Raw genomic sequence first — 56,721 nt, 5'->3', positions numbered from 1 at the left:
TCCAGTGGCGGAGCGTGGTCATGCACCTCGACGGTGAAGCCGACGTTTCCCGTGTGCAGCCCGGTGTGCAGCCACAGCGCGCCGGGTATCGCTGCCCCGCACAACCCGGCGCTCTGCCCGGCGAACGCCTGCGTGAGGTCAGGGCCGAAGCTGTCCGGATCGCTCTCGACGTAGATCTGGCCGTAGTGAACATGAACCTCGCCCGCGACCGGCCTGCGCACGATTACCCCCATCGTTTCCAGGAACACTCTCTGCCTGGCAGGCTATGGCGCGGCACTGACAGGCCGCGCTGGGCAAGCCGGGAGGCCGCGGGGCCACGAGGCTCGTCAAGACCTGTGGATGGGAGCCGTACTGGCCCAGCGGTGATACGCGTCTACGGCCGACGTTGCTGCCGCACACGAGGGTGACTACGTGTCGGCCGGCGAAGCGGTCACGGTCTTCGAGGATCACCGCGAGGCCGAGCGCGGTCGACGGTTCGACGACGAGGCCGGTTGGTCGAGGAGCATCCGCATACCGGCGGTGATCGACGCCTCCTGAATCAGGACGGCGCCGTCGGCCGACCAGGACGAGGTCGTTCAGGGCGGCCGGGATGGGGCAGCGTGCCTCGGAGGCGATGCCGGCGAGCGGATGGTCGTGCAGGTTCAACCCGGCGCCCGGCAGGTAGGTGAGATCAGCCCTTGCCGACGTCCCGCGCGACACGCTCCAGTCGGCTCCGGTGGCGCTCCCACCATGCCTGATCTTCCGGTGGCATGTTGTCGTTGCCCTGCAAGTAGCCGACGGCTCCGTCGATGAGTTCCCGCAGGATGTCGGCGTGTCCGGCGTGCCGCTGGGTATCGGAGATCACGCGCACCAGGATGTGGTGCAGGGTCACCTCTCGTCGTTCCGCCGGCCACCATGGGACGTGACCGATCGAGTCGAGCATCAGTGTCGCGATCGTGTTGTTGGAGTGCTCCCACGCCTGGTGATACAGCCCGACGATCTCTTCGCGCGACTCGTCTGCGGTGGCCCACATGTCCGAGTTGGGTTCTGCGTCCTCTGTGTACCACCAGGGCGGCGGCTCCTCGTCGAAGAACGGCCGCCCGAACGTGTCGCCGAAGTACCCCAGCTCCACGCCGGCGACATGTTTGACCAGCCCCAGCAAGTTCGTGCCCGTCGGGGTCAGCGGGCGGCGGATGTCGTACTCCGACAGCCCGTCGAGCTTCCACACCAGGGCGTCGCGCGCGTCTTGCAGGTAGCGGAGAAGGTCCGCTTTCGGGTTCGGTTCGTTCATGCCGGGCACTCTGCCACTCGGCACTGACAGCCGGGTTCTGGAGAACAATCAGGTAGCTGCTTCGCGACGCAGAAGTGCCGGCATCCACGTAGAGGTGGCTAGCGGGCCACCGCGTTCGCCCCCGCCTGCGCGAACTTCTCGTCCAGTGCCCCGGACGGAGCGCCCGCGACGCCGATGCCGGCGATGGGTGCGTTGTCGGCGGTGACGGGGACGGCGCCGGCCAGGAAGAGGGTGCCGGGGATGTCCTTCAGGCTCGGGGTCTGCTGCAGGCGCTCGGCGAGCTGGGAGGTGGGGGCGTTCCAGGCGGCCGCGGTGAATGCCTTTCGCTGGGCGGACTCGTAGGACTGCGGGCCGGCGCCGTCGCCGCGCAGGGTGACGATCGTGTTGCCGTTGCGGTCGACGACGGCGACCGTGACGCGCTGGTTCTCCTTCTCGGCGGCGTCCAGCGCGGCCTGCGCGGCCTTGGTGGCGGCGTCGATCGTCAGGTGGGTGGAGGTGGTGGTGGCCCGGGGCGGGGCGTCGGCCGAGGTGGCAGCGGCGGATGTCGTGGCGGGCGCCGAGGCGTTCGCGGACACCGCGCCGAAGCCCGCGAGGGCGACGACGGCGAGTACGGCGCCACCGGTGGCGACGCGGGCACGGCGGGAGAACTTCTTGGGCATGGGGCTGTTCATGGGTCGGTCGACTCCTCAGGTGGCGGGCGGCCCGGTTGCCGCCCCGCTTCGTCCGCTCTCCAGCCTCGGCCCGGGTCGGGGCCGGCGGGGTCGGCGTTCCGGCTGCCTCGGGGGCGCACGACGGACGACACCGAGGTCATCCGATCGGTTGACCTGTCTGGCTCCCGCAGCGGGCCACAATGGAGGTGTTTGCCCAGTTCAGCGCCCGCGAGGGGAAGGAGGCGGCCCCGGATGGGGGACCGGTCGTACGAACCGAGCACCGTGGACGCCCGGTGGCTCGGCGTCGTGATGCACGCGGCGTTCTTCCTGCTTCTCGGCGGAGCGCTGGCCCGGTTCCTGCTGCGCCATCCCGGGGAGCCGCGCAGTCCGTGGATCATCGCGCTGTGCGTCGTGCTCGCCGTCCTGCATCTGCTGGGGCCCAGGATCGGGGACCCGGGGGCGCGGCCCGGTCGGCGGCACACGGCGTGGCTGGCGCTGGTTGTGTTGGTGTGGATGGTACTGGTCGTCCTGGCGCCCAGCTTCGCCTGGTGCGCGGTGCCCCTCTTCTACACCGGTCTGCGTATGCTGCCGCCGCGCGCGGCCCTCTTTCTCGTGGCGGTCCTGACGGTGTTCGTCGTCGCGGCGCAGGTGCAGCTCGCAGGACGCTTCGACCCCAACCTGGTCCTCGCGCCGCCCGCCGTCGCCGCCCTCGCCGCCGCCGTCTTCCTGCAGATGGAACGGCACACCGCACGTCAGCGTGTCCTGATCGACGACCTGATCCGCGCCCGTTACGAACTCGCCGCCGCCGAACGCCGCGAGGGCACCCTCGCCGAACGCCAGCGGATCTCCATGGAGATCCACGACACGCTCGCCCAGGGCCTGTCCAGCCAGCAGATGCTGCTCCAGGCGGCGGAGCTGGTGTGGGACACCGCTCCGGACAAGGCCCGCGCCCATGTACGCACCGCCGCGTCCGTGGCCGAGCACAACCTCGCCGAGGCCCGGCGCTTCGTGCACGACCTGGCCCCCGCGGACCTGGCCCGCGGCGAAGGCCTCGATCAGGCACTGCGCGCCCTGGCCGCGCGGGAGTCCGGGGCGCACCTCACCGTACGCGTCCACATCGACGGCGACGGTCGGCTCGCCCGGCTGCCCGCCCCCGTCCAGGCCGCCCTGCTGCGCATCGCCCAGGGCGCCCTGGCCAATGTCCGCGAGCACTCCGGCGCCCGCAGCGCCACCCTCACCCTCACGCTCCTCGACGACGAAGTCGTCCTGGACGTCTCCGACGACGGCCATGGCTTCGACCCCGCCGCACTGCCCGACTCCCCCGGCTCGGAACGCGGGCACGGGCTGCCCGCCATGCGGGCCCGGCTGCGCCCCTTCGGCGGCACCCTGACCGTAGAGTCCACGCCCGGCGAGGGCACCGTCGTGTCCGCCGCCGTTCCCTTGGAGGCACCCCGATGACCCCCGACCGCGCTCCCGTGCGCATCCTGGTCTGCGACGACCACGCCGTCGTACGGGCCGGGCTGCTCGCACTGCTCGACAGCGCCCCGGGTATCGAGGTCGTCGGTGAGGCCGGCAGCGGCGAGGAGGCGCTCGCGCTGGCCGCGCAACTCGCCCCGGACGTGGTGCTGATGGATCTGCAACTGGGCGAGGGCATCGACGGCGTGGAGACCACGCGCCGCCTCACCTCCTCCCCCGGCGCCGGTGTCCACGTCCTGGTCCTGACCACCTACGACACCGACGCCGACATCACCCGCGCCATCGAGGCGGGCGCCACCGGTTACCTGCTCAAGGCCGAGCGGCCCGACGAGCTCTTCGCCGCGATCCACGCCGCCGCGCAGGGACGTACGGCCTTGTCCGCACCGGTCGCCGGCCGCGTCATGGCCAACCTGCGCCAACCCCGCCCCACCCTCACCGACCGGGAACGGGACATCCTCGCCCAGCTCGCCCTCGGTATCGGCAACCGCGACATCGCCCGCGCGCTGTACATCAGCGAGGCCACGGTCAAGACGCACCTGCGCCGCATCTACGACAAACTCGGCGTGGACACCCGCGCAGGCGCGGTGGCCGTAGCGAAGGAGCGGCGCCTGCTGCCGTGAGGGCAGCCCGCCCATGCCGGTTGTGTGGATCGACTGCATGCCGGTGCGGTCGGGGCAGGTGGATCGATGCACGGGCGCGGCAGCGGACGTGGCAGGCGGGAGTGCTGCCGTCCGGCGCTGATGTGGGAGGCGCACATCGCCCTCACGCTGCGGGGGGTGTGCGGGCTGACCACCGCGCAGATCGCCCGCGTGTTCCTGGTCCGGGGGTTCACCGTGGCCTGGGGGTGCCCCCTCTGGGGGAGGATCACCGCGCCAAGCAGAAGATCACCGAGGCGGGGATCCCGTACTGCGTCCCGAGCTACGAGGAGCTGGGCGACCGCCTCGCGCGGGGCACTCTGGTGCGGCTCGAGGAGGGAGCGCCGCCTGTTGGGAGGACCCCGACTGGGAACAGGTCGTGCTGCCGTACGACATGCTGCTGCCCCTCGCCCCCTCCCCGTCACCCGGCTCCACCGGGCCGTCGCCGTCCGCTACACACAGGGGCCACAGGCCACCGCTGCTGGTGGTCCTGGCCGAAGTGGACGGCCCCACCGCGGAGCTCGACCCCTACTACCGGTTCCACGCCACCCGCGCCGACCTGGCGCGCGCTCGGACGTCCCGACGAGGCCTGCACCGCAGGTCGGCTCGCACTCGACCTGATCGCCAACCCCGCGGAGCGTGCGCTGCTCCAGGAACCCGCCGCCTCCTGAGCAAACCCGAGGCGCTCGATGACTTTCCGGGACGCCGTCCAGGACTTGTCACATGAGTATCTAGACCTTCGGCGTCCGCCGGTTCACGGTGGTCCCTCCTCATACGACCGATCCGTCGGGAGGGATCCAGCAGTGAGACGAAGGCGATTTGTGGCAGGGGCGATCGGCACTGTTGCGGGGATGGCGCTCGGCCCGGTTCCGTCCCGGGCCGACGCACCGGCGCCCGGAACGCAAGGCTGGCAGGCCGTGCCGGCGCCCGGCAGCACTCCCGCCGCGCAGCTGCGCCGTATCGCCGCTGCCGGGCCCCAACTGGCCTGGGCCGTGGGTGAGGAGGGGCTGGCTGGGCCGTCCCGGGGGCGGGCGTTGGCGATGCTGTGGAACGGCAGTGCGTGGATGAAGACCGACCTGGCGCATCTCGGCCACACGCGGTTGACCGACGTCGCCGGTGTCTGCCCCACCGCGGCGTGGAGTGTGGGCCATCCTGCCGCGAACGGCAGCCCGCTGCTGCGCTGGGACGGAACCACCTGGCGCGAGGCCGCGTTCCCGGGCAGGGGCGAACCGGACGTCCGGCTCAACTCCGTGGCGGTCGGCCCCGACCGGCACGTGTGGATCTGTGGCAGCCGAGGCGGCGCCGCCCGTCTGCTGCAGGGGGACGGACAAAAATGGCGATGGCTGGACCCGCTGCCCGTCGCGAGCGCGAACCTCTACCGGGTCGTACTGCGCGCGCCGGGCGAGGTCTGGGTCAGCGGTGACCAGTCGAACGGCGGAGGATGGTCCGGACTTGTGGCCCGCTGGGACGGAGCCTGGACGGTGTTACCCCCGATCGCCGGTCTGCGTCTGGGCATCGCCGACCTCCACGCGGCCGGTCCCGACGACGTCTGGGCGGTGGGCACCGAGGCCGGTGTCGGCGGGCCACCCGGCCGCCCCGGCAACCCGGCCCTGAGCCACTGGGACGGCACGGCCTGGACCCGGGTGGACGCGGGCTTCACCGTCGGGTCGTTGACCGGAATCGCGGGCGATGCGCAGGGCCGCGCCGCATGGATATCGGGCTGGAACTACCAGGACCAGAGCCGCAGTACGTACCTGCGCCGGGACGGCGGCGCCTGGGCCGTCGTTCGGGGCCCGGCCGGCGCGGCGCCGGCTCCGTACCTCAATGACGTGACGTCGGTTCCCGGCACAGCGGGGTTCTGGTCCGTGGGGATGACGAGTCCCACGCCGGCTCCGCCGACCGAGGCATACACCGAACGCCTTGAATCCTGAGGCACAGAGCCTGAGGACTCCCCCGCATGGTCGCCGGCACCACGGACAGCCGGACCGATAGCCAGACCGACAGCCGGACCTCAGTACGAGCCGACCGGTGTCCTGCGCCGCGCTCTGCCGGGCATCCTTCCTGGCCGATCCTGACCCGGAGTTGACGGAATGTAGACGTCGACAAGGTCTGAGCCGGGGTGCAGTCCGCGGACCCCGGACCTGACTGAGGATCTGGACGAGCGGAAGCACCGTTCCCACGATCCGGAGGACGTCGTCCACGCGTCTGGCCGATCCGAGCCGGGTGATGTCCTCCGGCCCCGTGTGGTGCGCCGCGTTGGCGGCCATCCGCACGACCGCCTGGGTGACGCGATCGGGGTCGGGCCGTGGTGCATCGGCCTCGGCGATGGGCCCGACTGCCGTCGTCGCGTACCGAGCGCGCGCGGCTTGGGATACCTGTCGCGCGGTCAGGCCGAGGAGGGCAACGTCCTCCAAAAGGCGCTCTTCCGACCAAGTCGTCGGTGCACAGCCGGACGGCCTGAACCCGTTCCAGTGGGTCGTCATCCGTCAGGAGTTCCAGATTGCGGCGGATGCCGGTAGTCGGAGTGCGCAGTCTGCGAACGCGGCGGATGCTGGTGCTCCGCGGGACGACGGGGTAAGGAGAAATCGATGCAGTGCGTGCGGTTCAATGCCTCCGCCGATGAGGTGGCGAAGGTTTCCTATACGGCTCGCCGCCTTGTCGAGCTCGGCTACGGCAGCACCAGACCACTGGGGCTGAGCCGGGAGGACAAGCCTCCGCGGGCGGGCGAACTGGTGCTGTGCCAGGTCACCGGAATCGGCCAGCACAAATTCCTCGGACAAGTACACGGCAAGCGCAATCGGCTGTTCGTCGGCGACAGGATCGTCGTCGCCTACGGCGCACGCTACGCCCCTGACCAGTTCGAGGCGGAGGTCCCGGACGACCTCGGACCCTGTGACCTGGTCGCCGGAGGCGGCATAGCGGGGAGGGTCGTGTCCTCCCACTCCAGGATGAAATCCCCCACCCGGGTGGAGCCACTTGGCCGGCTGGCCGACGAGCACGGCGAAGTCATCGACCTTGCCCGCCTGGCCCGGCCGGTGGTGCCGGCCCTCGCTCCCCGCCCGCGCACCATCGCCGTACTCGGCACATCGATGAACGCGGGCAAGACGACCGTGGCCGCCGCCCTCATCCGCGGCCTCAGCCTGGCCGGCCGCCGGGTCGGCGCGGCCAAGGTGACCGGCACCGGTGCGCCCGGGGATCCGACACTGATGGCCGACGCGGGCGCGTCACGGGTCATCGACTTCACCGACCTGGGCTTCCCCAGCACCTACCAGCAGCCGATGCCGCAGGTGATTCGCATTCTGCGCAGCGCTGTCACGGATCTGACGAGTCACCAGGCGGAGGCCATCGTGCTGGAAGTCGCGGACGGGATCCTGCAGAGGGAGACGGCAGCGCTGATGCGGACACCGGAATTCCGAGCCAGCGTGGACAGCATCGTGTTCGCGGCCGGTGATTCGGTCAGCGCGGTGGCGGGCGTACGGCTGCTGCAGGAGGAGGGACTTCCCGTCGTGGCCCTGAGCGGGGTGCTGACGTCCTCTCCGCTGGCCGTGGCCGAAGCGGTGACCGGCGTGGACGTCCCGGTGTACGAAGCGGCTGCCATGGCCGATCCGTCCGTCGCCCATCAGCTGCTCTCGAGCGCCGTCACGGGTGGGGCCCTCGTAGGGGACGGCAGTGGGCTGGCGGAGGTCGGCAGTCAACTGACGGACCACAGTGGGCTGCCGCAGGAGCACAGTCGGCTGGCGGACTACAGCGGCCCCCTGACGGCGGAAACAGTGGCGTGACCGCAGCGAGGCGGCGCCGCGTCCGGATGCCGCACACACTCGGCGGTGTGCGGCGCCGGCTGCTGCTCCTGTTGGTGCTCGCCGGTTTCGGGCAGGCGGTCTGCGTGGTCGGCTTCGCCCTCCTGGTGCATGGCGCGGCCTACCGCATCACGCACGGCGGGGAGATCGCGACCGGCCACGACCGCAGCGCCATCTATACGCACGTCGCCGGTTACGCGCCGACCACGCTGGCCGTCGGGCTCGCCACGTCGGCCTGCGCGACCGTGCTGTTCAGGGCGGCGGGCGAACCGCTCGCGGAACGGTTGGCCCAGAGCTATGTGCACAGCGTCAGAATGCGCCTCTTCGACCACGTCGCCGGAAGCGAGGCGGGGGGACCCTTCCGGCGCACGGTCGGCGTGACCGTGCTCCGCTTCACCGGTGATGCTTCCGCCCTCCGGCTGTGGATCAGCAAGGGTGTGGCACCGCTTCTGGTGGACGGGGTGTTCGTCGCGTGTGCGATCGCCATACTGACCGTCATCTCGCCGGTCATCGGTGCGCTTTCGGCGGCGCTGGTCCTCCTGGCCGCGGCCGCACTCGCGCTGTTCGGGCGGCGGTTGCGCGAACGCGTACGGGAGACCAGGCGGCACAACGGCAAGCTTGCCGCCTTCGTCAACGAACGGGTCGCGCACACCGCCGTCCTGCAGTCCCTCGGACGGGTCGAGCAGGAGCGCCGGGTCATGCGGCGGCGCAGCCGTGAGTACGGTCGCGCCATGGTGTGCCAGGCCCGTCTCACCGGAGCGATGTCGGCGACGGCCGAGGCGTGCGGCATCGGGATCCTGCTGATCGTGGTCACTGTGGGGCTGGTGACGGGCGCCACCTGGGAGACCCTCGCCTCGCTGCTGACGGTGGCGAACTTCCTCGGCGGGCCCCTGTCGTCACTGGTCCGTGTGCAGGAGCACTGGCAGCAGTCGCGCGTGGCGCGGCGGCGCATTTCCGAGGTCCTCTCGGCTCCGGCACCACTGGGCAGGGCCCCCCGAGCCGAACCGCTCGCGGACGGGCCGGGACGGCTGGAACTCGCGGGGCTGCGCGTGAAGGGTGTCCTGGACGCATCGGCCGTCGCCTGGCCTGGGCAGCGGATCGTGCTGCAGGGACCTCCGGGCTCGGGAAAGTCGCTGCTGCTTCGCCTCATCGCGCGGCTGCAGGATCCGGACGCGGGCTCCGTGCTGCTGGACGGCCAGAACCTGGCCCGGCACGATCCCGAATCGGTACGGCGGGTGATCAGGCTGACCAGCCCCGAACTGCCTTTGCTGCGCGGCAGCGTGGGCACGAACCTGCGGCTCGGTGAATCACCGGACGCGGCCGAGAGGGCCGCCGAGGAGCACATACAGGCCCTGGCCGAGCTGCTCCCCCACGGTCTGCGCACCCGGGTGGGCGAAGGCGGGCACGGCCTTTCCATGGCCCTGCGCTATCAGGTGGCGATGGTACGGGCGCTGGCCAGCGGCCCCCGGGTCCTGCTGCTGGACGAGGCCAGGTCGGAAGGACCGGTCGGCGCCGACCTGATGGAGCGTCTGTTCGAACGGTATCCGGGCACCGTCATCTACGTCACCGACGAGCCCAAGCTCGCCGCGCGCGCGGACGTGCTCTGGAGAATCGACGACGGCAGACTCACGGTCCATGAGCGGCCGCGGCAGATCAAGGAGCCCGTGCATCCCGGCCTGGAGCCGGAGATGGATTAGCCCAGCTTGGCCTCTGTCTCCGCGCGAGCCGGCGGACTAAGGTGCGGCCGTGTGCCGGCGCCAGGCACCTCGGGGGGTTGAGAGAGCAGCTCCGGCCTCGTGGAGAACCTCAGCGAGGAACAGACCCGCTGACAGGCCCTTGGCACGCCACGGAGGAGGAAGCATGATCGCGCGAGTAGCGGTGTGGGAGCCGATGCCGGATGACGATCGGGAGTGGGTGCTTGAGGCGGCAGCCGGGGTTCCCGGCGTCCACGGGGCGTACCATCTCGTCGACCCGGCCACGGGCAATGGGTTGTCCGTCGCCTTCTTCGAGGACGAAGCGGCTGCGGCAGCCGCCCGCCGAGCCATCGTGCAGCGTGCCGAGGAGATCGGCTGGCACAACACGCCTCACCCTGCGCCGGTTTCAGAGACGATCTACCACGTCGTGCGCCATACGTAGGCGCAAACCCTGCCATAACGCGATCGGCTGTGCGTCCCGGCGATCCCCTCGGGCCTCGACCATCCGGTGACCGGCTCGATCTTCATCGATGCGCCGGTCAGGGTGGGCTTGCGGCTGGGCTCGCACTCCACGGACGCCAACTCCCTCGCCCGGGCTGCCGGTTGACGGCACTGTGCGCCGCTCGGAGCCACTGAGAAACCCGTGAGGCCCTCGATGCCCGCCGTGGCGCCGCGCACCACCGTGACCAGCAAAAACCACTTGCACCGCTCCGATAACATGATCGGCCTCACGACGAGTGCCCTCATCGCCCGGCTTACACCGGAAAACCATGCCATCCGGCACGAGGAGTGAGCTATGTAGCTAACAACTAACAAATCGGCCAAACAATTGATACCTATATCATCGCGGGTCTTTTCTCGAATAAAGTGCGGAATACCGTTCGCCGCGTGGCGTCAACCACGGGTGATGCTGTGGGCCGCGGCGGGTGTGACGACCCTCGGGTTCCTCGTCGCGCTGGAGATCGCCGCGCGCCGCTACGGCCTGCCGGGGCCGATCACTCTCCAGGTGCGAGAGGTGATATTCCCTCCCAAATCTGGCTTTCTGTTGTACGCCAGTATGGCATTGATGATGGTGGTGCTCACCCCGCGGCAACGATTCGTCGCGGCTGGTGCAGCGGTCGGCATCGACGTCACCTTCTTGTTGGTGCGGTGGGCGGCCGACGTCAAGGTGACCGAAGGACACCCTTTCGGCAATGGCGCGTTGTGGGTGATTCTGGGCTGTGCGGTCATCGCTGTCACCCGCCGCACCGGCCGGGAGCGTGTCCTGCTGCTGAAGGGCGTCGGGCTGGCCCTGCTGCTGGTGGCCGGCCGCAAGACCGGCGACACCTGGCTGCTCATCACCGCGAAGACCCGCCCGACCGTGCTCGACCCGTACGTGGCAACCGCCGATCAGGCGCTGGGCAACCCGTCGTGGCTGGTGGGCCGGATGGTCAGGGCCACCGGTCCGATCGGCGCCCATGTTCTCGACTACGTCTACGTCCAGCTTGCGGTGGCCGCGGTCGTCGTCGCGCTGTACCAGCTGCGCACCGTGGCGGTCGAGCGCCGCTTCCCGGGCCATCATCTGGTGCGCACCTTTCTGGTGATCGGTCTCCTCGGTCCGGCCGTCTACATGATCTTCCCGGTGGTCGGACCGATCTTCGCCTACGGCAGCGACGGCGGGCACTGGGCGGCGGCCAATGTCTGGCCGGAGACGGCCCCGCCGATCACTGCCCCGCACCCGATTCCATTCGACGAGATCACCCCCCGCAACTGCATGCCCAGCCTGCACACAGCCTGGGCCACGGCGATCTTCATTCACACCCGCAAGGGCCCGCGCATTCTCCGGTTCGCAGGCACGTTCTGGCTGATCGCCACGCTCGGCGCAACGCTGGGATTCGGGTACCACTACGGCGTGGATCTCGTTGCCGGCGTGGTGTTCGTGCTCACGATCGATGCAGCACTGCGCTCGCAGGATCGTGGCTGGGACCGGTCAGGAATCCAACTGGTCAGCTACGGCGCAACGGTCTTCGCTGCTCTCTTGGTGTCCTATCGCTATCTGCCGATGGAGATGGCCGAACATCCTTGGGTATTCGGTCCCGTTCTCCTTCTGGCGATGGCCTCAGTGATCTACAGCTACGTACGGATCTCCAAAACGTGGGAACCGAAGACCGCACCGGCCCTGCAGCCGGAACCGCAGCCCGAACCCGTCACTTGAGTCCGCGTGTGCGCCCGTGGCCCCGGCGAGACCGTCGCAGTCCCCTCGGCCACGGGCGCCGCATCCGGTCGGTCGTCAGGCCCGGCAGCGCAGCATCTCCAGCGGGGGGTTGGCGCGGAAGTCCGCCCAGAAGTCGGCGCCGTACTCGCGCAGGCCGGCGTCGGACACCTCCAGCGGGACCCAGGTCAGCTCGTTGAATCCGGCCGCCCGCAGGGACTCCTCGTACACCGCGCGGCGCGGGGCGGCGACGGTGATGCTGATCGGCGGGTCGAGCAGCGCCGTGACCCGGAAGCGCGGTCCGGTCTCGGTCTCCTCACCCGTCGGCTCGCAGCGGAAGCCGTACTTCTCCAAGGACGGCACGTCGGGGCGGTAGTCGGGTGACTGGGCGAGCACGAAGAACTCGGCGCCGGGCGCCAGGCTCCGGTGCACGTTGCGGCACATCCGCTCCATGTCGGCGATGTCCCGCGCGTAGTTGAGCAGCTGGACTCCCGCGGCGACGTCGAACCGCCGCCCGAGAGGCCGCAGTTCCGACACATCGCCCACCTCGTAGCGCACACCCAGCGGGTTGTACTCCTCCAATTTCCGGGCGGCGGCGACCATTTCACCGGAGATGTCGATGCCGAGCACCTCGGTGGCGCCGCGCCGCTTGAACTCCCTGCTGTAGAAGCCGGTGCCGGAGGCCAGGTCGAGCACCGACTTGCCGCGCACATCCCCGACCATGGCCAGGAAGCCGGGCACCTCCGCATACCGCGTCAGCGGCAAAGACTTGAAGCCCTCGAACGCCTCACCGATCTCGTCGTACTGCTGCACGCTCATCGTGTCGTCCTCCCCTGTGCTCCGTCACGTCCTTGGCCTCGGCCCCCCCTGGTCCGGGGCACGCCGCGGCCTCTGGCGGGCAGTCTTCCGGCCCCCCGGCGGACCGTCGTACTGGCAGAAGCCACGAAGATCCGGACACCGCCCCGGTCTCCTCTACGAGCGGGCGCACGGGGCGGCCCCAAAAAATTCGGACGGCGATGTCGAGAACTCGTGGCCGGCTCCGTCCCAGGGGTGAACGCGACCACAATGGGTCGCACCAGGACCGAGGAGAAGCACGATGGCCAAGTACTTGCTGCTCAAGCACTACCGTGGCGCTCCGGCCGCGGTGAACGACGTACCCATGGACCAGTGGACGCCGGAGGAGATCTCGGCGCACGTGCAGTACATGCAGGACTTCGCGGCCCGGCTCGAGAAGACCGGCGAGTACGTCGACGGTCAGGCGCTCGCCCCCGAGGGGGCCTGGGTCCGGTACGACGGTGAGGGCCGCCCGCCGGTCACCGACGGCCCCTTCGCCGAGACCAAGGACCTCATCGCCGGCTGGATGGTCATCGACGTCGACAGCTACGAGCGCGCCGTCGAGCTGGCCGGGGAGCTGTCGGCCGCCCCCGGCGCGGGCGGGAAACCGATCCACGAGTGGCTCGAGCTGCGCCCGTTCCTCGCCGCGTCGCCCACCGTCACGGACTGCCACGCCGGTGGATGAGGCGCTGGTCAGAAGCCTCACGCCAGGCGTGCTCACCGTCCTCGTCCGCCGCGGAGCCGACTTCGCGGCGGCCGAGGACGCCGTGCAGGACGCCCTGGTCGAGGCGGTCCGCGTCTGGCCGGCCGACCCCCGCGGGATGCGAAGGGCTGGCTGGTCACCGTTGCCTGGCGCAAGTTCCTCGACCAGGCCCGGGCGGACGCCTCCCGCCGGCGACGTGAGGACCGCGTGGACGAGGAGCCTGCCCCCGGTCCCGCGCCCTCCGTGGACGACACGCTCCAGCTCTACTTCCTGTGCGCCCACCCGTCGCTGACGCCGTCGTCCGCGGTCGCGCTCACGCTGCGCGCGGTCGGCGGACTCACCACCCGCCAGATCGCCCAGGCCTACCTGGTGCCCGAGGCGACCATGGCGCAGCGCATCAGCCGGGCCAAGCGCACCGTCTCCGGCGTGCGGTTCGACCAGCCCGGCGACGTCGCCACCGTGCTGCGCGTCCTCTACCTGGTCTTCAACGAGGGTTACTCCGGTGACGTCGACCTCGCGGCCGAGGCCATCCGGCTCACCCGGCAGCTGGCGGCCGTCATCGACCATCCCGAGGTGGCGGGGCTGCTCGCGCTCATGCTGCTCCACCACGCCCGGCGGGCCGCCCGGACCGCGCCCGACGGCAGCCTGGTGCCGCTCGCCGAACAGGACCGCGGCCGGTGGGACACCAAGATGATCGCCGAGGGCGTCGGCATTCTGCAGGCGGCCCTCGCCCGCGACCGGCTCGGCGAGTTCCAGGCCCAGGCCGCCATCGCGGCACTCCACGCCGACGCGCCCACCGCCGAAGAGACGGACTGGGTACAGATCGTCGAGTGGTACGACGAGCTGGTGCGCCTGACCGACAGCCCGGTCGTCCGGCTCAACCGCGCGGTGGCCGTCGGTGAGGCCGACGGACCCCGCGCCGGGCTGGCGGAGCTCGCGGCGCTGGACGACTCGCTCCCCCGCCACGCGGCGGTGGCGGCGTACCTCCATGAACGCGACGGCGATCCGGCGACGGCCGCGCGGCTGTACGCCGAGGCGGCCCGAAAGGCACCCAACCTGGCCGAGCGCGACTACCTGATGCGCCAGGCCGCCCGGCTCAACTCCCGCCGGAGGCGCTGACAGGACGTGAAGCTGACCTGATCCAGGGCACGGCACGGCACGGCACGGCACGGCACCAGCCAGGCTGACACGCAGCGCTCCTGCACCGTCCCGGTGGGGAAGACGTCCGCAAGCAGATCGCGCTCCGCGGCCCGGAACGCCCTGGGGGCGCTCTCACCGAGCGCCTGGATCCCAGTGGTCGGCGAGTAGGCGGCTCCGGGCCGTACGGGGCCCATGCCCATGCGGCAGCCGGGACACGCCATCGGGCCAGGGCTGTGCCTGGTACGGCGGTCCGGTGACGCCGACGGCGACCCTTCTTTCACCCGCCGCCGACGCGGGCCAGTCCCCACCCGCAGCGAGCCCTGCGTGGAATGCTGGGTAGGCGGTCTGACCGGAGCGGGCCGAGAGGCGGTGGAGGAGATGGACTGGGCTCGGTTCGCCCAGCAGATGGCGTCGATGGCGCGGGATCTTCTGGCACAGGAGTCGGTCGATGCCACCCTGGAGCGGATCACGGGCTCGGCCGTCGAGCTGGTGGAGGGCTGTGAAGCGGCCGGAATTCTGGTGCTGCACGGCAACCAGGTGCAGACGCTGGCGCCCACCCATGACCTGGTCGTCGACAGCGACCGGCTGCAGGGGCGGTTCCGCGAGGGACCGTGCTTCGATGCCGCCCGCACCAAGGAGGGGGAGCGGGTCTTTCGCATCGCGGACTTCACCCGGGAGCAGCACCGCTGGCCCGCCTTCGCTCCCCGAGCCCACCAGCTGGGCGTGGGCAGCATGATGGGCTTTCTGCTGTACACCGAGGACGAAGACCTCGGCGCGCTGAACCTCTACTCCCGCAAGCCGGGCGCCTTCACCGAGGCCGGCGAGCTGGCCGGCTGGCTGCTCGCCTCGCATGCCGCGGTCGCCTTCTCCAGCGCCCGCACACACGCCCAGATGGAACACGCCGTCGCCACCCGCCACCTGATCGGCGAGGCCATGGGCATCCTCATGGGCAGCCACCACCTCACCGAAGAGCAGGCGTGGGACGTACTGCGCCGCTACTCGCAGGACCACAACATCAAACTCCGCGAAGTCGCCCGCATGATCTGCGAGCGCGGCAGCCTGTCCTGACCCACCACACGGGGCGGCTCCCCCGGCTCGAGGTCTGAACCAGAGGAGCCTGGCCGGGCCAGCCCCCAAGGGATACGCCGCTGACCCCGCCTGAACGCCAAGTCCCCACCCACACCACTTTCACGCAGCTCGGCGAACCCGGTGTTCGGCCCACCGGCCCGGCCCGCCGGAAGCGGCGACACCGCGGACGGCCCCAGGCCCACCACGCCCCGCTCGATGCCCAGCCGGAGCCCCCGCCACGCCGGGCCTGTTCGACCTGGCCGCGACTGTTGTGCAGAATCGTCGCCATGAGTGAGAACGTGTTTTTCAAGGTCTCGGCCAATGGCGAGGACCTCGGCCGCATCGTCTTCCGGCTGTTCGACGACGTGGTACCCAAGACCGCACGCAATTTCCGTGAGCTGGCGACCGGTCAGCACGGGTTCGGATACAAGGGTTCGCCCTTCCACCGGGTCATCCCGGAGTTCATGCTGCAGGGCGGTGACTTCACCCACGGCAACGGCACCGGCGGCAAGAGCATCTACGGTGAGAAGTTCGCGGACGAGAACTTCCAGCTGAAGCACGACAGGCCGTTCCTGCTCAGCATGGCGAACGCGGGCCCGGGCACCAACGGCTCGCAGTTCTTCATCACCACCATCGTGACGCCGTGGCTGGACGGCAAGCACGTCGTCTTCGGCGAGGTCGTCGAGGGCGAGGACGTCGTCAAGGCGATCGAGGCCCTGGGTAGCCGCTCGGGCACGACGAGCAAGAAGATCGTCATCGAGGACTGCGGCGTCGTCGCCTGACGGCCTCCACCATGTTCGGCTGCCTCGCCGCAGCCATACAGCAGGTCCACCGGGCGAGCGACGAGCGCGCCCGGTGGACCTGCGCCTTTTCGACGTAGAGGCGTTCCCAGCCACGCCGGGGGTTGTCGTAAGCGGTGACGGTGGCCTCGCCGGGCTGTCTGCGCGCCAGTTCGTCGGCCGTACATCGACGTCGATGCGGCGGGTCTCGACGTCCAGCGTGATGATTTGGTCGAACCGGCCGGCCGCGTCGTGTACGTCGGGCTCGCCGGCCGGCCCAGCAGGCTCGACACCCGTGCCCTCGCGCTGAAGGACGTGACAGCGGTGGGCATCCTGTCCGCCTCTCCCGGCCTGGACGCCACCATCCGGGCCTACGCGTCCGGAGCGGTCGATCCCAGGCCTCTGGTCGCAGCGACCGTGGGCCTGGACGAGGTCGGTGTGGTGCTTGCGGGTGAGCGTCCGGAGGGTGCCGGGCCCGGGCCGAAGATCCAGGTGAACCCCCGGTTCGATCACGCTGCCCCGGAGCGGGCGGGCCGGTTGCCCTCCAAGTGACTGTCCGCGATCACTTGGCGTGGGCGGCGATGGTGTGCGCGCAGGTGAGGGACTCCGTGTGCGTGGTGTCCACCTCCACGTCGTAGGACACCCCTTGGTGCACCACATCCGCCTGCAGTGCGGCCATCCCCTGGATGCGATCTCCTCGGGCGATCTCGCGGCCCGCCGCGACCGTTCGCTCACATCTGACGCCGACCCACAGCACCGGCAGTGCGCCCAATGCCTCCTGCCACCGCTGCTGGGAGGCCCCTCCGCCCAGGAAGACGTCGTCGATGATGATCCTGGCGCCTGCACGCGCCATCGCCAGGACGCCCTCCGTCCACGCCGTCTGCGCCGCCATGAACTCCGCCCCGACGCTCACGTGGCCATCGGGCGCGAACACGATCCCCTCGTTCGACCCGTGCATCTTCGCGGGCAGGGCGTCGACGAACGAGTCGCACCCGAACGCCAGCCACGGGTCGGGCAGTACGTGTTGCAGACACCGTACGATCCCTGACTTCCCTGAGCTGGAGCCGCCGTTGAGAATGATCACTTGAGTCGTCACCGCGTCACAGTAGAGACGTTCTCCATGCGGCACGAAGCGATTTTCGGCGTCCATTGCGAGGGGGCCGACTCGTGCGGGTGAGAGCGGCGAGGTGCGTGAGGGTTGACGGTGCAGCGCGCGGCGGCTATCCGCCGGGGGTGACGAGTCCTGATTCGTACGCCACCACGACGGCCTGTGCCCTGCTGTCCAGGTCCAGCTTGGTCATCGTGCGGTTGAGGTGGGTCTTGACGGTCGCTTCGCTGATGTAGAGACGGTCGGCGATCTCCGGGTTGGACAGGCCACGTGCGATCAGCTTCAGGACCTCCAGCTCACGGGAGGTCAACGCGTCCAGGTCCGCCGGCTGTTCGTTGGCGGTCTGGCGGGCGTACGCCTCGACGAGGCGGCGGGTGACGCTGGGCGTGAAGAGCGCGTCACCACTGGCGACCGCGGCCACGGCGGCGAGCAGCCGTTCGGGGCCGGAGTCCTTGAGCAGAAACCCGGAGGCTCCGGCGCGCAGCGCCCCGTACACGTACTCGTCGAGGTCGAAGGTGGTCAGCACCAGGATCCGGGGCGGGGACTCGGCGGCCTGGGCGAGGATGCGTTCGGTGGCTTCGATGCCGTTCATGCCGGGCATCCGGATGTCCATCAGGATCACGTCGGGCGCGGTCTCGGCGGCCAGCGCCACGGCCTCCGCGCCGTCGCAGGCCTCGCCGGCCACCTCGATGCCGGGTGCGGCGCGCAGTAGTCCCACCAGTCCGGCCCGGATGAGGAACTGGTCGTCCACGACGAGCACGGTGGTCATGTGGTGGCGTCGTCCCCCTGCCCTGCGGCCCGCGCGGAGGTCGGCAGGGTCAGCCGCACGGCGAAGCCGCCTTGCTCCTGCGGGCCGATGCTGATCTGCCCGCCGTAGAGCTTGGCCCGCTCGCGCATGCCCAGCAAGCCATGCCCGCCGTCGCTCCGTACTCTGTCCGGAATCACCCCCTCTCCGTCGTCCGTGACCGAAACAGTCACGTGATGCGGGTCATACCTCAGCCGTACTTCCGCCCTGGCGCCGGGCGCGTGTTTCAGGACGTTGGTGAGGGCCTCCTGCACGACCCGGTAGGCGCACAGTTCCACTCCGGGGGCGAGCGGGCGCGGAGTGCCCTCGACGGTCAGGACCACCGGGACACCGCCGGTGCGGACGCGTTCGGCCATCTCGTCGAGGCGGGCCAGGCCCGGCATCGGGCCGGCCGGGGCGCCGTCGTCGGCGGCGCGCAGCACCGTGAGCATGCGGCGTAGCTCTTCGAGGGCCTCCTTGCCGGCGGCGTCGATGGTGTCGAGTGCGGTACGGGCGGTCCGGTGGTCGGTGTCGAAGACGAACCGGGCGAGGCCGGTCTGCACGGAGATGACGGACATGTGATGGGCGACCACGTCGTGCAGTTCGCGGGCGATCCGGCCGCGTTCCTCGGCCACCTCGCGCCGGGCCCGCTCGGCCTGTTCCCGGCGCAGCTGCCGGGTCAGCTCGGCGGAGCGACGGGCGACGACGCCGAACCGCCATAGCACCGCCGGATAGACCACGGCCTGCCCGACGACCGACGGCCACCCGTCGGTGTGACTCACCGCGCCCGCATAGATCCAGACCCCGCCCATCAGCGCGGCGCAGGGGACGGAGACGCGCGGCGCTCGCAGGGAGGCGACGGTGTAGACGGCGAGCATGGGGCCGAAGCTGCACACGACGGCCCAGTAGCCGGCGGTGATGTACACCAGCCAGGTCGCGTGCACGAGGCAGCAGACCACGACAGGGGCCCGGCCGCGGAGGACGAGCGGCAGGTGGACCAGGACGACCAGCGCATAGGCGGTCACGTCGAGCGGATGCTGCCCCTGGCGCGCTGCCTCCGGTCCGAGCAGCACGGCCACACTGGTCAGCGCCGCCGCGATCAGCGCGTCGACGGCGAGGGGGCGGATCCGCATCGCAGCAGCGTAAGGCCCGCCCTGGCGGATGGGCGTCAAACTCCCGCGGTACCACGGAAGTTGCACGTCCTCATGTGGTCACCGTCCTGCCCCGCACCGGGACCGGCGGCCGTCCGGGAGCTCGGAAGCATCCATCTCGCAGTCCCGCGCCGCTACCGCGCTCGTTGGATGATCCACCACCGGCTACCGTCGCGGTTTACCCGCTGACGCGTGGGGTGGAGCGGAAGGTCATACGTCCGCGGGACGCGACACGAGTGGCTCTGTCCGTAGCTTCCTGTGCTGACCGCACCACCCGTGATGAGACAGGGGGAACACCGTGCGAAAGCACAAGATCGTATCGTTGACGGCATCTGCCGTGCTGCTCGGAAGCGGCATGATCGCCGCGACGGCAGGACCGGCCACTGCTTCGGACACACCCATCAGCGCAGCGCGAGCCTGCACGGAGAACGCGCCGCGTTTCACCAGTTGGCCCGGTACCGGCGCGAATGACCCCGCGTTCTGGCCCGCCAGGGGAACCTACGCAACGACCACCCCGAGGTGTAAGGACATCAACCTCAAGCTGGACGCGGACCGCAGTGTCAGGACCTGCTTCAAGCAGGGATCGGGCTGGAACTGCAACAGCTGGCGGACGCTGAAGGCCGGCAGGTGGGGGTTGGCTGCCACGGACGTGCTCGACGGCACCAAGTTCTTCTTGCAGTTCGCAGGAACGAGCCGCGCCTCGGGCCTGATCGACTACTGACGACCTGAGGCTCGATGAGGGGCTGCGGCCACCTGATCACAGGCCGTGTCCTCAAAGCCCCTTCAGCCGGGGGAACGCCCGCACACGTCCGTGTCTTCCGGACACGAGGCCGTGCGGGCGTTGTCCTCCTTCTGGCGCTCCTGAGCTCCACAGCTCGGCTTCTCCAAGTCACCGGACGGGACGCAAGGGTACGGTCCGGCGATGCACGTCGATGTCGACCCCTGGGATCCCTGCCACTCCGGAGAGTGACAGTCCCCTGGCGTGTTGCCACCAACTGGTGCCTACGCCCGTACAGTTCGGAGCATGGACGCCGAAGCCAGTCTCGATTCGCCCCCGCACGTTCCCGGAGCCACGCGACCGGTCCCCACCGCCGATCCCGAGCTCGTGAAGCGGTGGCGTTCGACGCGAGGTGAACTGGTCGAGCTGCTGTCCCAGGTGCGCGAGCAGCTCGGCGGCGTCGCCGGGTTCCGCCTCGGGCCGGCGCTCACCGTCCTCGTCACCGGTCCACAGGCGATCCAGCACGTACTCGCCCGCATGCCGGAGCGGTACGTCAAGCGCTCCCACCGCGCCCGCCTGCTCGTCGGCGACGGTGTCATCGCCGCCACCGGCGAGGCGTGGCAGCGCCAACGCCGCTTGCTGCAGTCCCAGTTCACCGGCACCGGGATGCGCCGCTACGAACAGCGGATCACCGAGGCGGCGCGGATCACCGCCAAGCGCTGGGAGGCGTACGGCCGTACCGGGCAGACCCTGGACATCGGGCGGGAGATGCACCGCTTCGCCCTGGACGCCATCTGGCGCTCTCTCACCGGGCACCCTCTGGACGACGCGACAGCGCGCGAGCTGGAGGCCGTGGAAGCCGTAGGCTCCGCCCTGCCGACGCTGCCCGCCGATACCGACGAGGCCCGGGACGCCGTCGCCGCCGATCTCGCCCGGATCGACACGGTCGCCCGGCGCGCCATCGAGGCCGCCCGCAGCGGGGCGGCCGGGCCCGACGGTCCGGGCCTGCTGCACGTCCTCACCGAGGCCGCCGCCGAGCGCCCCGAGTACACCGACCAGCTGATCCGCGACGAACTGGTCACGCTGCTCGCGGCGGGGCACGAGACCACCGCCACCACCCTGACCTGGCTCTACCTGCTGCTCGACCGGAACCCGGCCGCCCGCGAACAGGCACTGGCCGCCGGAGACGAAGGCTCGCAGCAACGCCGCCAGGCCATCCAGGCGCTCGTCCACGAGACGCTCCGGCTCTACCCGTCGGCCTGGCTCCTGCCCCGCCACGCCGCCGAGGACGACACCCTCGCCGGCTACGCCGTCGAAGCGGGCACCGACATCCTGGTCTGCCCGTACCTCACCCACCGCGATCCGGAACTGTGGCCGGACCCGGAGCAGTTCGACCCGCGGCGCTTCCTCACCCCGGGCGGCCGCCCCGCCCACCCGGGCGCCTACCTCCCCTTCGGCATCGGCCCCCGCGCCTGCCTGGGACTGCAGTTCGCGCTCCGCGAGTCGACCGTCCTCCTCGAACACCTGCTGCCGGCCCACACCGTGACCTTCTCCTCCACTCCCACGAGCGCGAAGTACGGCATCACCGTCCGCCCCGTCGGCGCCACGCCCGCAACCTTGGAGCCTGCGGTCACCTGAAGCGCAAGAGCGTCGTGCCATGCTCCGCCATCGAGGCCGCCCGCAGCCGCGGATCTACGAGATCGGCACGCTCGGGGACAGCGACGTCGTCAGGTCAGGCTCTTCGAAGGACGTCGCTATGTGCTCCGCACCCGGCTCTACTCGGCCTGGGGCCCCGATAAGTCCGCGCCCATGCTCTGGTGACCCCAGCTGGGGACCGGACACCACACCATGAGCAGCGGATTCTGAGTCCTTTGAGGATCTTGGCGGTCCTTGTCAGTCTTTTCCGATCCTTGTGTCCGACCTGCGTCCAGAACGCGCCCTGGACGGACGCGCACACCCGGTTCAAGGATCCTCTCCCCAGCTGATGAGAGGGTCTCGAAACCTTCTAGTGCGGGTTGTTCGGAGGCTGCCCCAGCACCACCTGTCCGGATGGGCGTTGGGTCAGCAGCGGCAGATGCCGGATCCATGAGCGGCCCGGCCGGGGTGGAGTGTGGAGGTTCACACCCCGGCCCGGGTCTCATCGGATGTGCTTCGCCGGCTTGGTGGCGGCGTTGAGCAGGTACTCCAGGGGGCCGCGGCGGAAGAAGCGGGACCAGATCGCGGCGAACAGGATGGCTCCGAGGACGTACATGATCAGGGGCAGCCAGGACTGCTGGGTGCCGGTTCCGGCGGGCGTGGACAGTGCGGACTGTGCGAGGAAGTGGCCGACGTAGGCGGTCAGGGACATGGTGCCCACGGCGATGACCGGCTTGGCCAGGCGGCGCAGTCGCGGCAGACGGTCCATCGTCACCGTCGCGCCCACGATCACGAGGATCGCGATTCCGACGCTGCCGATGATGTCGAACGTGGTGCCGCTGTGCGGCCCGGCCTTCAGGAGAAACGACGCGGACATGTCGGGGAACGACCCTGCATCAGAGGGCATCGACCCGCTGCCGGTGGGCATCGACCCGGAGCCGCCGGACGACGGCCCGTCTTCCGCGAGGCTCCGCAACGCGCCCTTGCCGGCGAGCAGCAGGGACATGCCGTAGGCGGCCGCGGTGAGGGTGGCGCCGAGCGCGGCCAGGCGCTTCTGGATGGTGCCGCAGGAGAGGTCGAGGCGGCCCAGCGCCATGCCCGCGATGACGAACGACATCCAGGTGAGCGCCGGGTAGAAGCCGGTGAGCAGCAGATCGAGGACGCCGACCTCGCCGAGGTGGCGGAGCGGGTCGTAGGTGTTGATGCTCTGCTGGACCGACGGGGTCAGCAGCGAGGTGAGGGCGAACGCCAGCTGCGGTGTGACGAGGGCGAACGCGGCCGCGATGATCGCGAGGGTCCTGGCGCTCAGTCGCACCAGGGGCAGGGCGAGGAGGAAGTAGACGCCGTAGAAGCCGAGGATGATCACGCCCCCGTACTCCATCGCCATCACGGTGCCCAGTGCCAGCAGGATCACGGCGCGGATCGCGATGCGGGCCCTCGCCTGCCGGCCCGCCAGGCCGGTCTTGGGCTCGCGGCGGCCGGCGAGCAGCATCAGTGAGAACCCGGCGAGGGTGGCGAACAGGACCGACGAGTGGCCGTCCGACATGTATCGGATCCAGCTGGCGACGCCAGTCGTGGCGGACAGCGGGGGGCCGATGTGCACGACGTACATGCCGAACACCGCCAGCGCGCGGGCCAGGTCCACCCCGACGAGGCGTCCCATCGAGGGACCGGGCGAGGCCGGGGACTCGGGGGAGGTCTGGGGCGGCGGAGGCGAGTTCTCCTGCGGAGCTGACGTCTCCTGCGGCGGCTGTGTCTGTGTCATGGGGCGAATCTCGCGTGGGAGTCCGGGGGCGGACCATCCGGCAGTCTTCGGGCTCTCCCCCGCCGATCGGCGGGTACCGCCCTGCCGATCGGCGGAGTCTCGTCCTGACCGGTCGGTCCGGTGCGACCGGACGGGCGGTGCTGTTCAGCCACTTGGCGGGGGTGGACCCGACGGTTGCCGGATGGGCGCGTGGCGGCCGGGCTTGAAGGCTGCAGGCATGACAGACCGCGCCGACACAAGGAGCGCGAGGACTGCCCCGGCACTTCGGCCCGCGTACCGGGTTGTGACGCCGCGACACTGCAGAAGAAGGGAACTGCGTGAACACCGCATCCGCTCCGACGACGGATGAGCCGTCCCTGTCCGCCCGGGAGACGATCAAGGCACTGGGCGCGTATGTGCGGCCGCACCGGTGGGCGGTCGCCCTCGGTCTGTTGTGCGCCCTGGTCGGGGCCGCCGGGGGGCTGCTGCAGCCGCTGGCCACGAAGGCGCTGGTGGACCGGCTGGCCTCCGGCGAGACCATCGCCGGGATCCTGATCGCGCTCACCGTGCTGGTGGTGCTGGGCACGGCGGTCGAGGCGTTCGGCGCGTACGTGCTGGAGCGGACGGCGGAGTCGGTGGTCCTGGCCGCGCGGCGCACCCTTGTGGGGCGGCTGTTGCGGTTGCGGATCTCGGAGTGGGAGCGGATCCCGCCGGGTGATCTGATGTCCCGGGTCACTTCGGACACCACGCTGCTGCGGGCGGTCAGCACCCAGGCGGTCGTCTCCGCCGCCACCGGCGCGGTGGCCTTCGTCGCGGCGATCGTGGTGATGGCGTTCCTGGACGTCGTGCTGCTGGGTGTGACACTCGGTGTGATCGTGTTGGTCGGTGGGGCCGCCGCGCTGGTGATGCCACAGATCGCGCGGGCCACCGAGCGGTCGCAGAAGGCGGTCGGGGAGATCTCCGTCGGATTGGAGCGGTCTCTCGGGGCGTTTCGCACGGTGAAGGCGTCCGGTGCCGAGGAGCGGGAGACCGCTCGGGTGGTGGCGGCGGCACGGCGGGCGTGGCGGCACGGTGTGAAGAGCGCGAAGTGGGAGGCCGTGGCGGGCTCGGCCGACGAACTCGCCGTACAGCTGGCCTTCCTCGCGGTGCTCGCGGTCGGCGGGACGCGGGTGGCGTCCGGGGAGATCCCCGTGTCCACCCTCATCGCCTTCCTGCTGTACCTCTTCTATCTGATCGAGCCGGTGTCCAAGCTGGTCGACGCCGTGACCTCCTATCAGGAGGGGGCGGCCGCGGCCTCCCGCATCGCGGCCGTGGAACGCCTCTCGACGGAATCGCCCGCTCGGCAGGCGGACGCCCTGCCCCGGCAGGGGACAGCCGCGCCGGGTCCGGCGTCGGTCCGTTTCGAGGACGTGTCCTTCCGCTACCGTCCGGGCCTGCCGTACGTCCATCAGCGGGTGCGTTTCGAGGTACCGGGTGCCGGGTTGACGGCCTTCGTGGGCCCCTCGGGTGCGGGCAAGTCGACGATCTTCGCGCTCATCGAGCGGTTCCACGAGGCCACCGGTGGCCGGGTCCTGGTCGACGGCAAGGACGTACGGCACTGGCCGCTGTCCCAACTGCGGTCCGCCATCGGATACGTCGAGCAGGACGCCCCGGTGCTGGCCGGCACGCTCCGCGAGAACCTCGTCTTTGCCGCGCCCCATGCGACGGACGACGCCCTCCGCGATGTCCTGGCCCGCACGAAGCTCGACACCCTCGTCGAGCGTCTGCCCCACGGCCTGGACACCGCGGTCGGCCACCGCGGCTCGAAGCTGTCGGGCGGTGAGCGGCAGCGCATCGCCATCGCCCGCGCCGTACTGCGCAAGCCCCGGCTGCTGTTGTTGGACGAGGCGACCTCGCAACTCGACGCCGTCAACGAGCTCGCGCTGCGGGACGTCATCGCGGACGTGGCCCGGGAGACCACTGTGCTGGTGGTGGCCCACCGCCTGTCGACGGTGACAGGCGCCGACCGGATCGTCGTCATGGACGCCGGCCGGGTCCGGGCCGTGGGCACCCATGAGGAACTGGTGGACCAGGACCGGCTGTACGCGCGGCTGGCGGCCACCCAGCTCCTGGCCCCCGCGCGATGACCCACCACACGCAAGGTTGTCCGGTCGTCCACTGTCCCAGTCCCGGCCGGACAACCCCACGCACCGACACCCACGGAAACCAAGACCGCGAAAGGCCGCCCATGCGCACCGAGTCCGCCATCCGTTGCAGACGTGGGCTATGGGACTGGCTGGCCCAGCCGACTGCGCTGTTCGGCGGCGTGTACGGGCTCCTGGTGTCGAGTTCGGCCGTTGCCGCGCTCACGCAGTTCGGCGAGGTGACTCGGGCGGCGCGCATGGACGACGCCGTGTGGGTCCTGTTCACCGCCCTTGCCTCGGCCCTGGCTCATGGATACGCCCACCAGATCGCTCACCGCGATGCTCAGGGCCATCCCGGCATACGAGGAGTGGCGCGCGCAGTCCTCGCCGAATGGCCGCTGGTAGTGGCGGCGTTGCCCACCACACTGCTGCTGTGGGGGCGGGCCTTGGCTGGTGGCACTCCACAGGCATCGAGTACGTCGCCTTCGGAATCAACACCGTCCTGCTCCTGGGCAGGGGCCTGCTCGCCTCCCGGGCCGCAGGCCGTACGTGGCACGAGCCGTCAGGATCGGCGGTACTGGCGCGCTCTTGGGAGTGGCCGTCGCCTTGGTCAGCACCCTGCTGAAGTGAGGCGGCGATCAGGGCTGTCAGCCTGGTTCCGGCATCCTCACCGGCTGACGCGGCACCGGACACGGCCGCAAGCCGACAGAACAGCATGTCAGTCCGCGCTCAGGGGAACCCACAGCCGCACCCGGTAGCCGCCCTGAGCAGTCGGGCCCGCGTCCAGGGTGCCGTGCAGGATCTCGGCCCGTTCCCGCAGGCCGACCAAGCCCTGCTGCGAGCCGGGCAAGGAGAGGGAGGGGCGCGTGGGAGGGGTGTTGGTGACGGTCACTCCGATACCGTCCCCGTCCTGCCACAGCTCGACGCGAGCATTGGCGCCGGGGGCGTGCTTGCGGACGTTGGTCAGCGCCTCCTGAACCGTGCGGTAAAGGGCGCGTTGGGCGGGTGTGCCCACGGTGGGCGGCAGCTCACCCGTCAGCTCCGTGTGAGTGCCGCTGGATTCCACCAGTTTGCGCAGGTCGGCCAAGGTGGGCTGCGGCGTCAGCTCGGTGGATTTGCCGCCCGAGGCACGCAGCAGCGTGACCATGGTGCGCAGCTCGTCGAGGGTGGTGACGCTCAGCGAACGGATCGTGCGGGCGGCCTCCTTGGCGTCCGCGTCCTTGGCGGCGACCTGCAACGCCCCGGCCCGTACGGCGATCAGGCTGACCTGGTGGGAGACCACGTCGTGCATCTCGCGGGCCAGCTGGGCGCGTTCACGGGCGAGCACGGCCTGGGCGTGCAGGGTCCGCTCGTGCTCCCTGGCCTCCTCGACCTCGGCCAGCCGCCGCGCCAGGTCCCGTCGTGCCTGGAGAAGCTGGCCGAACAGGACCGGGGCGACGCTGGTTGCCAGGCCGTACACGAAGAAGACCAGGGTCATGGTCCGGTCCGCCGCGGCCAGGGGCCACGGAGTACTGCTCGCGACGGCGGCCAGGACGACGCACACCGCGAGGAGACGGCGGTTGCGGGAGCGTTCGGCCAGCGTGAACAGCGCCGCGAGCACAGCGACGGCGACATCCTGCATCAGCGCGATGGGCAGGGTGAGCAGGAAGACGCCGAGCGGGAACCTGCGCCGGAACGCCAACGCGGCGCAGCCGACCGCGGCCAGCGTGACCTCGAGACGCGTGTGCTCCCACATGTCCACCACCAGCACATCCACGGCCGCCACCGCCACCAGGACGATGTCGACGACCGGCGCGGGCACCCGCTCCCACACGGCACGTGCACGGCTCATCGGCCGGCCTCCGACCGCGGGCGCTCGTCGAGCAGCCCGGCCCGCTGCGCCAGCAGCGCGGCCTGCACCCGGCTCGTCACCCGCAGCTTCGTGAGGATCGCGCTGACGTGGTCCTTCACCGTGCCCGCCCCCAGGTGGATGCGCGCCCCGATGTCGGCGTTCGACAGTCCCTCCGCCACCAGGACGAGGACGTCGCGCTCCCGCGCGGTGAGCAGCCGGACCCGCGCGGCCTCCTCGTCGACGGCCGCCCCGGTGCCGGGGTGGCTGTGCAGCAGCGTCCGCGACGCCTTGGGCGACAGCACCACACCGCCCGCGACCAGGGTCCGCACCAGGTGGGCAAGCTGCTCCGGCTCCGTGTCCTTGAGCAGGAAACCGGCCGCGCCCGAGTGCAGCGCGGTCAGGATGTACTCGTCGGCGTCGAACGTGGTCAGCATCGCCACCACCGGCGGATCCGGCATCGTGCGCAGCTCGCGCAGGACGGTGAGCCCGTCGACGTCCGGCATCCGGATGTCCAGCAGAACCACGTCCGGCCGCTCCCGCCGGACGGTCTCCACCGCGTGGCCGCCGCTCGCGGTCGCGACGACCTCGATGTCCTCGGAAGCGCCCAGAATGAGTTCGAAGCCCGAGCGGACCAGTGCCTCGTCGTCGACCACCACTACCCGGATCACGCGCTCCGCCTCACCTTCGTTCATGCCGTCCGGCCCATGTCGACTCGACCCTAAAGCCACGTAGAGCTCTTGCGGCCCGGCGAGCGGCAGCTCCAGCCACACGGCGGGGTAGCACCCACCACTCGGCAGGGACACGGCAGCCTTCTGCCGGATAGTCCATGATCGGCCCGAGTCTCCAGCCTGAGGGTCATGACCCATCACCCAGACTCCCCGCCGCTTACGGCCGACGCGCCGTCCCCCGAACGCGAGCGCAGCGAGCCCTCGGCCGGCGCGCCCGGCGTGGGCCGGCTGATAGGGCTGGACCTGGCCCGCGGCCTGGCCGTCTTCGGCATGTACGCGGTCCACGTAGGCCCAGCCCCCAGCCAGGGCGGGGTCATCGGCTTCCTGATGGAACTGGCGCAAGGCCGCTCATCCGCCCTGTTCGCCGTCCTGGCCGGCTTCGCGGTCGCCCTCATCACCGGCCGCCGCACACCGAAGACCGGCCTGGCCGGCCGGCAGGCCGTCGCCAAGGTGATCATCAGGGCCGTGATCCTGCTGGCCCTTGGCACCGCCCTGACCCTGACGGGCACCCCGGTCGTCCCGATCCTTGCCTTCTACGGACTGTTCTTCCTGCTCGTGCTGCCGCTGTACCGGCTGGGAGCCAAGCCACTGGCGTTGATCGCCGTCGGATGGGCCCTGGTGGGTCCGCAGCTGCTGTACGCGCTGAAGCCGATGGTCGGCGGCCGCGTGTTCCTCTCCTACGGCCAGGCCGACGGCCCCGTCTCACTGTTCTTCACCGGCGGATATCCGGCCCTGACCTGGGTTCCGTTCGTGATCGCCGGGATGGCTGTCGCCCGCTGCGACCTGGCCACCACCACGGCCGTCCGTGTACGCCTCGCCCTCACCGGCGTCGCCCTCGCCGTCACCGGCCACGGCGGCTCCTGGCTCGCGGTGCGTCTCGTACCCGGTGCCGCCGAAGCCGTCCGGAAAGCCGAAGAGGGGCCGGGCATGTCGTCCGTGTCGTCCGTGTCGCCCGACAGCATCGGCATCTTCGGCGACACCCCCGCCGGGATGCTGGCCTCAGCCCCGCACAGCGAGGCGACCCTGTCCATCATGGCCGCCACGGGTGTGGCGATCCTGGTGATCACCGCGTGCCTGGCTGCCATGGACGCCTTTCCCCGGCTGCGCCGCCTGGCCAAGCCCGTCATCGCGGTCGGCTCGATGTCACTGACGGCGTACGTCTACCACATCGTCGCCATCTGGCTCCTGGACACCGAGACATCGGCCGTCCCGCCGCTGCACATCCTGCTCGGCCTCATCGCGTCCGTCACCGTCCTCGCCACCCTCTGGTCCCGCTTCGTAAAGCGAGGGCCGCTCGAATGGCTGATGGGCAGGGCGACCGGACTGGCCCGACACATCCGATAAGACACATAGGGGTGTGTCGCTTCCCCCGGATGCCGTTCCGACGCGAGTTCGGACGTCACCCCGCCGCCCGCCTGCGTGATCAATATCGATGAGAAGTGACGCCGCTCGGCCTTCAGGCGGAGCGGAAGAACTGCCGACTCGTGGTGAGCCTGCCGACCCGCGGCATCGCGGCGACCAGCTTGACCACCACAGGCGTGCCTGTACGACCGAGACCGAGCCCCCGCCGATCGGAGGGGACCGGTCGGCCGACCGGCGGGGGACCTCCTGAAGCCCGGCGGATGGTCGACCGCCCCCGCCTCGGCAAGGTTGTCCCGGTGACCGAGATCGAAAGCACCAAGAAGGCACCTACCCAGCCCTTACCCGCACCCGAGTCCGCCACAGCGACGAAACGCCCTTCGTCGACCGCACGGTTGGTCGGAGTGGACCTCGCCCGTGCCGTGGCCGTGTTCGGAATGTTCGCCGTGCACGTCGGCCCCTTCAATCCCTTCCCCACCTCCGGCGACGGCGCGGGCACCTGGTTCATCTGGCTGGCGAGCGGCCGGGCCTCGGCGCTGTTCGCCACCCTCGCCGGATTCTCGCTGGTGCTGATCGCCGGCCGCCTGGAGCCGAAGACCGGACTGGCCGGCCGGCAGGCGAAGGCCAGGATCGTGATCCGGGCCGTGATCCTGCTCGTGGTGGGCACCGCGCTGGCGATGACCAACTTCGGCGGCGGCGTCATCATCAACTTCTACGCGGTGTACTTCCTGCTGGCCCTGCCCCTGCTGCGGCTGCGGGCCAGGACCCTCGCGACCATCGCGGTCGCGCTCGCGCTCATCGCGCCGCAGGTGGCGTACTGCCTGCGGGCGCTGCTCAGCGAATCGATCGTGAACACCATCGACTCCTACGACCCGATCGCGCGCCTCTCCGGCGTGGGCGTGCTCGACTTCCTGCTCACCGGCTTCTACCCGGCGATCACCTGGATGACGTTCGTGGTCACCGGCATGGCGCTGGGCCGGCTTGATCTGTCCTCGGGCGCCGTGCGGCGGCGGCTGGCCGTGGTCGGGCCCGCGCTGATCGCGTTCGGATACGGCGTCTCGTGGTTGGCGCTCCGGCTGACCGGCGGCGCCAAGGAGATGGCGGCCGGGATGCCTGGCATGAAGGAGTTCGACGTCCTCAAGGACCGCGGTGCCATGCAGGATCCCGGCATGGCAGAGGGATCCTTCGACCTGCCGGTCGGCAGTGGGCTGTGGGGCCCCGACGGCTGGGGGCTGCTGGCGGCCGAGCCGCACAGCGGTTCCACGTTCGACCTCGTCGGCTGCCTGGGTGTCGCGATCACCGTGATCCTGTGCCTGACGGTGGCCGTGGACCGGCTGCCGGTGCTGCGCCGGCTGGCAGCGCCAGTCATCGCCGTCGGAACCATGTCCCTGACCCTCTACGTGAGCCACATCCTGGTGATCCTCGCCCTGCCCGGCGAAGCGGTGACCCCACCGCAGTCCGCCTCCTTCGAGCTGCTGCTCTGCTTCGTCGTCGGAGCCACCCTGTTCGCGGCGATCTGGTCCCGCTTCTTCCACCGCGGACCGCTGGAGTACCTCCTCAACACCACCACACTGGCGAACCGCGTCCGCTGAGCCTCGGGCGGGCACCCCGGAAAGTCCACCGGAAGTGACTGCTGCTCAAGATCACACCCCTGAAAGGGCAGGGCTCGGCGGCGGGCGGGCATACCTCTGTTGAGGGGTCCGCGGCCGCCGCCGAGCCCTGCCGGTTCTGGTGCCAGGTCCCGTCGGTTAAAACCAAGCCCACCCGCGCCTGCACACCGGATCACGTCACGCCTGAGCAGTGGCCATCGATGCCTCTCGATGGACAGGATGAGCAGGAGCACCGGTGCGACTATATGTGGGGCGGGACCCGCCCAGTCCGGACCGTCCCGCCATGTCTGTCGGTCCTTTCAGGACCGTTTTCCAGTACGGGCCGTTTTCGCGTCCCAGCTCGGACCGCACCCCATTCGGGCGGCCCCCGTACCGAGCGGCCAACCGGGCAGAGCCGCCTACTCGAAGGTCCCTGGGCAGCACTTCTGAATCCTCGCGTCCAGCCAGCGTCCAGAATCCGGCCCAAGGACTCGTACCCGCCACCCGCGGGAACCTGCCCCGTCGTCAGACACGAAATCTGCGCAGGTCAGAGCGATGCGACCTAACACCGACCACAACGGAGCCGAACTCACGAGCAGCGGATTCAGTCCGTTCAAGCAAAGTTGACGATCCGACAGGACAAAATGAACGTTCCGCAGGTCAGAGACCTGCACAGGTGGGGCGGGTGGGACTCGAACCCACGGCCGACGGATTATGAGTCCTTTGAGGATCTTGGCGACTCTTGTCGATCAATGCCAATCTTGGCCGTTTTCCCAGCTCAGAAGGGGTTTGGCACCTCACCCCTTCTCAGCCCTTCTCAATCTTTTCCGATCCTTGTGTCCAACCTGCGTCCAGAACGGGGCCTGGAAGGACAAGCCCAACCAGCTTCCGAGACGATCGCCCCAGCTCGGGAGCGCGCCTCGAACTCGCCCACAGCGGATTCACCTACCAACGCTCAGAAGCTCTGCCCCAGTACGGGGGCAGAGCTTCGATGGCCAGAGGACACGAGTGCAAGCAACAACGCGCCGCTGTGGCTGGGGATCCCGGTCGAACTGGAATCGCTACGGCGCCCACGCCCGCAGCGCCGCATCCACCACCGCGTCCACCATGTCGTGACCAAGCCGGGCGCCCACGAGGAACCGCTGATAGACGAGTGGCCCGACGGTCGTCATGGCGAACGTCTCGGCCGTGACGTCGTCGCGCAGGCGCCCCCGGGCGACGGCAGCGGTGACGGCAGGGCGCAGGGAGTCGACGATCTGGGTCAGCACAGTCTGACGGAGGTGCTGCATCCCGTCGTCGTACTGTGCCCCGCCCAGTACGGCGGCGAGAACGGCCCCGGCCTGGGCGTCGTCGAGCCGCTCGCCGAGCTGGCGCAGGTAGTGGACCAGCTCGGCGCGCGGCTCGGCACCGGACGCCGCCCGTACGTCCTCGGGCGCCGGTGACAGGGGCGGCATGCCTGCCTCCAGCGCCGCCAGGCGGAGACCGAGCAGGTCGGCCCAGTGACGGTAGACCGTGGCCCGGCCGACTCCGGCGCGGGCGGCCACCGCCTGGTGCGTGACGGCCTCCAGGCCGCCCTCGGTGAGCAGCGCGGTGGCTGCGGTCACCATGGCTTCGCGGCTACGCACCTGGCGTGGATCGGCTCGCTCCTCCGGCATGTGGAACCCTTCGTGTGAGCCAAGTTGCCTCACATGTTAGTCGCAGGGTGTCTCGGCCCGGAGGCGTCGTGGGCGAGCCCCCGGCTTGCCTCGCAGGCGCGCCGGACCAGGGCGTACGAGCGGCTGGTCTGGCGCATGACCAGAGTCTGAAGGGCGAGTTGGAGCCCTCGGTCGACATCGCCTCCGACCATGAGCCAGAAGTCGGCGGCGTGATCGGCGTACGCCTCCGGATGACGTGCCACCAGATCCTCGTAGCGTTCCGCCGCTCGATCCCGCCACGGCCGAGCCTCCTGGTGACGTCCGACCGCGCGCAGGGCGAGTGCGAGGTGTGCGGGGTACTCGGGGTCGTCGCTCGTCTCCATCAGCGGGCGCAGGCGGGCGACAGCGGTCTCGGGGTCACCCAGGAGCAGGTCGACCTCGGCGAGATGGCCGGTCGCCGGTGCGTAGCCCGGCACGCGGCGCCTGGCCGCGTCGAACCAGGACCGAGCCGTGGGCAGGTCGCCTTCGCGCAGCCACATCACCCCGCGGCGGAAGTCCAGTTGGGCGAGCGGGAAGGGCGAGACGCCCCGGTGAACGGCGCGCGCCTCGTCGAAGAGGTGCTCCGCCTCGGCGGTCTCGCGCCGCTCCGCCTGGAGGACGGCCAGCGCCGACAGCTTGGTGACATCGGACTGATGGGGCGCAGTGCTCCGCAGCAGGGCATGGGCTTCGGCGTGACAGCCGACTGCCTGGAGGATCGACACCTGTTCAGCGTCCAGGGCGGCCTGCTCCGCGCCTGCCCGGCCCGCCGCGTCGAGGTCGGCCATGGCCTCGGCGAACCGGTGCAGGGTCGCCTGGGTGCGGGCCCGGGCCAGCAGGGCGGCACTGTCGTCAGGCGCGTGCCGCACCATCTGTTCGGAGAGCTGTGCGGCCCGCTCGTAGTCGGCGACGCGGCCCAGGAGGTGTCCGCGGAGTGTAAGGAGGTCGACCAGGACCGCTTGTTGTGCGACGCCGAGTGGCGCGGTCGATGCCGCCCGGCGCACGGGTCCCGCCATGCCGTCGATCTGGGCCGACAGGTTGACCAGGGCCAGGGTGCCGTTGGTCGTGACCGGTTCCTGGTCGGCGCGCACGGGCCGGCCCGTCATGCCGCTTCCACCTGAGCCTCCGCCGGGGTGAGCAGCGCGGTCATCACCGTCATGAGGTCCGGCGGGCTCGGGTTGGGGGCCACGAGGTACGGGAAGTCATGCGTGGCCGGCCGGGTGGCCTGGTCGACGCCGTCGCTGATGCGCGGGCCGTCGACGCCGTTGACCAGGAGGGTGTAGAGGGTGTCCACGATGTCGTCGTTGGGCGCACGGCCGCCGCAGGTCGCGTGGGGGCGTCCGGCGAGCAGCGCGGTCTCGATCTCGAAGCAGCTGTCCTCGGCGAACGGCTTGGAGATGTCGACGACGAGGAAGTCAGCCAGGAGGAGTTCCGTCAGCGGGTGGGTGCCTTGGTCGTCCGGCGGCCAGACGAGCTCTCCGTCGAGACAGTCGAAGAAGGTCAGGTTGGCGTCGAACCGCGCCCGGTAGGCCTCGGCGTAGTCCGGTCGTAGAGCGAAGGCATCCTCCTCGTTGTAGAGGTCTCGGATCTCCAGGTCGCTGTTGACGAGGTCGTAGCTCTTGCTCGCCAGGACGACATTCTTGATCTCGGGGCGGCCCATGCGTGCCAGCCGGACCGGGCGCCCGCCGGAGGTCACGGTCTCGCCGACGACGCCGAGCAGGGTGCCGCAGTCCAGGCCGAACACCACCTCGGGGTCCACCTCGACGACGATGCTCAGCACGTTCATCCCTTCAAGGACGTTGTCCGCGCCGGGGCGGAAGGCCAGCTTCTGCGTGGTGTCGGCGGCCAGAACGCCCCCGAGGTCGATGAAGAACGGGTCGAGTCGTGGTCCGGCGAAGATCCTCAGCCCTTCGGCCTCGGTGGGCTTCTCGCCGCCGACCAGGAACAGGACCTCCTCACCGCTGGACGTCGTGCAGGTGCCGAGCTGAAGGGGTTCCGGGCTGCCGGGGAGCCGGCCGGGCGTGGCGAAGGTGAAATCGAGGCCGTACTCGGTGTCGCCGACAGTGAACGCGGCCCGATCTGCCGCCGGGGCGACCGGCCGGACCCGGAAGCGGTAGGTGATCGCGTCGGAGAACAGCGCGGTGGGAGCGGCGGCCGGAAACACGTCGAGGACGAGTACCAGGCAGCCGGGTCGGTCCGGGCTGGGGAAGGCGAAGACGTCAGCGACGTCGGACGCGGGGTCGAAGAGGATGCGCGGTCCGGAGAAGTGATCCGCCATCGGGAACTCCTTCGAGTGACGGGTGGTCGAGGTGCGCCATCTGTGAGACAGGATGACTCACAGAGGCGCCGTGAGTCAATCTGTCTCATAGCGGCGTGAGTCATGCGACTACCTGCGAGTAGTGCGTTGACAAGCCGGAGCAGCGAACTGATGATGTAATCAGTTATGCGGAGGTGGTCAGAAGGCGGGTTTCCTCTCGCTTGCATGTCACCCTGCGATGGCCTATTTGCGGCGGTACGTGGAGTAGGGAGAGGCGCCATGAGCGAGACAGACCTGCACGCCAAGTTCCAGCAGTTCCCCGATGCGGTCCGCGAGAAGATCGACACCGCACTGTCGGACGCCAAGATCGCCCTCAAGCTCAAGGCCGCCGAGATCCTCGCCGACAAGGGGGAGATGGCCGAACATGCCGTCACCACCGCCGGCCGGATCGGCGCCAAGAGCGGCGAGGTGTCCGAGCTGACGACGATCCTGCCGCTGAAGCCGAACGGCGCCGAGCGGCTGCGGAAGTTCTTCGGCCTGGTCGGCGGGAACCTGGCGGGCGCAGGTCAGGTCGGCACGCTGCACAACATGCGCTTCGTGTTCCTCGACAACGACACGAAGCTGCTGTTCGCGACCGCCTTCGACGGCGAGTGGGACCCCTACATCGACGACTTCGCGACCAAGATCCCCGAGTTCATGGACTACCTGTTCAGCAACGTCGAGGGCTGGCCCGGCATCACCTCGCCGGATGTGAAGGACTTCATCGTCAAGTACCAGATCCCGGCGGAGGCGTGGTTCGTCGCCCACCCCAACCTGACCGTCGCGGAGGGCCACCGGCTCAAGCGGCAGGACGCCGCCGTGCAGCGTTTCCTGTCGGACCTCAACTGAAGGCAGGCGCACCATGCCTTCTCCGCTGTTCCGGCGGCTGCGCCGCCCGCCCAGCCTTGACCTCGACGACATCCAGGCGACGCTGCTGCGGGCCCGGCCCGAGCCCTACTTCGGCACCCACGCGATCCTGGAGATCACCGAACCGGCCGCGGGCAGGGAGCTGCTGCGCCGGCTGGCCCCACGGGTGACATCGGCGGCCCGCTGGGACGAACCGCAGCCGTCCTGGCTGGCCGTCGCGATCAGCTACCAAGGACTGGTCGCGCTGGGCCTGCCGGAGACGTCACTGGCCTCCTTCCCCGCCAACTTCCGCGCCGGGATGGCCGCCCGCGCCGAACGGCTGCGCGACACCGGCGTGAACGCGCCGGAGCGCTGGGAATTCCCGTTCGGCACGCCGCGCGTGCATGTCGCCGTCACGGTCTACGCCGCGAGCGAGGACGACTGGCGGGCAGAAGTCGCTGCCTATGAAAAGGAGTTGGGCGAGGTCTCGGGTGTGCGGCTGCTGTCGCACCAGGACTTCGCGGCCGACGGGTTCAACGTCTTCGGCTACCGGGACGGCTTCAGCCAGCCGGTGGTGGAGGGCAGTGGCGCCGAACCGCTGCCCGGCGACGGACGGCCCATCAAGGCCGGGGAGTTCGTCCTCGGCTACCCGAGCGAGACCGGTGTACCACTGCCCGTGCCGGCTCCGGATGTCCTCGGCCGCAATGGTACGTACGTCGTCTTCCGCAAGTACCACTCCCACGTCGCCGCCTTCAACAAGTGGCTGCACGACAACGCCTCCACCGAGGCCGAGCGCGAGTTGCTGGCCGCCAAGCTGGTCGGCCGCTGGCGCAGCGGCGCACCCCTGGCCCTGACCCCGGAGCGCGACAACCCCACGATCGGTGAGAACCCGAACCGGATCAACGACTTCGACTACTCCGCCGACCCGCGCGGACTGCACACCCCGCTCGGCTCCCACATCCGCCGGATGAACCCGCGCGACACCAAGCTGACGGTCCTCACCGACGTCAACATCCGCCGGATCATCCGGCGCGGCACCTCCTACGGCACCCCGCTGCCCCCGGACCGGCTCAAGGACGACGGCAGGCCGCGTGGCCTGGACTTCATCGCCCTCGGCGCCCGCGCGATCGACAACGTGGAGTTCCTGCAGAGCGAATGGGTCGGCTCCGGCAACTTCATGGGCCTGGGCAAGGAGAAGGACCCGATGATCTCGCTCCAGGACAAGGGCGCCTACTTCACCGTGCCCGGGACCCCGCCCCGCCGGGTGCAGAACATCCAGTCCTTCAACACCCTCCTCGGCGGGGAGTACTTCTTCATGCCGAGCCTGTCCGCCATCCGCTGGCTCGCCGGCAACTGACCCCCCACCTCGCGCGGAGAACCCCCATGACCTCGTACGTCCGCTACAGCCCCGACCTCGAACAGCCCTTTCCGGACGAGGACGAACTCGTCCGCCAGGTCGTCGCGGCCATGGGCAAGGCCAACCAGCAGGTCGCCGACAAACACCGCCACGGCCTGCGCGACGCCCACGCCAAGAGCCACGGCGTCCTCGCCGGCGAGCTGCGCATCCAGTCCGGCCTTCCGGCCCACCTCGCCCAGGGTCTCTTCGCCGAACCGGTCACCTACCCGGTCATCGTCCGCTTCTCCTCCGCCCCCGGCGACCTGCGCTCCGACCAGGTGCCCGTCCAGCGCGGCCTCGCGATGAAGGTGATCGGCGCCCCCGGGTCCCGCGCCCTCGACGACGGCTTCACCACCCAGGACCTCCTCCTCGTCAACCACCCCACCCTGCCCTTCGGCAACATCGCCGAATACGCCAAACTCCAGGGCATCCTGGAGAAACAGCCCGGCCAGAGCGACCAGCAGCTCCAGCTCACCGGCGCGGCCGCCCGCGTGGCCGCCAAGGCCCTCACGCGCGTCGGACGCCCGCTCCCGCCGGCTGTCGAGACCCTGGCCGCCGCCAACGACCACATTCTCGGCGAGACCTTCCACTCCATGGCCGCCCTGCGCTACGGCGACCACGTCGCCAAGATCTCGGCCGCGCCGCGCTCGGCGAACGTCAGGGCCCTCACCGGCAGCCAGGTCGACAAGAAAGCCGGCGAGTCGGCTCTGAGGGACCTCGTCGTCGACTTCTTCGCGCACAACAGCGCCGAGTACGACATCCGCGCCCAGCTGTGCACGGACATCGACCGGATGCCGGTGGAGGACGCCTCGGTCCTGTGGCCCGAGGAGCTGTCACCGCACGAGCCCGTGGCCGTGCTGCACCTGCCCGCCCAGGACGCCTACAGCGACGCCCGCCGCCGCTACGCCGACGACGTCCTCTCCTTCAGCCCCTGGCACGCCCTGGAGGCCCACCGCCCGCTGGGCTCCATCATGCGCTCGCGCCGCGCCGCGTACCCCGCGTCCAGCGACTTCCGGCACCACTACAACGGCATCCAGCCGCAGGAGCCGTCCGACATCAAGGAGCTTCCCGCCTGACCAGGTCCCGACCGACCCCGGATGCAGCCCCGGGTCGGTCGGGACTCGCGTGCCAGAATGGAGAAGTCCATGCTCCGCCCTGGCTTCTTCGAGGTTCCCTCCGTGTCCCAGCCCGTCGGCCGTGTGCCCCAGCGACGCAACGCCCGGTCCAACCGGGCGCGCATCCTCGCCACCGCCCGCCAGGAGCTCGGGCGGAATCCCGACATCACCCTGGAGGAACTCGCCCGCGCCTCTGGTGTCGTACGACGCACGCTGTTCGGGCACTTCCCCGGGCGGGCGGCGCTGCTGGACGCGCTGGCCGAGGAGGCCGCCGAGGCGCTTCAGACCACTGTGGCGGTCGGCGCGGGGGTGACGGAGCCGGCCGACCGGGCGCTCGCCCACTTCACGTTGGCGCTCTGGCCCGTGGGCGACCGGTACCGGATGCTCCTGGCGCTGGCCCGACGGGACCTCGGCATGGACCGTGTCGCCGGGATCCTGGAGCCCGCCCGGGTCAGGGTCACGGCCATCGTGGAGCAGGGACAACGGGACGGGATCTTCCACTCCCACCTGTCGGCCCCGGTGCTGAGCGCCGGCCTGGAGGCGATGACGGTCGCCCTGCTGGAAGAGGTCAACACCGGGGCCCTGGAGGACGACGGCACCCGGGTGGCCGTCACCACGCTCATCGCGGCCGGCGTGCCGGAGAAGCGCGCGCAGATCGTCGTCGACGAGGTGGCCGCCGCCGAGGGGTGAGATCGCTCCTGCAGTCCGACGTGACCCCGGTGCGAAGCGCCGGGGTCTTTCCGTGTCCGCCCCACTTCGGCGGACCGTCCTGGACCGGGCGTTCGACGGCGGTGACGAGGAGGAGCCCGACGGCGATGTCCCGGCGGAGAGCGGTCGCAGCAGAGGCAGAGCCGCTCCTCCAACAGGTCCGTCGAATCCGGCCACGGCGACCGGCGAGATGAACACTCTCTGTAGGCCTCACGACTCACACACCCATCGAGGTGGCCCAGTGCACCGGAAAGGCGCGTGCTCAACGGCGGATGACAGCCTCGACCAGGCCATGCGGTCAAGCCGCAGCGAGCCAGGACCGGCGCACGGCACAGATCGGATACGGGCATCGTCCGCAGCCCTGCGCCGGCGGCCTACAGCGCCCCGGCCCCCGCCCCGATCTGGCCACAGTGGCCCGCCTGCGGGCACTCACCCGAGCAGACCGGAGAAGCGCCCGGCCTTCCACCCCAGCCACTTCAGAAATGGCTCTCACTCTGCCGGTTGACGCCTTCAGCGGCCCTCGGCAGTCGCGGCAGCGTCTCAGCTGCGGACAACAAAAAGGGGACGGTGCCGGGTGTCCCCTCCCGGCACCGTCCCGGGGCCGTGCGCCGCTCAGGCACAGCCCGTCCTGGGGGTGGAGGAGGCCGGAATCGGGGTTCCGGCCTCCGGTGTACGGGGCTCAGGCGCCCACGGTCTCGGTCTGCTCCTCGGTAGCCGGTGCCGCATCCTCCTCACCGTGCCTGGCGGTGTGCCCCCGGCCGGGCAGGACGGCGATGACGATCAGGGTTCCGGCGGCCATGATGATTCCGCCGATGAGGCTGGTGTGGGCGATGGCGTGGGCGAAGGACTCGTGCACCGCTCCCAGCAGGGTCTGGGCCTGTTCGGCTCCGCCCTGGGGGTTCTTGGCGACCTGTTCGGCGACTGCGATGCCGCCGCCGACGGAGTCCTTGGCGGTGTCCATGGCCTCGGCTGGGAGGTGGCCGCCGACCATGTCGGTGAGCTTGTCCTTGTAGGACGTGGCCAGCAGCGAGCCGAGGATGGCGATGCCCAGGGCGCAGCCGAGTTCCAGGGCGGTGTCGTTGGCGCCGCCGCCGACGCCCAGTTCGTCCTCGGGGAAGGAGCCCATGATGGTGTCGGTGGCCGGGGCGAGACTCAGGCCGATGGCGAAGCCGAGCAGCAGCAGGGGCGTCAGGAAGTCGGTGTAGGTCGAGCCCGTCTCGATCTGGGTGAGCAGGAAGACGCCCGCGGTGCCGATGACCATGCCGGTGCCCACCACGATCTTCACGCCCAGCTTCGGGGCGAGTTTGCCGGTGACGGCGGAGCCGACGAACACGGCTCCGGCCAGCGGCAGCAGGCGGATGCCGGTCTCCAGGGCGTTGTAGCCGAGGACGAACTGCAGGAACTGGGTGGAGTAGTAGATCGAGCCGAAGGTGCCGAAGAAGAAGAACAGCACCGCGAGCATCGAGCCGCTGAAGGGGCGCTCGGTGAACTTGCGCACGTTCAGCATGGGGTTGGGGTGCTTCAACTCCCAGGCCACGAAGGCCAGCAGGCCCACGCCGGCGACGACGGCCGCGGTGATGGGGCCGGCGCCCCAGCCGAAGTGCGGACCCTCGATGGTCGCGTACACCAGGGAGCCGACCGAGGCGATCGACAGCAGACCGCCGACGTAGTCGATGCGGCCCATGCCCTCCGCCTTCGACGGCGGGACCAGGAGCAGCGCGCCGACGACGCCGAGGACGGCGACGGGGACGTTCATCAGGAAGGTGGAGCCCCAGGCATGGTCCTCCAGCAGCCACCCGGCGGCCAGTGGACCGGCGGCGATGGCGAGGCCGGAGGTCGCGGACCAGGCGGTGATCGCCTTGGCGCGCTCCGCCCTCGGGAAGATCGCGACCAGCAGCGAGAGCGTGGCCGGCATGACGACGGCGGCACCGACACCCATGATCGCGCGGGCTGTGATGACGAGGTTCGTCTCATCGACCAGGCCGCCCATCACCGAACCTCCGGCGAAGATCAGCAGGCCGAGGACGAGGGCGCCGCGGCGGCTGTACTTGTCGCCTATCGCGCCGAGCACGAGCATCAGCGCGGCGTAGGGGACGGTGTAGCCGTCGATGACCCACTGCAGGTCGCTGCTGCTCAGGCCCAGGTCCTTGGTCATGTCGGGGGCGGCCACGATCAGTGACGTGTTCGCCATGACGACGATCAGCAGGCTCAGGCACAGGACCAGCAGGGCCCACCAGCGCCGGTGGTAGGGCTCCGTCATCTTCTCGACGGGTGTGTTCGGAACGAGCGGCATGGTCGGGCTCCTCGGCAGGAGGTGAAGCGGAGGCTTCGGGGTGCGGATCGGTGGGAGAGGTGCAGGCGGGGCCTCGAGGAGGCCCGGCAACCAGGGCGGTTAATTGCCCGCTGATGTGCAGACTAGTTTATTGCCCATTCATGTGCAACTATCGAGTCGCCCTCCCCCGTCAGCCGGAGGTCCGACATGACCCACGCACCCGTCACAGCCGCCCCGGAGCGCAGCCGAACCCTGCTCACGCGGGCCCGCATTCTCGAAGCGGCCCGGCAGGAACTCGGCCGTGACCCCGACAGCAGCCTCGGTGACATCGCCGAGGTGGCAGGGGTGGTGCGCCGTACGGTCTATGGCCACTTCAACGGCCGGGCCGCGCTGGTGGAGGGGCTGGTGGCGGAGGCCGCGCAGGCTTTGCGACAGGCGCTCGCGGTTCCGCGCGTGCCGGTGGCGGATGCCGTCACGGAACTGGCGCGTTTCGTTCTCGCCGTGTGGCCCGTCGGCGATCGCTACCGCATCCTGCTCCGTCTCGCCCCCCAGGACCTCGGGGCCGATCGGCGTGCCGAAGTCCTGGGCCCCGCGCGGGACATGGCGGAGGCGATCATCGGCAGGGGGCAACGGCAGGGCGCCTTCCAGACCAGCGTTCCGCCGGCCGTACTGACCCGGGCGCTGGAGGGGCACCTGCTAGGGCTTTTCGACTGCGTGAACAGCGGGGCCTGGAGCGACGACGGCACGGGTACCGCGACCGCCGCCCTGCTCGCGATGGGCGTGGCCGGCGACAGCGCGACGACATGTGTCCACGGGCTCGTCCGGCCCGAGGGCGACGCCGCGTAGGCGCACTTCCCAAGCACCACTCGAAGGGAGAACCATGTACCAGTCCCACCGCGACGAGGAGTACGTCGGCGAGCCCTACTACGGCGACGGCTCCGTATATGTGAGTCCCCCGACCCGGATCAGGCGACGCCTGATCATCGCCGTCGCGTCCGTGGCGGCATTGCTGATCGGCGCCGTCGCGGTCGACCGGATCGCCGCGGCCCGGGCGGAGAGCCGTACGGCCGAGGCCTTCCAGGACGGCATGGGGACCGCCGATCGGCCATCGGTGCACGTCAGGGGCTTTCCCGTGCTGACCCAGCTCGCCGAGGGCCGCCTTGACCACGTCGACCTCACGGCCCAAGACATTCCAGCCGGCGGCACCACCCGGCCGCTCCCGGTGACGAGGCTGACGGTCGGGATGGACGGGCTGAAGACCTCGGGGAGCGCCGACGAGGCTCACGCGGACAGCGTCACGGCGACCGCGTTCCTGTCCTACGCCGACGTGTCGAGCGCGCTCGGCGTGCAGGTGTCGCAGGGCGACGAGTCCGGCCGGGTCGACGCGACCGCGAGTCTGCCGCTCGTCGGTGACGTGACCGTGAGCGCGGCCGTCTCTGCGGCGAGCGGCAACCGCATCGCCTTCACGGACGTACGGGCGGAGCAGGGCGAACTGCTCCCCCCGCTGAAATCACTGCTCGACAAGGCCCTGGACCAGCCAATTCCGCTGCGGAACATCCCCGAGGGGCTGCGTCTGCGGTCGGTGACCACCACCGAGGACGGGATCGACGCCCGCTTCACCGGCCGCTCGGTCACGTTCCGCCCTGACTCGTCGTCGAGTGCCTAGAGGCAGGGCGGTCAGTCGAGGTCGGGCAGCGGGCGCCGGGCCACCTCGTGGGCGTCGTCCGCGGACAGGCCCAGCATGCGCAGGACCATCTCGGCGAGGTTGACCGCGGCCTCGTCGCCGTCCACCTCGGGGCGGGCGAACCGCAGCTCCACCAGGGACAGCAGGGTGCCGCCCAGTGCGGACAGGGCGACCACGGGGTCGAGAGTGGTGAAGCGGCCGGAGTCGATGCCGACCTGGAGGTCGCGCAGGGCGCGTCGGGCCAGGCCGTTGCCCGAGTGGATGTGCCCGAGGCCACGGCGGCGCAGGACCTGCATCAGCTCCGGGTGGGAGTCGGCCATGCGGGCACTGAGCCGGAAGCCGGCCGCGAGCAGCTCCGCCGGGTCGTCGATCCCCGTCAGACGCTCGTCGAAGGCCTGCCCGAACTCCTCGAAGGCGTCGATCACTGCCGTCTCGAACAACTCCGACTTGGAGTCGAAGTGGTTGTAGAAGGAGCCGAAGCCCACGTCCGCGCGCTCGGCGATCGCCTGGATGCTCGCGCTGGTGTCACCGCTCTCGGCGAGTATCTGCCGGGCCGCTCGCACAAGAGCCCTGCGGGTCTCTGCGCGACGCCGCTCGAACCGGTTGCTGGGCGGGGCTGACGTAGACATGCGCAGAGTCTAACCGCCGGGCGATGGTGATCGCAGTCCTGATGAATTCATCATTTCCTGCCGCGAACATCTTGACGACAGAACTGTCACAGTTGATGATTTCCTCATTACGGCAATGTTGCTCGGAGGGCACCATGTCTGAAATCCGCGTCAAGGGGGCCGGCGTCATCACGGCCCACCAGGACCTCCACAGCGAGCAGGGCGCCCTACGGGGCGAACACCCCGGTCGCTCCCGGAACCCGGTGATCAAGGTGGCTGACCTGGCCTGGCTGGAGTTCCAGAAGCCCGATCTGGACCGGGCCGAGGTCTTCGCCCGGGACTTCGGGTTCCAGATCGCGGCCCGCACCGACACCGAACTGTGGCTGCGGGGCACTTTCGGCGGCTCGCCCTGCATGGTGATCCGCGAGGGGCGCACGTCCCGCTTCATCGGCCCGGCCTTCCGCGCCGCCGAGCGGGCCGACCTGGACCGGCTGGCCCGCGCCACCGGATCGTCCGTGCGGGACTCCGACGTTCCCGGCGGCGGCAAGGTGGTCGACCTGCTCGACCCGTCGGGCTTCCCGGTCCGGGTCGTGCACTGCGGCGAACAGCTCCCGGCACTGCCGGAACAGCGACCGCTGTTGCTCAACTTCGGCACGGATCACCGTCGTACGAACACCACCCAGCGCCCGCCGCGCGAGCCCTCGCGCATCCAGCGTCTCGGCCATGTGGTGCTGGAGACACGGGTGTTCGGCCAGGCCCTGGACTGGTATCTGGACACCCTCGGGATGATCGTGTCCGACTTTCTGTTCCTGGACGGGCAGCGCGGCCGCGGGCCGACGATGGCGTTCATCCGCTGTGATCTGGGCGGAGTGCCGGCCGACCATCACACGTTGGCGATGCATCTGGGGCCGGGCACCGGATACGTCCACTCGGCCTACCAGGTCACGGACCTGGACTCGATCGCCGCCGGTGGTGAGTACCTCAAGGAGCGTGGCTACAAGCGCAGTTGGGGCATCGGCAGGCACATCCAGGGCAGCCAGCTCTTCGACTACTGGCGTGACCCCGACCACTTCATGCTGGAGCACTTCGCCGACGGGGACCTGTTCTCCTGTGACGTCGAGCCTGGCTGGGCGCCCATGTCGACCAGCGGCCTCGCCCAGTGGGGCCCGCCGGCCACCCGCGACTTCCTCGGCGCGAGCCCCTCCCCGCAGCGGGTCCGCGATGTCATCGAGGCCCTGCGCGGCGACAACGAGATGGACCCCGCGCGCCTGCTCGGCCTGCTCAAGGCCGCCAACTCCTGAACCCCCGACTCCCTCACAAAGGCACTGACATGAGTACCGATGTCCTGCGTACCGCCGACGGCTGGTGGGTCGTCCGCGGTGACCACGCCGTCCCCGTCGACACCAAGGCCGCCACCACTGCCGAGCTGCTCGCCGACCGGGACGCAGTACGAGAGGCGGCCCTCTCGGGTGAGGCGGGCACGCCCGTCGCCGACCTGGTGGCCCTCTCGCCGGTCACCACCCCCTGCCGGGTCGTCGCCCAGATGGTCAACTACCGCAGCCACGCCCGCGATTCGGGTTTCAAGGGAGAGATCCCGCCCGCCTTCTTCCGCAAGGCGTCCGGCTCAGTCAGCGGCCCGGGCGACGCCGTCGTCCGCCCCTCCCACGTGAAGTTCCTCGACTACGAGATCGAGCTCGGGCTCGTCATGGGTGCGCCGCTGCCCATCGGCACCGTGGTCGAGGAGCGGGACCTGCCGTCGTACGTCGCCGCACTGGTGATCACCAACGACATCAGTGCCCGCGAGGTGCAGCTGACCAAGACGCAGTTCTACGAGAGCAAGTCGTACCCCACCTTCACGCCCACCGGCCCGCACCTCACGCTGCTGGAGCCGGAGGACTTCGCCCATCTCCTCGATCTGCGGCTGAAGTTGAGCGTCAACGGCGAGCTGCGCCAGGACCGCACCCTGGCCGACATGATCGTCCGTCCGGCGCAGGCCCTCACACTGCTGGCCCGATTCCAGACCCTGGACGCCGGCGACCTGCTGCTCACCGGCACTCCTGGCGGCACGGCCCTGAAGGCGCCGCCGAAGGCCGTCGAGAAGATCGGCGCGCTGCTGCCGCCCGCCGTGAAATGGAAGGCCTTCTTCAAGAGCCAGGCGAAGAACCCGCACTACCTGAACCCGGGAGACGTGATCACGGCGACGATCGCGACCCCGGACGGCCGCATCGACCTCGGCGAGCAGCGCACGCCGGTCGCGGACACGAACTAATACCCGAGGTGAGCCGCACATGACCGTCGATGAAGCCGCACATGTGCCCGTCGTGATCGTCGGGGCCGGGCCGGTGGGCGTGACCGCCGCCCTTCTCCTGGCCCGGCGCGGAGTCCGCAGTGTCGTCCTCGAACGCCACCGGGACGTCTACCCGCTCCCCCGCGCCGTCGCCAACGATGACGAGATCCACCGCATCCTCCAAGCCGCGGGCGTCGGTGAGGAGTTCACCGCGATCTCCCGCCCGGCGAACGGGCTGCGGCTGCTGGATTCCCGGCACCGGGTGATGGCCGAGTTCCGCCGCACCCCGCACGGCCACCACGGCTATCCGCAGTCCAGCATGTTCGACCAGCCCGAACTGGAGCGCGTACTGCGCGACGCCCTGGACCGGCGCCCGGAGTGCGAATTGCGCGGCGGCGTGGAGGTCACCGGCGTCGGCCCGGACACCACCGGCCCGGTCCGTGTGACCTACCGTGACGAGGACGGCGGCGAGCATGAGCTGTGGGCCGACGCGGTCCTGGGCTGCGACGGCGCCAACAGCCTCACCCGCGAGGCGATCGGCGGCGTGTGGGAGGACCTGCGCTTCGAGGAACGCTGGAAGGTCATCGACGTCGATACGACGGGGCCCGTCCGTTGCTGGGAGGGCGTCGACCAGGTCTGCGACCCGGCCCGGCCGGCCACCTTCATGCGCGTGAGCGAGAACCGTTACCGCTGGGAGTTCCGGCTCGGGGAAGGGCAGGAGACGGTCCGTGAGCTGGTCGCTCCATGGCTGCCGTCCTCGTACGACGGGGACTTCGAGGTCGTCCGCGAGACGCAGTACACCTTCCGGGCCCGGGTCGCCGACCGCTGGCGCAGCGGACGGGTCTTCGTCCTCGGTGACGCCGCGCACCTGACCCCGCCGTTCGTCGGACAGGGCCTGTGCTCGGGACTCCGGGACGCCTACAACCTCACCTGGAAGCTCGCTCGCGTCCTCCTACAGGGCGGCGATGAACGTCTGTTGGACACCTACGAGAGCGAACGCAAGCCGCACGCCCGGCATGTGGTCCGGCTGGCTGTCGCCATGGGCTGGGCGATGACCGGCGGCCAGGACAGCGCCGCCGCGTTCCGCCGCAGGGCGCTGGCCGCCGCCTGCCGGATACCCGGCCTGACCGAGTTGGCCGGCCGCGACCTCAGCCCGCCCCTGACCGCCGGACCGCTGGTGCGGCGCGGGGTCCGCCGGGGCCTGGCGGGCACGCACTGTCCGCAACCGGGGGTGAGCGTCGGTGGACGGCGTACCCGTCTCGACGACGTGCTCGGCGACGCTTTCGCCGTGCTGACCGCCGCCGAGCCCGGGCCTGCGCTGACCGCGCTCGCCCACGGCCTCGGCGTGCCCGCGGTCCCGGTGGCCGACCTCGGCGACGACGGCACCCTCGCCGCCTGGCTGCGCGCCGGCCGCGCGGACGCGGTCCTGCTGCGGCCCGACCGCGTCGTGATCGACGTCGTCCCCTCGGGTGGCCGCGACTTTACGTCGACCGCCGCCTGGGCATCCCTGCTGCACACCACTCGAAGCCCTGTTCCTTCCGAACGGACGGCCCCGAAAAGCCTGTTGAGGAGCACCACACGATGAGTACGTCGTATCCGGACCCGTTCTTCACGCCCGATCCAGAGACGGCGGCGACCAGCCGTATCGCGGACTTCGCCCGCTACGTAGGGGTGGACGGCACCGACTATGCCGCCCTGCATCGCTGGTCGGTCACCGACCTGGAGGGCTTCTGGGGCGCGGTGTGGGAGTACTTCGACATCGACGCCAACGCCCCCTACGAGCAGGTCCTGGCCGAGGAGACCATGCCCGGCGGCCGCTGGTTCCCCGGCGCCACCCTCAACTACACCCACCACGCCTTGCGCAACGTTTGCGACGACGACGCGGCGATCCTCGCCCTCGACGAGACCGGCTCCGGGTACGAGGTGACCGGCGCACGGCTGCGTGCCCTGGTGGCCTCCGTCGCCGCCACCCTGCGCGACCTCGGCGTCGGCAAGGGCGACCGTGTCGTCGGCTATCTCCCCAACACCCCGCACGCCATCGTCGCGTTCCTCGCCGCAGCGAGTCTGGGTGCCGTGTGGTCGGTGTGCGGGCAGGACTACGCACCCAAGGCGGCCGCGGACCGGTTCGCCCAGCTCGAACCCACCGTGCTGATCGCGGCTGACGGCTACCTCTTCAACGGCACCACCCACGACCGCCGCGACGCCGTCCTCGAACTGGCCCGCGCGCTCCCGACGTTGAAGGCGACCCTGCTGGTGGACCACGTGGGGCTGCCGTGGCCCTCGCAGGCCTACCCGTCGCTGGTGATCCCCTGGGAGGACGCCTCCACCCGAACCGAGCCACTCACCTGTGTGCCGGTGCCGTTCGACCATCCGCTGTGGGTGGTGTTCTCCTCCGGCACCACCGGTCTGCCCAAGGGCATCGTCCACGGCCACGGCGGTGTGGTGCTGGAGCATCTGAAAACCCTGGGCCTGCACTCGGACTTGGGCCCCGGCGACCGTCTGCTCTGGTACACCACCACCCACTGGATGATGTGGAACCTGGTCGCCTCCACCCTCCTGACGGGCGCCACCACCTGCACCTACGACGGCAGCCCGGCTCCCTTCGCCAAGCTCGACGTCCTGTGGGAGCTGGCCGCCCGCCACCGTGTCACTGTCTTCGGCACCAGCCCTCAATACTTGCTGGGCATGGCCAAGTTCGGCATCGCCCCGTCCGCGCACGACCTGTCGTCGATCCGCGTCGTGGGCTGCACCGGCTCCGCCCTGCCCGCCTCCGCCTACCCGTGGGTCCGCGAGCACGTCGGCGAGCATGTCCTGCTGGCCTCCATCAGCGGCGGCACCGACATCGTCTCCGGCTTCGCGGGCAGCGCACCCAACACCCCTGTCTGGGCCGGGGAGTTGTCCGCGCCGCACCTGGGTGTGGCGCTGGCCGCGTACGACGCCGAGGGCTTCCCCGTCGTCGACCAGGTCGGCGAGTTGGTCGTCACGCGCCCCATGCCCTCGATGCCGCTGTACTTCTGGAACGACCCCGAGGGCACCCGCTACTGCGACGCCTACTTCTCCTCCTACCCCGGGGTGTGGCGACACGGCGACTGGATCACGGTCACGGGGCACGGCTCGGTGATCATCCATGGCCGCTCCGACTCGACGCTCAACCGCAACGGCGTCCGGCTCGGCAGCGCCGACATCCACGACGTCGTCGAACACCTCCCCGAGATCGCCGAGGCGCTAGTCATCGGCGCGGAGGAGCCGGACGGCGGCTACTGGATGCCGTTGTTCGTGGTCCCGTCGGCCGGCGTAGAACTCGACGACGCCCTGCGCGACCGTATCCGCGACGCGATCCGCACCGGCGCCTCACCCCGCCATGTCCCCGACGAGATCCTCGAAGTGCCCGGCATCCCGCACACCCGCACCGGCAAGAAGCTGGAGGTCCCGATCAAGCGGCTGCTCCAGGGTGCCGCGGTGGAGCAGGTCGTCAACCCTGCCACCGTGGATGACTCCGATCTCATCGACCACTACGCCCGGCTGGGCGAGGAGCGCCGCAAGGGCAGGTCCTCCTCATGACAATCGTGCTCGCCGTCGTCCTGTCCCTGGTCTTCCTTCCGCTGGGGCTGGCGAAGCTCGCCGCGGTGCCGTTCATGCGCCAGGCGGCGGCCCATCTCGGCATGTCGGTCCGGCTCTATCGCGTCGTCGGCACGCTGGAGGTGGCCGGGGTCGCCGGTCTGCTGACGGGTCTGACCTGGACGCCACTGGGCGTAGCCGCCGCGACAGGCCTCGCCCTGCTGATGGCCGCGGCGGCGGTGGTCCACCTGCGCCACGGTGATCCGCCGCCCCGGGCCGTCCCGGCGGCCGTACTGGCGGTGGCGGCGCTGGCGTACGCAGGGGCGGCGGTCTCCTTGGGCTGACATCGTCCGAAGGTTCGCCGATGACTCAGGCATGCTGCACGGCGTACCGTCGAAAGCGCCGACGTCACGGCCGATGGCCTCATGGCCCGTGTCGCGCGTGAGCTCGCACCGAGAGCGGACGAGCTGATCGCAGAGGTGGCGCGATGCCTGCGGCGTGAGGTTCCAGAGCTCTGGACCGCCCCGGACCTCGCCCGGATGACCTCCAAGAACATCGCGGAACATGTCGTCGGCGTGCTGACCGGACTGGAACTGGGCATCAAGCCGGGTGACATCGAACCACCGCCGGCCGACGTGGAACGCGCCCGTCGGCCGGCCCAGCACTGTACGCCCGTCACCGCGATGCTACGGGCGCACCGGCTCGGCCAGGGGGTCGTCCTCAACAGGCTCCTCGCCGATGTACCCCGGCTGACCGACGAGCGGCGGCTGTCCTCACCCCGGCTCCCCCGCGGGTCGCCATCGCACCCCGGCCTCCTCCCCTCCGAGGCCGGGGTGGCTCGCGCCGACGTCCGGGGCCTGCGAGACAGCTGGGCTCGACAGGCCCCGGACGCGCTGTCTCTGCGCCCGGCCGCGTCAGTCGCGCTGAGGGGCAGCGGCGGGTGTCCCCCTGGGCTGCGCGGCCGACTTGGGCAGATCACGTCCTTCGATGTCCACGTTCGGCAGGATCTTCTGCAGCGAGAGCGGCAGCCACCACCCGCGGCGGCCGACCCACAGGAGCACTGCGGGCAGGAACGTCATCCGGATCAGGAGGGCGTCGACCAGAACCCCGAAGTCCAGGGCGAAGGCGATCGGCTTCACGATCGCGTCCTGCGTCACGACAAAGCCGGCGAAGACCGCCACCATGATCAACGCGGCAGCAGCGACCACTCGAAACGCACCCGCCCGAGGGGTTCGAGAGCCTGCTGGGACCCCGAGCCGGGGATCGTGAACGTGTCGTCGGTGTCCTCACCGGCGATGCCAAGACCTGCCACGACTGCGGCGATCACCACGGCCCAGAGGACGAGGACGAGTCTGCGGCGGCGGAAGGCGGGCTCGGCCAGCCGTCACGCAAGGGGCGCTACCCAGCGTCAGGGCGATTCGGATCGGGGAGACCGATCGCGTGGGTCACCCACCGAGCCGGCGCGCCTCCCGTCAAGGGGTGAGAGAGAGGGTGCGGTCAGGCTGGCGAGCGTGAGAGGCGTGCGATCTGGGCCGTTTTCAGTACGGGCCGTTTCTCTCTCGCGCCGACCGGCCTCGTCGGCAACTGCATGAGCCCATTGCCACCACGCCGCACCGACTCCGCTCCTCCGGGGCAGCGTGGACGACTCGACTCCGGAACAATCCCTTCCGATTTCCTCGCGTCCAGCCAGTGTCCAGAATTCGGTGCCCAACGAGCCGCAGGAGCCATGTACCGCAGGCTCAACCGCTGCGAACCAGAACATCCGTGCAGGTCAGAGCCACACGCACCATCGACACTGGCCACGATGCCGAACCCACGAGCAGCGGATTGAGTCCGTTCAGGCGAAGTTGACGATCCGACAGGACAAAATGAACGTTTCCGCAGGTCAGAGACCTGCACAGGTGGGGCGGGTGGGACTCGAACCCACGCCCGACGGATTATGAGTCCGCCTGGATCGCGGTGACCCGCAACTCCGCCGAGCCGGGGAGGCTTTGACGCGTGCCGACCGGCGGCTCGGGCAGGGGCTCTGACCCGTCGTCGACAAACCAAGTCGGCCCCGAGCGGTGACGTCCGCGACCACCTCAGCCAGGAGCCGTTCTGCTGCTGGAGGAGCCGCCCGGCGGCGACCTGTATGCCCTGCGCACGGCACCGGAGCAACTGGACTCCATACGGGCTGATCGATGCCGACCAGGCCGTCGGGAAGGGCCGTTCAGACTGTGGAGAGGTCGATCGCCCGGTCGACGTCCTGCGGCTGCAGCACGCGCAGGATGCCTTCCAACAGGTAGTAGTCGGCGTACGGAAGGGAGATCTCGACCCCGTCCTCGTTCGGCCGGTGGCGCGTGCAGCGGGCCACGACCGCCTCCGCGCGGGCCGAGTTCCTGGTCAGGCAGGTCTCCGACAGCGCGGTGAGCAGCCTGAGCGCCACCTCCCGGTAGGCGTGCCTGCCGGTGGCCGCGGACAGGTCGAGCAGGCCGCACGCCATGATCGCCCCGGCCGACGCGTCCTTGATGTCGTACGGCTGTTGCGGGGCGCGGTAGTCCCACAGGGGTACGTGATCCGGGGTCAGCGCTGCCACGGCGAAGTCCGCGAGCTTGCGGGCGGTGGCCAGGAACTGGGGGTTGCCGGTGCGTCGGTACATCGTGGTGAATCCGTACAGGCCCCATGCCTGCCCGCGCGACCAGCACGAGGTGGGGCTGTAGCCCTGCACGGTGTTCGGGCCGATCGGTGTGCCGCTGTTCGGGTCGAAGTCGTACACGTGCGGGGTCGAGCCGTCCGCGCGTGGGAAGACCCGCTGAGCGGTCTTGGCGTGTTCCACGGCGATGTTCAGGTACTTGTCGTCGCCGGTCTGGCTGCTCGCGAACGCCAGCAGGTCGAGGTTCATCATCGTGTCGATGATGACGCGGCCGGCGTTCCGTTCCTCGCTGAGTGCGCCCCACGCTCTGATGAAACGTCCGCGCGGGTTGTACCGCTGCATCAGGGAGTCGGCCGCCCGTACGGCTCCGGTCCGCCAGGCGTCGTCGCCCGTCAGCCGCCAGGCGGTGACCCAGGACGGGTAGAAGAGGAAACCGAGGTCGTGGGTGCCGGTGTCGTACTGGCGAGGGGCCAGCTTCTGAGCCGATGCCAGAGCCCATGTGCGGAAGGCGTCGTCCTTGCTGTACAGCCACGCCATCCACAGCGTGCCCGGCCAGAACCCGCCGACCCAGTCGCCGTTCTGCGAGTAGACCCACTTCTCGAACTTCGTGCCGACGGGGAATGCGGTCACGGCCGGTGCGACGGTGCGGACCTTGTCGACGGCGTAGTCGGCCGCCGCGCGCAGCGTGCGCAGGGTCGGTGCCGGTGTCCGGCCGACGGTCGCCTCGGCGGCGGTGGCGGGTGCCGCGGCGCCTATCGCCGCGGCACCGGCCGCCGAAGCCAGCACAGCACGCCGGGAAACACTCATGCCGGTCCCTCCAACTGGTCGCAGGGAGAAAGGAGTTGGCCGAGCCTTGCACGACGAGTGCGCCGATGTACACCCACATGAGCAATGTTCATGCACGTGAACGGCTCGTCGGTCAGCGGTGGCAGGTGGTGATCCCCGCGCGCCACGGGCAGGCGATCCCGGCGAAGCCCCCGTTGTCGACGACGTCCACGCTGAGCGTCTCGCCGCCGCGCAGCACCCGACGGTCCAGGACGAGCCCCTCGGCGCCGTCCCGGACGGTCTCGACCAGCCATCGTCCGGGTCCGAGGGACAGGGGCACCTCGGCCGTGCGGGCGGCGCCGGCGTACACCCCACCCAGGAACCAGCGGTCGCCGCTGCGGCGGGCCAGCACCGCTTCCCGGCCGGGCTGCCCGGCGAGCAGCCGGGTGTCGTCCCAGGCGGCGGGGACCTGGTCGAAGAAGTCGCGGGCCAGCGGGCGGGCGTCGTAGGACTCGGGGGTGCCCGCGAACATCTGCAGGCCCGACTCGTAGGCGACGGCGAGCCCGACCTCGGCGGCGTCGGAGTTGGGGCGCAGGCCGACGCGCTGGAAGGCGCCGGGGGTGAAGTCCATGGAGCCGATGACGTTGCGGGTGAAGGGCAGGGTGGTGAGGTGGGCGGCGGTGTTGGTCCGCTTTTCCTCCCCCGCGACGCCTTCCAGGGTCATGACCTGGGGCCAGGTGCGCTGGATGCCCTTGGGGATCGTGGAGCCGTGGAAGTTGACCATGAGGTGGTGGGCGGCGGTCTCCGCGAGAATGGTGTCGTACCACTGGAGCATGGGCTGCGCCTCGGAGTCCATGAAGTCGATCTTGACTCCCTTGACGCCCCACCGCTGAAGGGTGGGCAGCCACTGGGCGCGTTCCTCGGGTGTGTCGAGGTCGCGTTGGTGGATCCAGACGATGATGCCGACGCCCTTGGCGCGCGCGTGGTCGACGAGTTCGGGCATCCAGCTGTTGGTCTGCCAGTTCGGGTCGGTGGTGTCCCACTCGTCGGCCTTGAAGTACCAGCCCGCGTCGACGGCCTCATACGGCCAGTTCCGCTCGGCGGCGTAGTCGACGTACGCCTTCTGCGCCGCGAGGCTCTGCCCGGCCGGACGGCCGCCGGCGAGCCAGGTCCACAGCACCGTGCCGGGCCGGATCCAGGAGGTGTCGGCGACCTTGGAGGAGCGGGCGAGGTCGTCTGTGAAGGTGGAGCGGGTGACGGTGGCGAGGTCGCCGGTCACCATGGCCCGCCAGGGGGTGGTGAAAGGGCCGTCGGTGCGGACCCGGTCGTCGGCGAGTTTGATCCGGTAGGTGGCGGTGCCCTGGTCGTGGGCGAGGCGGGCGCCGGAGTACGCGCCGGTGAGGTCGGATTCGGCGAGCAGGGTGTAGCCGCCGTCGGTCGCGAAGAGCGCCTGGTCGGAGTACTCGCCGGTGGGTGCGGTCGCCGCGGTGTACTGGGCGAACTGGCCCTCGTTGTCGGCCCGGTAGGCGCCGAGCCACGCGCTCGCATCCGGCGGCAACATGAACGCGGAGGTCTCGCCGAGGACGTCGCCGTATCCGGCGGGCAGGTCGTACCGGTAGGCGACGCCGTCGGCGGAGGCGCGGACGACGAGGTCGAGACGGGCGCCCGCGGCCGTGGCGAAGGTCAGCCGGGTCTCCTTCATGCGGACCCGGCGGTCCAGCCGTTTGCCGGACTTCGTGCGGTAGCGCTCGTCGAGCGTGCGGTCCTTGCGGTGCAGGAAGCGCAACCCCTGGGACAGGTCGGCCTGTTCGGTGACGATGCCGACGGGTGACGGCTCGATGACCGTACGGCCGTTGCGGGACATCGCGAGGCTCAGGGTGCCCGTGGTGTCGTCCAGGGTCACCCGAGCGCGCGGGGCGTGTGCTCCCGCTGACACGGCCCAGTCCTGCCCGCGCTGCTCGGCATCCGCGGGCGCGGTCGTGAGGAGTGCGGACACCAACCCCGCGCAGAGCGCGGCGACCGCGGTTCTGATCGGAACAGCCATGACGATCCTCCGAGGTGTGTGGCCCTTACGGCAGGCCCCAGGCCGGGCCCGGTTCGCTGACGGCGACGGGCGCGATGGTCAGGTCGGGGCGGGAGCCGGAGTGGACGAGCACCTCGCGGCCCTTGGGCAGGTCGATGGCGAGGGTGCCCTCGCCCAGGTCGTGGATGCGGGCGGGGGTGCCGTCGTCGAGGAGAACGGTGAGCGTGCCGGTGAGACCGTGGCGGAGTGTGAGCGGCTCGCCCGCCAGGCTCTTGATCCGGATGAAGCGGGTCTTGCCCGCTTTGCGGACGGCGCTGACCAGGAAGGCGCCCTCGGTGCGGAAGTTGTGCAGGGTGACGTCCGCCCAGTCGGTGGGGATGGCAGGGAAGACACGGATCACGCCGCCCCAGCTCTGGCAGAACATGTCGTGCAGGGCCTGCGAGGCGGACAGCGGCGTCTCGATGACCGGTCCGGCCTCGGTGTAGTGGGTGTTGGCCCGACAGGGGTAGCGGGTGGTGGGGTCGAAGAACTTGCGCAGGTAGGTGATCGCGGTGTCGCCGTCGCCGGTCATCGCGTACATCGAGGCGGCGCCGGTGTAGCTGTAGCCGCGGTGGGCGCCGGTCAGTGCGTGCCAGTGCACGATCGACTTGGTGATCAGGTCGCGGTTTTCGGGCTGGTCCCAGTTGACCAGGTACAGCGGGTACACCATCAGCAGGTGCGAGTAGTGGCGGTGGGACTGCGCGTACGGGGTACCGGCGCCGATCATGAAGCCGTTGCCGTCGACCGGGTACGGCGTGAGCCGGGCCAGGACCTCCTGCCAGCGCGGGGCCAACTCGTCGTCGATGCCGAGCAGTTCGGCGGACTCGATGAGGGTCTGGCAGCCCCAGCGGATCAGGGCCAGGTCGTAGGTGGTGTCCTGCGGCGGCACGACGGGGTATTCGGGCGAGAGCGTGCTCGGCAGGTGGAGCTTGCCGTCGCTGCCCGGGGTGAGGAAGTGCAGGTAGTAGTTGATGGCGCGGCGCAGCACCGGGAAGAGCGTGTCGCGCAGCAGGGACGTGTCCATGGTGTGCCGGTAGGACAGCCACACGTTGTGCAGGGCCCAGGTGAGGTCGCCGACCTCGGCACCGGTGCCGGGCCGGCCCACGCTGCGGTTGGCGAACATGTCGGAGCTGCGGCCGACGCCGGAGCTGTCCGAGCGGTAGGCGGCGGGCACGTTGGCGATGAGCTGTTCCTGGTTCCGGCGCAAGGTGGTGGCGAGGGCGTCGAGTTCCAGGTGGTTGGAGCCGTGGATGAGCCAGTACTCCAACTGCACGTTGAGGTTCCACCAGACCGCGGGCCAGGGTGTGGGCTCCAGCCAGGGCCCGCAGGTGGCCATGACGGGGCCGTCGGCGCGGCTGGCGGAGGCGACCTTGTAGAGCTGGATCCAGTGGAAGCTCTGCAGCCGCTGGTCGGGGAACGAGACGAAGCTCTTGCGGTAGAAGTCGTGCCACCACCGGATGTGGCGTCGTCTCAGAGCGCTGTACGAGGTGGCGTGGCGCAGGTTGCGCAGGGAGTCGGCCTCGGCGGCGGTGTCGGAGGGGAAGCTGTGGCCGACGCTGAGCAGGAGTTCGTCGCCGGTGCGGCGATGGGCGGTGGCGGTCCGGCCGCCGCCGGTGAGCGGTTGGAGGACCTGTTCGGTGCCGTCCGGGGCGGTGCGGGTCGTCCACGGCGGGTTGGCGGTGTAACCGGAGGGCGGAGCTTCGCTGATCTTCCGGGGGCTGATGGCCTCCTCAGGGTGAAAGGTCCAGGTGGCCTGCTCGCCGGCCTCGGCCGACACGCGTACGGCCAGGACCTCGTCGTGGATGAGGGCGGCGA

At 70.3% G+C, this 56,721-nt stretch carries 46 protein-coding genes, 1 tRNA gene and 3 pseudogenes (2 of these 50 cut by a window edge); 28 read left to right on the top strand and 22 right to left on the bottom strand.

Annotated features, from left to right (window positions below; all coding sequences use genetic code 11):
* The 4 genes and pseudogenes from ACQEV2_RS40505 to ACQEV2_RS40490 all read right to left on the bottom strand — a co-directional run.
* Positions 1 to 221, bottom strand: the 5' portion of a protein-coding gene (locus tag ACQEV2_RS40505; protein WP_433053622.1) for a hypothetical protein. Its footprint begins 169 nt before the window's first position; 221 of the gene's 390 nt are visible here — the first part of the coding sequence; it begins with the start codon at positions 219 to 221; its stop codon lies off the left edge, out of view.
* Positions 222 to 326: 105 nt separating this feature from the next.
* Positions 327 to 600 (bottom strand): annotated as a pseudogene (locus ACQEV2_RS40500) (threonine dehydratase); the annotation flags it as partial.
* A 70-nt stretch (positions 601 to 670) separates the two neighbouring features.
* A complete protein-coding gene (locus ACQEV2_RS40495; protein ID WP_433053619.1) occupies positions 671 to 1,270 on the bottom strand; it encodes a DinB family protein in 600 nt (199 codons plus the stop codon).
* A 98-nt stretch (positions 1,271 to 1,368) separates the two neighbouring features.
* Positions 1,369 to 1,929, bottom strand: coding sequence for a GlcG/HbpS family heme-binding protein (locus tag ACQEV2_RS40490; RefSeq protein WP_433055172.1), 561 nt, complete (start codon positions 1,927 to 1,929; stop codon positions 1,369 to 1,371).
* Between the two features lie 243 nt (positions 1,930 to 2,172).
* Here ACQEV2_RS40490 and ACQEV2_RS40485 point away from each other — a divergent pair, with 243 nt between their 5' ends.
* From ACQEV2_RS40485 to ACQEV2_RS40455, 7 genes are all read left to right on the top strand, one after another.
* Complete coding sequence (locus ACQEV2_RS40485; protein ID WP_433053616.1) at positions 2,173 to 3,378, top strand: sensor histidine kinase; 1,206 nt, start codon at positions 2,173 to 2,175, stop codon at positions 3,376 to 3,378.
* A complete protein-coding gene (locus ACQEV2_RS40480) occupies positions 3,375 to 4,016 on the top strand; it encodes a response regulator (RefSeq protein WP_433053613.1) in 642 nt (213 codons plus the stop codon). Before ACQEV2_RS40485 ends, ACQEV2_RS40480 begins: the two co-directional genes overlap by 4 nt.
* Positions 4,017 to 4,882: 866 nt before the next feature.
* A complete protein-coding gene (locus ACQEV2_RS40475; protein WP_433053610.1) occupies positions 4,883 to 5,962 on the top strand; it encodes a hypothetical protein in 1,080 nt (359 codons plus the stop codon).
* A gap of 657 nt (positions 5,963 to 6,619) precedes the next feature.
* Positions 6,620 to 7,810 carry a DUF1611 domain-containing protein gene (locus ACQEV2_RS40470; protein WP_433053607.1) on the top strand — a complete coding sequence of 397 codons (1,191 nt, stop codon included), beginning with the start codon at positions 6,620 to 6,622 and terminating at the stop codon, positions 7,808 to 7,810.
* The gene (locus tag ACQEV2_RS40465; protein ID WP_433053604.1) at positions 7,807 to 9,525 is read left to right on the top strand and encodes an ATP-binding cassette domain-containing protein; all 1,719 of its coding nucleotides are present in this window, start codon (positions 7,807 to 7,809) and stop codon (positions 9,523 to 9,525) included. The genes ACQEV2_RS40470 and ACQEV2_RS40465 overlap by 4 nt, the downstream gene beginning before the upstream one ends.
* A gap of 163 nt (positions 9,526 to 9,688) precedes the next feature.
* A complete protein-coding gene (locus ACQEV2_RS40460) occupies positions 9,689 to 9,964 on the top strand; it encodes a hypothetical protein (RefSeq protein ID WP_433053601.1) in 276 nt (91 codons plus the stop codon).
* A gap of 465 nt (positions 9,965 to 10,429) precedes the next feature.
* On the top strand, positions 10,430 to 11,716 hold the full coding sequence (locus ACQEV2_RS40455; RefSeq protein WP_433053598.1) for a phosphatase PAP2 family protein: 1,287 nt from the start codon (positions 10,430 to 10,432) through the stop codon (positions 11,714 to 11,716).
* 75 nt (positions 11,717 to 11,791) lie between these two features.
* On the opposite strand, the gene ACQEV2_RS40450 is transcribed toward ACQEV2_RS40455, so the two are convergent.
* Positions 11,792 to 12,532 (bottom strand): class I SAM-dependent methyltransferase, encoded by a 741-nt coding sequence (locus tag ACQEV2_RS40450; protein WP_433053595.1) that lies wholly within the window; start codon positions 12,530 to 12,532, stop codon positions 11,792 to 11,794.
* Positions 12,533 to 12,809: 277 nt separating this feature from the next.
* On the opposite strand from ACQEV2_RS40450, the gene ACQEV2_RS40445 reads away from it, so the two are divergent.
* The 5 genes and pseudogenes from ACQEV2_RS40445 to ACQEV2_RS40425 form a co-directional block, all read left to right on the top strand.
* Positions 12,810 to 13,232: a YciI family protein gene (locus ACQEV2_RS40445; RefSeq protein WP_433053592.1), complete on the top strand. Its 423-nt coding sequence runs from the start codon at positions 12,810 to 12,812 to the stop codon at positions 13,230 to 13,232.
* Positions 13,225 to 14,369: pseudogene (locus tag ACQEV2_RS40440) on the top strand (RNA polymerase sigma factor). The gene ACQEV2_RS40445 and the pseudogene ACQEV2_RS40440 overlap by 8 nt, the downstream one beginning before the upstream one ends.
* A gap of 399 nt (positions 14,370 to 14,768) precedes the next feature.
* A complete protein-coding gene (locus ACQEV2_RS40435; protein WP_433055169.1) occupies positions 14,769 to 15,458 on the top strand; it encodes a GAF and ANTAR domain-containing protein in 690 nt (229 codons plus the stop codon).
* 287 nt (positions 15,459 to 15,745) lie between these two features.
* Positions 15,746 to 16,240: a peptidylprolyl isomerase gene (locus ACQEV2_RS40430; RefSeq protein ID WP_433053589.1), complete on the top strand. Its 495-nt coding sequence runs from the start codon at positions 15,746 to 15,748 to the stop codon at positions 16,238 to 16,240.
* Positions 16,241 to 16,462: 222 nt separating this feature from the next.
* Positions 16,463 to 16,789: pseudogene (locus tag ACQEV2_RS40425) on the top strand (alcohol dehydrogenase); the annotation flags it as partial.
* 10 nt (positions 16,790 to 16,799) lie between these two features.
* On the opposite strand, the gene cpt reads toward ACQEV2_RS40425, so the two are convergent.
* From cpt to ACQEV2_RS40410, 3 genes are all read right to left on the bottom strand, one after another.
* A complete protein-coding gene (gene cpt, locus ACQEV2_RS40420) occupies positions 16,800 to 17,333 on the bottom strand; it encodes a chloramphenicol phosphotransferase CPT (RefSeq protein WP_433053586.1) in 534 nt (177 codons plus the stop codon).
* 124 nt (positions 17,334 to 17,457) lie between these two features.
* Complete coding sequence (locus ACQEV2_RS40415; RefSeq protein WP_433053583.1) at positions 17,458 to 18,114, bottom strand: response regulator; 657 nt, start codon at positions 18,112 to 18,114, stop codon at positions 17,458 to 17,460.
* Positions 18,111 to 19,262, bottom strand: a complete 1,152-nt coding sequence (locus ACQEV2_RS40410; RefSeq protein WP_433053580.1) for a sensor histidine kinase — start codon at positions 19,260 to 19,262, stop codon at positions 18,111 to 18,113. Before ACQEV2_RS40410 ends, ACQEV2_RS40415 begins: the two co-directional genes overlap by 4 nt.
* A 316-nt stretch (positions 19,263 to 19,578) precedes the next feature.
* Here ACQEV2_RS40410 and ACQEV2_RS40405 point away from each other — a divergent pair, with 316 nt between their 5' ends.
* Both ACQEV2_RS40405 and ACQEV2_RS40400 read left to right on the top strand, forming a co-directional pair.
* A complete protein-coding gene (locus tag ACQEV2_RS40405; protein WP_433053577.1) occupies positions 19,579 to 20,001 on the top strand; it encodes a hypothetical protein in 423 nt (140 codons plus the stop codon).
* Between the two features lie 303 nt (positions 20,002 to 20,304).
* Positions 20,305 to 21,636, top strand: coding sequence for a cytochrome P450 (locus ACQEV2_RS40400; RefSeq protein ID WP_433053574.1), 1,332 nt, complete (start codon positions 20,305 to 20,307; stop codon positions 21,634 to 21,636).
* A gap of 499 nt (positions 21,637 to 22,135) precedes the next feature.
* Here ACQEV2_RS40400 and ACQEV2_RS40395 read toward each other — a convergent pair whose 3' ends face one another.
* Positions 22,136 to 23,398, bottom strand: a complete 1,263-nt coding sequence (locus ACQEV2_RS40395; RefSeq protein WP_433053572.1) for a DUF418 domain-containing protein — start codon at positions 23,396 to 23,398, stop codon at positions 22,136 to 22,138.
* Between the two features lie 317 nt (positions 23,399 to 23,715).
* Between ACQEV2_RS40395 and ACQEV2_RS40390 the strand changes: the two genes are divergently transcribed.
* Complete coding sequence (locus ACQEV2_RS40390; protein ID WP_433053569.1) at positions 23,716 to 25,503, top strand: ABC transporter ATP-binding protein; 1,788 nt, start codon at positions 23,716 to 23,718, stop codon at positions 25,501 to 25,503.
* Positions 25,504 to 26,218: 715 nt separating this feature from the next.
* On the opposite strand, the gene ACQEV2_RS40385 is transcribed toward ACQEV2_RS40390, so the two are convergent.
* Together ACQEV2_RS40385 and ACQEV2_RS40380 are read right to left on the bottom strand one after the other, a co-directional pair.
* Positions 26,219 to 27,331, bottom strand: coding sequence for a sensor histidine kinase (locus ACQEV2_RS40385; RefSeq protein WP_433053566.1), 1,113 nt, complete (start codon positions 27,329 to 27,331; stop codon positions 26,219 to 26,221).
* Positions 27,328 to 28,023, bottom strand: coding sequence for a response regulator (locus ACQEV2_RS40380; protein ID WP_433053563.1), 696 nt, complete (start codon positions 28,021 to 28,023; stop codon positions 27,328 to 27,330). Before ACQEV2_RS40380 ends, ACQEV2_RS40385 begins: the two co-directional genes overlap by 4 nt.
* Positions 28,024 to 28,188: 165 nt before the next feature.
* Here ACQEV2_RS40380 and ACQEV2_RS40375 point away from each other — a divergent pair, with 165 nt between their 5' ends.
* Together ACQEV2_RS40375 and ACQEV2_RS40370 are read left to right on the top strand one after the other, a co-directional pair.
* Positions 28,189 to 29,403 carry a DUF418 domain-containing protein gene (locus ACQEV2_RS40375; protein ID WP_433053560.1) on the top strand — a complete coding sequence of 405 codons (1,215 nt, stop codon included), beginning with the start codon at positions 28,189 to 28,191 and terminating at the stop codon, positions 29,401 to 29,403.
* 314 nt (positions 29,404 to 29,717) lie between these two features.
* Positions 29,718 to 31,010: a DUF418 domain-containing protein gene (locus ACQEV2_RS40370; protein WP_433053557.1), complete on the top strand. Its 1,293-nt coding sequence runs from the start codon at positions 29,718 to 29,720 to the stop codon at positions 31,008 to 31,010.
* Between the two features lie 1,058 nt (positions 31,011 to 32,068).
* On the opposite strand, the gene ACQEV2_RS40365 is transcribed toward ACQEV2_RS40370, so the two are convergent.
* Genes ACQEV2_RS40365 through ACQEV2_RS40355 form a run of 3 tightly spaced genes read right to left on the bottom strand, consistent with a single transcriptional unit; the run spans position 32,069 to position 34,955 of the window.
* Positions 32,069 to 32,662 (bottom strand): TetR/AcrR family transcriptional regulator, encoded by a 594-nt coding sequence (locus ACQEV2_RS40365; RefSeq protein ID WP_433053554.1) that lies wholly within the window; start codon positions 32,660 to 32,662, stop codon positions 32,069 to 32,071.
* Between the two features lie 29 nt (positions 32,663 to 32,691).
* Positions 32,692 to 33,783 carry a tetratricopeptide repeat protein gene (locus ACQEV2_RS40360; RefSeq protein WP_433053551.1) on the bottom strand — a complete coding sequence of 364 codons (1,092 nt, stop codon included), beginning with the start codon at positions 33,781 to 33,783 and terminating at the stop codon, positions 32,692 to 32,694.
* The gene (locus ACQEV2_RS40355; protein ID WP_433053548.1) at positions 33,780 to 34,955 is read right to left on the bottom strand and encodes a DUF4331 family protein; all 1,176 of its coding nucleotides are present in this window, start codon (positions 34,953 to 34,955) and stop codon (positions 33,780 to 33,782) included. Before ACQEV2_RS40355 ends, ACQEV2_RS40360 begins: the two co-directional genes overlap by 4 nt.
* A gap of 258 nt (positions 34,956 to 35,213) precedes the next feature.
* Between ACQEV2_RS40355 and ACQEV2_RS40350 the strand changes: the two genes are divergently transcribed.
* The 4 genes from ACQEV2_RS40350 to ACQEV2_RS40335 all read left to right on the top strand — a co-directional run bounded on the left by ACQEV2_RS40350 (position 35,214) and on the right by ACQEV2_RS40335 (position 39,020).
* Entirely contained in the window at positions 35,214 to 35,822 is a 609-nt protein-coding gene (locus ACQEV2_RS40350; RefSeq protein ID WP_433053545.1) for a hypothetical protein, read from the top strand.
* Between the two features lie 13 nt (positions 35,823 to 35,835).
* Positions 35,836 to 37,176 carry a Dyp-type peroxidase gene (locus tag ACQEV2_RS40345; protein WP_433053542.1) on the top strand — a complete coding sequence of 447 codons (1,341 nt, stop codon included), beginning with the start codon at positions 35,836 to 35,838 and terminating at the stop codon, positions 37,174 to 37,176.
* A 26-nt stretch (positions 37,177 to 37,202) separates the two neighbouring features.
* The gene (locus ACQEV2_RS40340; RefSeq protein WP_433053539.1) at positions 37,203 to 38,291 is read left to right on the top strand and encodes a catalase family protein; all 1,089 of its coding nucleotides are present in this window, start codon (positions 37,203 to 37,205) and stop codon (positions 38,289 to 38,291) included.
* Between the two features lie 69 nt (positions 38,292 to 38,360).
* Positions 38,361 to 39,020 (top strand): TetR family transcriptional regulator, encoded by a 660-nt coding sequence (locus ACQEV2_RS40335; protein WP_433053536.1) that lies wholly within the window; start codon positions 38,361 to 38,363, stop codon positions 39,018 to 39,020.
* Positions 39,021 to 39,717: 697 nt separating this feature from the next.
* Here ACQEV2_RS40335 and ACQEV2_RS40330 read toward each other — a convergent pair.
* Positions 39,718 to 41,331, bottom strand: a complete 1,614-nt coding sequence (locus tag ACQEV2_RS40330; protein WP_433053533.1) for an MFS transporter — start codon at positions 41,329 to 41,331, stop codon at positions 39,718 to 39,720.
* Positions 41,332 to 41,517: 186 nt separating this feature from the next.
* On the opposite strand from ACQEV2_RS40330, the gene ACQEV2_RS40325 reads away from it, so the two are divergent.
* Together ACQEV2_RS40325 and ACQEV2_RS40320 are read left to right on the top strand one after the other, a co-directional pair.
* Positions 41,518 to 42,156 carry a TetR/AcrR family transcriptional regulator gene (locus tag ACQEV2_RS40325; RefSeq protein WP_433053530.1) on the top strand — a complete coding sequence of 213 codons (639 nt, stop codon included), beginning with the start codon at positions 41,518 to 41,520 and terminating at the stop codon, positions 42,154 to 42,156.
* Positions 42,157 to 42,190: 34 nt separating this feature from the next.
* On the top strand, positions 42,191 to 42,976 hold the full coding sequence (locus ACQEV2_RS40320) for an LmeA family phospholipid-binding protein (protein ID WP_433053527.1): 786 nt from the start codon (positions 42,191 to 42,193) through the stop codon (positions 42,974 to 42,976).
* Between the two features lie 11 nt (positions 42,977 to 42,987).
* On the opposite strand, the gene ACQEV2_RS40315 is transcribed toward ACQEV2_RS40320, so the two are convergent.
* On the bottom strand, positions 42,988 to 43,623 hold the full coding sequence (locus tag ACQEV2_RS40315; protein ID WP_433053524.1) for a TetR/AcrR family transcriptional regulator: 636 nt from the start codon (positions 43,621 to 43,623) through the stop codon (positions 42,988 to 42,990).
* A 134-nt stretch (positions 43,624 to 43,757) separates the two neighbouring features.
* Here ACQEV2_RS40315 and ACQEV2_RS40310 point away from each other — a divergent pair, with 134 nt between their 5' ends.
* From ACQEV2_RS40310 to ACQEV2_RS40290, 5 genes are read left to right on the top strand one after another with little or no spacing between them, the layout of a single operon-like run.
* Positions 43,758 to 44,903 carry a VOC family protein gene (locus ACQEV2_RS40310; protein ID WP_433053522.1) on the top strand — a complete coding sequence of 382 codons (1,146 nt, stop codon included), beginning with the start codon at positions 43,758 to 43,760 and terminating at the stop codon, positions 44,901 to 44,903.
* Positions 44,904 to 44,932: 29 nt separating this feature from the next.
* Entirely contained in the window at positions 44,933 to 45,871 is a 939-nt protein-coding gene (locus ACQEV2_RS40305) for a fumarylacetoacetate hydrolase family protein (protein ID WP_433053519.1), read from the top strand.
* A gap of 19 nt (positions 45,872 to 45,890) precedes the next feature.
* Positions 45,891 to 47,474, top strand: coding sequence for a bifunctional 3-(3-hydroxy-phenyl)propionate/3-hydroxycinnamic acid hydroxylase (locus ACQEV2_RS40300; protein WP_433053516.1), 1,584 nt, complete (start codon positions 45,891 to 45,893; stop codon positions 47,472 to 47,474).
* Positions 47,471 to 49,450 carry an acetoacetate--CoA ligase gene (locus tag ACQEV2_RS40295; protein WP_433053513.1) on the top strand — a complete coding sequence of 660 codons (1,980 nt, stop codon included), beginning with the start codon at positions 47,471 to 47,473 and terminating at the stop codon, positions 49,448 to 49,450. The genes ACQEV2_RS40300 and ACQEV2_RS40295 overlap by 4 nt, the downstream gene beginning before the upstream one ends.
* Positions 49,447 to 49,791: a DoxX family protein gene (locus ACQEV2_RS40290; protein WP_433053511.1), complete on the top strand. Its 345-nt coding sequence runs from the start codon at positions 49,447 to 49,449 to the stop codon at positions 49,789 to 49,791. Before ACQEV2_RS40295 ends, ACQEV2_RS40290 begins: the two co-directional genes overlap by 4 nt.
* Before the next feature lie 570 nt (positions 49,792 to 50,361).
* Here ACQEV2_RS40290 and ACQEV2_RS40285 read toward each other — a convergent pair.
* The 6 genes from ACQEV2_RS40285 to ACQEV2_RS40260 form a co-directional block, all read right to left on the bottom strand.
* On the bottom strand, positions 50,362 to 50,655 hold the full coding sequence (locus ACQEV2_RS40285; protein ID WP_433053508.1) for an MMPL family transporter: 294 nt from the start codon (positions 50,653 to 50,655) through the stop codon (positions 50,362 to 50,364).
* Positions 50,634 to 50,777, bottom strand: a complete 144-nt coding sequence (locus ACQEV2_RS40280) for a hypothetical protein (RefSeq protein ID WP_433053505.1) — start codon at positions 50,775 to 50,777, stop codon at positions 50,634 to 50,636. The genes ACQEV2_RS40285 and ACQEV2_RS40280 overlap by 22 nt, the downstream gene beginning before the upstream one ends.
* A 572-nt stretch (positions 50,778 to 51,349) precedes the next feature.
* Positions 51,350 to 51,424, bottom strand: a tRNA-Ile gene (locus tag ACQEV2_RS40275).
* A 232-nt stretch (positions 51,425 to 51,656) separates the two neighbouring features.
* Complete coding sequence (locus ACQEV2_RS40270; protein ID WP_433053502.1) at positions 51,657 to 52,886, bottom strand: glycoside hydrolase family 88 protein; 1,230 nt, start codon at positions 52,884 to 52,886, stop codon at positions 51,657 to 51,659.
* A 112-nt stretch (positions 52,887 to 52,998) separates the two neighbouring features.
* Positions 52,999 to 54,888, bottom strand: coding sequence for a glycoside hydrolase family 97 catalytic domain-containing protein (locus ACQEV2_RS40265; protein WP_433053499.1), 1,890 nt, complete (start codon positions 54,886 to 54,888; stop codon positions 52,999 to 53,001).
* A 25-nt stretch (positions 54,889 to 54,913) separates the two neighbouring features.
* A protein-coding gene (locus ACQEV2_RS40260; RefSeq protein ID WP_433053496.1) for a glycosyl hydrolase family 95 catalytic domain-containing protein crosses the window boundary here: on the bottom strand, positions 54,914 to 56,721 show its 3' portion. 529 nt of this gene lie beyond the right edge of the window; the window shows 1,808 of its 2,337 coding nt (coding positions 530-2,337); the start codon falls outside the window, past its right edge — the gene reads right to left on this strand; the stop codon is at positions 54,914 to 54,916.

Origin of the sequence: Streptomyces sp. CA-251387 (genome assembly GCF_050936625.1) — a bacterium.
Taxonomy (GTDB): Bacteria; Actinomycetota; Actinomycetes; order Streptomycetales; family Streptomycetaceae; genus Streptomyces.
This window is presented reverse-complemented; position numbering and strand designations above follow the sequence as displayed.

Coding starts and splice junctions, on each gene's coding strand:
- ACQEV2_RS40460 (WP_433053601.1), top strand. CDS start 9,689: ATGATCGCGCGAGTAGCGGTGTGGGAGCCGATGCCGGATGACGATCGG.
- ACQEV2_RS40400 (WP_433053574.1), top strand. CDS start 20,305: ATGGACGCCGAAGCCAGTCTCGATTCGCCCCCGCACGTTCCCGGAGCC.
- ACQEV2_RS40380 (WP_433053563.1), bottom strand. CDS start 28,023: ATGAACGAAGGTGAGGCGGAGCGCGTGATCCGGGTAGTGGTGGTCGAC.
- ACQEV2_RS40495 (WP_433053619.1), bottom strand. CDS start 1,270: ATGAACGAACCGAACCCGAAAGCGGACCTTCTCCGCTACCTGCAAGAC.
- ACQEV2_RS40435 (WP_433055169.1), top strand. CDS start 14,769: ATGGACTGGGCTCGGTTCGCCCAGCAGATGGCGTCGATGGCGCGGGAT.
- ACQEV2_RS40385 (WP_433053566.1), bottom strand. CDS start 27,331: ATGAGCCGTGCACGTGCCGTGTGGGAGCGGGTGCCCGCGCCGGTCGTC.
- ACQEV2_RS40270 (WP_433053502.1), bottom strand. CDS start 52,886: ATGAGTGTTTCCCGGCGTGCTGTGCTGGCTTCGGCGGCCGGTGCCGCG.
- ACQEV2_RS40475 (WP_433053610.1), top strand. CDS start 4,883: ATGGCGCTCGGCCCGGTTCCGTCCCGGGCCGACGCACCGGCGCCCGGA.
- ACQEV2_RS40320 (WP_433053527.1), top strand. CDS start 42,191: ATGTACCAGTCCCACCGCGACGAGGAGTACGTCGGCGAGCCCTACTAC.
- ACQEV2_RS40410 (WP_433053580.1), bottom strand. CDS start 19,262: ATGCGGATCCGCCCCCTCGCCGTCGACGCGCTGATCGCGGCGGCGCTG.
- ACQEV2_RS40300 (WP_433053516.1), top strand. CDS start 45,891: ATGACCGTCGATGAAGCCGCACATGTGCCCGTCGTGATCGTCGGGGCC.
- ACQEV2_RS40330 (WP_433053533.1), bottom strand. CDS start 41,331: ATGCCGCTCGTTCCGAACACACCCGTCGAGAAGATGACGGAGCCCTAC.
- ACQEV2_RS40350 (WP_433053545.1), top strand. CDS start 35,214: ATGAGCGAGACAGACCTGCACGCCAAGTTCCAGCAGTTCCCCGATGCG.
- ACQEV2_RS40445 (WP_433053592.1), top strand. CDS start 12,810: ATGGCCAAGTACTTGCTGCTCAAGCACTACCGTGGCGCTCCGGCCGCG.
- ACQEV2_RS40490 (WP_433055172.1), bottom strand. CDS start 1,929: ATGCCCAAGAAGTTCTCCCGCCGTGCCCGCGTCGCCACCGGTGGCGCC.
- ACQEV2_RS40455 (WP_433053598.1), top strand. CDS start 10,430: ATGCTGTGGGCCGCGGCGGGTGTGACGACCCTCGGGTTCCTCGTCGCG.
- ACQEV2_RS40295 (WP_433053513.1), top strand. CDS start 47,471: ATGAGTACGTCGTATCCGGACCCGTTCTTCACGCCCGATCCAGAGACG.
- ACQEV2_RS40325 (WP_433053530.1), top strand. CDS start 41,518: ATGACCCACGCACCCGTCACAGCCGCCCCGGAGCGCAGCCGAACCCTG.
- ACQEV2_RS40265 (WP_433053499.1), bottom strand. CDS start 54,888: ATGGCTGTTCCGATCAGAACCGCGGTCGCCGCGCTCTGCGCGGGGTTG.
- ACQEV2_RS40485 (WP_433053616.1), top strand. CDS start 2,173: ATGGGGGACCGGTCGTACGAACCGAGCACCGTGGACGCCCGGTGGCTC.
- ACQEV2_RS40305 (WP_433053519.1), top strand. CDS start 44,933: ATGAGTACCGATGTCCTGCGTACCGCCGACGGCTGGTGGGTCGTCCGC.
- ACQEV2_RS40415 (WP_433053583.1), bottom strand. CDS start 18,114: ATGACCACCGTGCTCGTCGTGGACGACCAGTTCCTCATCCGGGCCGGA.
- ACQEV2_RS40355 (WP_433053548.1), bottom strand. CDS start 34,955: ATGGCGGATCACTTCTCCGGACCGCGCATCCTCTTCGACCCCGCGTCC.
- ACQEV2_RS40360 (WP_433053551.1), bottom strand. CDS start 33,783: ATGACGGGCCGGCCCGTGCGCGCCGACCAGGAACCGGTCACGACCAAC.
- ACQEV2_RS40290 (WP_433053511.1), top strand. CDS start 49,447: ATGACAATCGTGCTCGCCGTCGTCCTGTCCCTGGTCTTCCTTCCGCTG.
- ACQEV2_RS40480 (WP_433053613.1), top strand. CDS start 3,375: ATGACCCCCGACCGCGCTCCCGTGCGCATCCTGGTCTGCGACGACCAC.
- ACQEV2_RS40430 (WP_433053589.1), top strand. CDS start 15,746: ATGAGTGAGAACGTGTTTTTCAAGGTCTCGGCCAATGGCGAGGACCTC.
- ACQEV2_RS40340 (WP_433053539.1), top strand. CDS start 37,203: ATGACCTCGTACGTCCGCTACAGCCCCGACCTCGAACAGCCCTTTCCG.
- ACQEV2_RS40315 (WP_433053524.1), bottom strand. CDS start 43,623: ATGTCTACGTCAGCCCCGCCCAGCAACCGGTTCGAGCGGCGTCGCGCA.
- ACQEV2_RS40345 (WP_433053542.1), top strand. CDS start 35,836: ATGCCTTCTCCGCTGTTCCGGCGGCTGCGCCGCCCGCCCAGCCTTGAC.
- ACQEV2_RS40310 (WP_433053522.1), top strand. CDS start 43,758: ATGTCTGAAATCCGCGTCAAGGGGGCCGGCGTCATCACGGCCCACCAG.
- ACQEV2_RS40450 (WP_433053595.1), bottom strand. CDS start 12,532: ATGAGCGTGCAGCAGTACGACGAGATCGGTGAGGCGTTCGAGGGCTTC.
- ACQEV2_RS40375 (WP_433053560.1), top strand. CDS start 28,189: ATGACCCATCACCCAGACTCCCCGCCGCTTACGGCCGACGCGCCGTCC.
- ACQEV2_RS40395 (WP_433053572.1), bottom strand. CDS start 23,398: ATGACACAGACACAGCCGCCGCAGGAGACGTCAGCTCCGCAGGAGAAC.
- ACQEV2_RS40365 (WP_433053554.1), bottom strand. CDS start 32,662: ATGCCGGAGGAGCGAGCCGATCCACGCCAGGTGCGTAGCCGCGAAGCC.
- ACQEV2_RS40335 (WP_433053536.1), top strand. CDS start 38,361: ATGCTCCGCCCTGGCTTCTTCGAGGTTCCCTCCGTGTCCCAGCCCGTC.
- ACQEV2_RS40470 (WP_433053607.1), top strand. CDS start 6,620: ATGCAGTGCGTGCGGTTCAATGCCTCCGCCGATGAGGTGGCGAAGGTT.